48 protein-coding genes (1 of these 48 running past the window's edge) are annotated in these 57,671 nt (G+C 58.3%); 31 read left to right on the forward strand and 17 right to left on the reverse strand.

The annotated features are described in order from the left end of the window. Positions 1–241 precede the first annotated feature (241 nt). The gene (locus tag B4056_RS13545; RefSeq protein WP_094112262.1) at positions 242–1,366 is read left to right on the forward strand and encodes a GNAT family N-acetyltransferase; all 1,125 of its coding nucleotides are present in this window, start codon (positions 242–244) and stop codon (positions 1,364–1,366) included. Here B4056_RS13545 and B4056_RS13550 read toward each other — a convergent pair. Beyond that, a complete protein-coding gene (locus tag B4056_RS13550; RefSeq protein WP_094112261.1) occupies positions 1,363–3,195 on the reverse strand; it encodes an ABC transporter ATP-binding protein in 1,833 nt (610 codons plus the stop codon). The genes B4056_RS13545 and B4056_RS13550 overlap by 4 nt on opposite strands. Before the next feature lie 63 nt (positions 3,196–3,258). Between B4056_RS13550 and B4056_RS13555 the strand changes: the two genes are divergently transcribed. Further along, positions 3,259–3,759, forward strand: coding sequence for a GNAT family N-acetyltransferase (locus tag B4056_RS13555; RefSeq protein ID WP_071669262.1), 501 nt, complete (start codon positions 3,259–3,261; stop codon positions 3,757–3,759). Between the two features lie 88 nt (positions 3,760–3,847). On the opposite strand, the gene B4056_RS13560 is transcribed toward B4056_RS13555, so the two are convergent. Then, positions 3,848–4,762, reverse strand: a complete 915-nt coding sequence (locus tag B4056_RS13560; protein WP_094112260.1) for a sugar ABC transporter substrate-binding protein — start codon at positions 4,760–4,762, stop codon at positions 3,848–3,850. 420 nt (positions 4,763–5,182) lie between these two features. On the opposite strand from B4056_RS13560, the gene B4056_RS13565 reads away from it, so the two are divergent. From B4056_RS13565 to B4056_RS13600, 8 genes are all read left to right on the forward strand, one after another. Beyond that, entirely contained in the window at positions 5,183–6,577 is a 1,395-nt protein-coding gene (locus B4056_RS13565) for an MFS transporter (protein ID WP_094112259.1), read from the forward strand. A 146-nt stretch (positions 6,578–6,723) separates the two neighbouring features. Then, on the forward strand, positions 6,724–7,887 hold the full coding sequence (locus B4056_RS13570; protein ID WP_094112258.1) for an HD-GYP domain-containing protein: 1,164 nt from the start codon (positions 6,724–6,726) through the stop codon (positions 7,885–7,887). 108 nt (positions 7,888–7,995) lie between these two features. Beyond that, positions 7,996–8,085: a K(+)-transporting ATPase subunit F gene (gene kdpF, locus B4056_RS13575; protein WP_071669265.1), complete on the forward strand. Its 90-nt coding sequence runs from the start codon at positions 7,996–7,998 to the stop codon at positions 8,083–8,085. Then, positions 8,085–9,764: a potassium-transporting ATPase subunit KdpA gene (gene kdpA, locus B4056_RS13580; protein WP_113655573.1), complete on the forward strand. Its 1,680-nt coding sequence runs from the start codon at positions 8,085–8,087 to the stop codon at positions 9,762–9,764. Before kdpF ends, kdpA begins: the two co-directional genes overlap by 1 nt. Positions 9,765–9,771: 7 nt before the next feature. Continuing rightward, entirely contained in the window at positions 9,772–11,820 is a 2,049-nt protein-coding gene (kdpB, locus tag B4056_RS13585; protein ID WP_094112256.1) for a potassium-transporting ATPase subunit KdpB, read from the forward strand. 11 nt (positions 11,821–11,831) lie between these two features. Further along, positions 11,832–12,404 (forward strand): potassium-transporting ATPase subunit KdpC, encoded by a 573-nt coding sequence (gene kdpC / locus B4056_RS13590; protein ID WP_288655010.1) that lies wholly within the window; start codon positions 11,832–11,834, stop codon positions 12,402–12,404. 97 nt (positions 12,405–12,501) lie between these two features. Further along, positions 12,502–15,177: a two-component system sensor histidine kinase KdpD gene (kdpD, locus tag B4056_RS13595; protein ID WP_113655571.1), complete on the forward strand. Its 2,676-nt coding sequence runs from the start codon at positions 12,502–12,504 to the stop codon at positions 15,175–15,177. 54 nt (positions 15,178–15,231) lie between these two features. Continuing rightward, positions 15,232–15,738 (forward strand): TIGR00645 family protein, encoded by a 507-nt coding sequence (locus B4056_RS13600; protein ID WP_039381043.1) that lies wholly within the window; start codon positions 15,232–15,234, stop codon positions 15,736–15,738. A gap of 5 nt (positions 15,739–15,743) precedes the next feature. On the opposite strand, the gene B4056_RS13605 is transcribed toward B4056_RS13600, so the two are convergent. Beyond that, positions 15,744–16,676, reverse strand: a complete 933-nt coding sequence (locus tag B4056_RS13605) for a LysR family transcriptional regulator (protein ID WP_039381040.1) — start codon at positions 16,674–16,676, stop codon at positions 15,744–15,746. A 92-nt stretch (positions 16,677–16,768) separates the two neighbouring features. Here B4056_RS13605 and B4056_RS13610 point away from each other — a divergent pair, with 92 nt between their 5' ends. The 4 genes from B4056_RS13610 to B4056_RS13625 all read left to right on the forward strand — a co-directional run bounded on the left by B4056_RS13610 (position 16,769) and on the right by B4056_RS13625 (position 20,834). Continuing rightward, positions 16,769–17,974, forward strand: a complete 1,206-nt coding sequence (locus tag B4056_RS13610) for an MFS transporter (RefSeq protein WP_094112219.1) — start codon at positions 16,769–16,771, stop codon at positions 17,972–17,974. Between the two features lie 54 nt (positions 17,975–18,028). Next, positions 18,029–19,378 carry a cation:proton antiporter gene (locus B4056_RS13615; protein ID WP_094112218.1) on the forward strand — a complete coding sequence of 450 codons (1,350 nt, stop codon included), beginning with the start codon at positions 18,029–18,031 and terminating at the stop codon, positions 19,376–19,378. Between the two features lie 25 nt (positions 19,379–19,403). Beyond that, a complete protein-coding gene (locus B4056_RS13620; protein ID WP_039381035.1) occupies positions 19,404–19,745 on the forward strand; it encodes a hypothetical protein in 342 nt (113 codons plus the stop codon). A gap of 192 nt (positions 19,746–19,937) precedes the next feature. Next, a complete protein-coding gene (locus B4056_RS13625) occupies positions 19,938–20,834 on the forward strand; it encodes an alpha/beta hydrolase (protein ID WP_039381033.1) in 897 nt (298 codons plus the stop codon). A gap of 86 nt (positions 20,835–20,920) precedes the next feature. Here B4056_RS13625 and B4056_RS13630 read toward each other — a convergent pair whose 3' ends face one another. Then, positions 20,921–22,012, reverse strand: coding sequence for an RNA-guided endonuclease InsQ/TnpB family protein (locus B4056_RS13630; protein WP_150035021.1), 1,092 nt, complete (start codon positions 22,010–22,012; stop codon positions 20,921–20,923). Between the two features lie 46 nt (positions 22,013–22,058). Here B4056_RS13630 and tnpA point away from each other — a divergent pair, with 46 nt between their 5' ends. Together tnpA and B4056_RS13640 are read left to right on the forward strand one after the other, a co-directional pair. Continuing rightward, the gene (gene tnpA / locus B4056_RS13635; RefSeq protein ID WP_094112217.1) at positions 22,059–22,469 is read left to right on the forward strand and encodes an IS200/IS605 family transposase; all 411 of its coding nucleotides are present in this window, start codon (positions 22,059–22,061) and stop codon (positions 22,467–22,469) included. A gap of 102 nt (positions 22,470–22,571) precedes the next feature. Further along, a complete protein-coding gene (locus B4056_RS13640; RefSeq protein WP_288655015.1) occupies positions 22,572–23,588 on the forward strand; it encodes a zinc-dependent alcohol dehydrogenase family protein in 1,017 nt (338 codons plus the stop codon). A gap of 45 nt (positions 23,589–23,633) precedes the next feature. Here the strand turns inward: B4056_RS13640 and gorA are convergent, their stop codons facing one another. Next, positions 23,634–24,986 carry a glutathione-disulfide reductase gene (gene gorA / locus B4056_RS13645; RefSeq protein ID WP_094112215.1) on the reverse strand — a complete coding sequence of 451 codons (1,353 nt, stop codon included), beginning with the start codon at positions 24,984–24,986 and terminating at the stop codon, positions 23,634–23,636. Between the two features lie 125 nt (positions 24,987–25,111). Here gorA and rnz point away from each other — a divergent pair, with 125 nt between their 5' ends. Continuing rightward, positions 25,112–26,023 carry a ribonuclease Z gene (rnz, locus tag B4056_RS13650; RefSeq protein WP_094112214.1) on the forward strand — a complete coding sequence of 304 codons (912 nt, stop codon included), beginning with the start codon at positions 25,112–25,114 and terminating at the stop codon, positions 26,021–26,023. A 12-nt stretch (positions 26,024–26,035) separates the two neighbouring features. Here the strand turns inward: rnz and B4056_RS13655 are convergent, their stop codons facing one another. Next, the gene (locus B4056_RS13655) at positions 26,036–26,878 is read right to left on the reverse strand and encodes a 23S rRNA (adenine(2030)-N(6))-methyltransferase RlmJ (RefSeq protein ID WP_288655017.1); all 843 of its coding nucleotides are present in this window, start codon (positions 26,876–26,878) and stop codon (positions 26,036–26,038) included. A gap of 357 nt (positions 26,879–27,235) precedes the next feature. On the opposite strand from B4056_RS13655, the gene prlC reads away from it, so the two are divergent. Beyond that, positions 27,236–29,278: an oligopeptidase A gene (gene prlC, locus B4056_RS13660; protein WP_288655019.1), complete on the forward strand. Its 2,043-nt coding sequence runs from the start codon at positions 27,236–27,238 to the stop codon at positions 29,276–29,278. An 8-nt stretch (positions 29,279–29,286) separates the two neighbouring features. Continuing rightward, positions 29,287–30,036 (forward strand): 16S rRNA (guanine(1516)-N(2))-methyltransferase RsmJ, encoded by a 750-nt coding sequence (rsmJ, locus tag B4056_RS13665; RefSeq protein WP_071669270.1) that lies wholly within the window; start codon positions 29,287–29,289, stop codon positions 30,034–30,036. A 55-nt stretch (positions 30,037–30,091) separates the two neighbouring features. On the opposite strand, the gene uspA is transcribed toward rsmJ, so the two are convergent. After that, on the reverse strand, positions 30,092–30,529 hold the full coding sequence (gene uspA, locus B4056_RS13670; protein ID WP_039381019.1) for a universal stress protein UspA: 438 nt from the start codon (positions 30,527–30,529) through the stop codon (positions 30,092–30,094). A 416-nt stretch (positions 30,530–30,945) separates the two neighbouring features. Here uspA and uspB point away from each other — a divergent pair, with 416 nt between their 5' ends. Next, positions 30,946–31,281, forward strand: coding sequence for a universal stress protein UspB (uspB, locus tag B4056_RS13675; RefSeq protein WP_039381017.1), 336 nt, complete (start codon positions 30,946–30,948; stop codon positions 31,279–31,281). A gap of 77 nt (positions 31,282–31,358) precedes the next feature. Here the strand turns inward: uspB and pitA are convergent, their stop codons facing one another. Next, the gene (gene pitA, locus B4056_RS13680; RefSeq protein ID WP_094111178.1) at positions 31,359–32,858 is read right to left on the reverse strand and encodes an inorganic phosphate transporter PitA; all 1,500 of its coding nucleotides are present in this window, start codon (positions 32,856–32,858) and stop codon (positions 31,359–31,361) included. 241 nt (positions 32,859–33,099) lie between these two features. Between pitA and B4056_RS13685 the strand changes: the two genes are divergently transcribed. After that, positions 33,100–34,284 carry an NAD(P)/FAD-dependent oxidoreductase gene (locus B4056_RS13685; protein ID WP_071669272.1) on the forward strand — a complete coding sequence of 395 codons (1,185 nt, stop codon included), beginning with the start codon at positions 33,100–33,102 and terminating at the stop codon, positions 34,282–34,284. Positions 34,285–34,287: 3 nt separating this feature from the next. On the opposite strand, the gene B4056_RS13690 is transcribed toward B4056_RS13685, so the two are convergent. Continuing rightward, a complete protein-coding gene (locus B4056_RS13690; RefSeq protein ID WP_094111179.1) occupies positions 34,288–35,232 on the reverse strand; it encodes a glycosyltransferase family 32 protein in 945 nt (314 codons plus the stop codon). Between the two features lie 269 nt (positions 35,233–35,501). Here B4056_RS13690 and B4056_RS13695 point away from each other — a divergent pair, with 269 nt between their 5' ends. Further along, positions 35,502–35,849, forward strand: coding sequence for a hypothetical protein (locus tag B4056_RS13695; protein WP_039381011.1), 348 nt, complete (start codon positions 35,502–35,504; stop codon positions 35,847–35,849). Between the two features lie 48 nt (positions 35,850–35,897). Here B4056_RS13695 and B4056_RS13700 read toward each other — a convergent pair whose 3' ends face one another. The 5 genes from B4056_RS13700 to B4056_RS13720 form a co-directional block, all read right to left on the reverse strand. Next, positions 35,898–36,332, reverse strand: coding sequence for a helix-turn-helix domain-containing protein (locus B4056_RS13700; protein ID WP_052246457.1), 435 nt, complete (start codon positions 36,330–36,332; stop codon positions 35,898–35,900). Between the two features lie 273 nt (positions 36,333–36,605). Further along, a complete protein-coding gene (gene hemB, locus B4056_RS13705) occupies positions 36,606–37,583 on the reverse strand; it encodes a porphobilinogen synthase (RefSeq protein ID WP_039381009.1) in 978 nt (325 codons plus the stop codon). 135 nt (positions 37,584–37,718) lie between these two features. Continuing rightward, a complete protein-coding gene (gene proP, locus B4056_RS13710; protein ID WP_094111181.1) occupies positions 37,719–39,224 on the reverse strand; it encodes a glycine betaine/L-proline transporter ProP in 1,506 nt (501 codons plus the stop codon). A gap of 314 nt (positions 39,225–39,538) precedes the next feature. Next, the gene (locus B4056_RS13715; RefSeq protein ID WP_288655068.1) at positions 39,539–41,128 is read right to left on the reverse strand and encodes an EAL domain-containing protein; all 1,590 of its coding nucleotides are present in this window, start codon (positions 41,126–41,128) and stop codon (positions 39,539–39,541) included. A gap of 251 nt (positions 41,129–41,379) precedes the next feature. Next, positions 41,380–42,447 (reverse strand): AI-2E family transporter, encoded by a 1,068-nt coding sequence (locus B4056_RS13720; RefSeq protein WP_166714452.1) that lies wholly within the window; start codon positions 42,445–42,447, stop codon positions 41,380–41,382. A 204-nt stretch (positions 42,448–42,651) separates the two neighbouring features. Between B4056_RS13720 and B4056_RS13725 the strand changes: the two genes are divergently transcribed. The 3 genes from B4056_RS13725 (at position 42,652) to iolB (ending at position 46,610) form a co-directional block, all read left to right on the forward strand. After that, positions 42,652–43,860: an MFS transporter gene (locus B4056_RS13725; protein WP_094111183.1), complete on the forward strand. Its 1,209-nt coding sequence runs from the start codon at positions 42,652–42,654 to the stop codon at positions 43,858–43,860. A 405-nt stretch (positions 43,861–44,265) separates the two neighbouring features. Next, the gene (locus B4056_RS13730; RefSeq protein ID WP_288655022.1) at positions 44,266–45,771 is read left to right on the forward strand and encodes a CoA-acylating methylmalonate-semialdehyde dehydrogenase; all 1,506 of its coding nucleotides are present in this window, start codon (positions 44,266–44,268) and stop codon (positions 45,769–45,771) included. A gap of 20 nt (positions 45,772–45,791) precedes the next feature. Continuing rightward, on the forward strand, positions 45,792–46,610 hold the full coding sequence (iolB, locus tag B4056_RS13735; RefSeq protein WP_104086010.1) for a 5-deoxy-glucuronate isomerase: 819 nt from the start codon (positions 45,792–45,794) through the stop codon (positions 46,608–46,610). 57 nt (positions 46,611–46,667) lie between these two features. On the opposite strand, the gene B4056_RS13740 is transcribed toward iolB, so the two are convergent. After that, entirely contained in the window at positions 46,668–47,513 is an 846-nt protein-coding gene (locus B4056_RS13740) for a MurR/RpiR family transcriptional regulator (RefSeq protein ID WP_039380996.1), read from the reverse strand. A gap of 262 nt (positions 47,514–47,775) precedes the next feature. Further along, positions 47,776–49,689, reverse strand: a complete 1,914-nt coding sequence (locus tag B4056_RS13745; RefSeq protein WP_288655024.1) for a bifunctional 5-dehydro-2-deoxygluconokinase/5-dehydro-2-deoxyphosphogluconate aldolase — start codon at positions 49,687–49,689, stop codon at positions 47,776–47,778. 537 nt (positions 49,690–50,226) lie between these two features. Between B4056_RS13745 and iolD the strand changes: the two genes are divergently transcribed. From iolD to iolE, 3 genes are read left to right on the forward strand one after another with little or no spacing between them, the layout of a single operon-like run. After that, complete coding sequence (gene iolD / locus B4056_RS13750; protein ID WP_288655026.1) at positions 50,227–52,161, forward strand: 3D-(3,5/4)-trihydroxycyclohexane-1,2-dione acylhydrolase (decyclizing); 1,935 nt, start codon at positions 50,227–50,229, stop codon at positions 52,159–52,161. 59 nt (positions 52,162–52,220) lie between these two features. Next, complete coding sequence (locus B4056_RS13755) at positions 52,221–53,234, forward strand: Gfo/Idh/MocA family protein (protein ID WP_288655028.1); 1,014 nt, start codon at positions 52,221–52,223, stop codon at positions 53,232–53,234. Between the two features lie 59 nt (positions 53,235–53,293). Then, positions 53,294–54,190 (forward strand): myo-inosose-2 dehydratase, encoded by an 897-nt coding sequence (gene iolE / locus B4056_RS13760; RefSeq protein ID WP_094111187.1) that lies wholly within the window; start codon positions 53,294–53,296, stop codon positions 54,188–54,190. Between the two features lie 144 nt (positions 54,191–54,334). On the opposite strand, the gene glpD is transcribed toward iolE, so the two are convergent. Then, a complete protein-coding gene (glpD, locus tag B4056_RS13765; RefSeq protein WP_288655030.1) occupies positions 54,335–55,843 on the reverse strand; it encodes a glycerol-3-phosphate dehydrogenase in 1,509 nt (502 codons plus the stop codon). A 228-nt stretch (positions 55,844–56,071) separates the two neighbouring features. Here glpD and glpE point away from each other — a divergent pair, with 228 nt between their 5' ends. The 3 genes in view from glpE to B4056_RS13780 are tightly spaced (at most 32 nt apart) and all read left to right on the forward strand, a layout consistent with a single transcriptional unit that may run on beyond the window. After that, the gene (glpE, locus tag B4056_RS13770; protein WP_039380980.1) at positions 56,072–56,398 is read left to right on the forward strand and encodes a thiosulfate sulfurtransferase GlpE; all 327 of its coding nucleotides are present in this window, start codon (positions 56,072–56,074) and stop codon (positions 56,396–56,398) included. Between the two features lie 28 nt (positions 56,399–56,426). Further along, positions 56,427–57,257 carry a rhomboid family intramembrane serine protease GlpG gene (glpG, locus tag B4056_RS13775; RefSeq protein ID WP_039385660.1) on the forward strand — a complete coding sequence of 277 codons (831 nt, stop codon included), beginning with the start codon at positions 56,427–56,429 and terminating at the stop codon, positions 57,255–57,257. A gap of 32 nt (positions 57,258–57,289) precedes the next feature. Then, positions 57,290–57,671 carry the 5' portion of a DeoR/GlpR family transcriptional regulator gene (locus B4056_RS13780; RefSeq protein WP_039380978.1) on the forward strand. 377 nt of this gene lie beyond the right edge of the window, so only the first 382 of its 759 coding nucleotides appear in the window; it begins with the start codon at positions 57,290–57,292; its stop codon lies off the right edge, out of view.

Raw genomic sequence — 57,671 nt, forward strand, 5'->3', positions numbered from 1 at the left:
GCGTTTCGCACGCGGATTAACCCCGGGCGCCATTAATGGCGTCATTATGTTCCGCCCGCGCATTAACCCAGGACGCCATTAATGGCGCCCCTACGGGGGCATCGCAGGGGGTGCATTAATGCGCCCCTGGCCGCAGCTCGCACCGCCCCTGCATTGCATCATGGCGGGAAAGGGCGCCGTGACGTATCGTATACGCATTCATCCGGGCGTCATAAAGGGCGCCCCTGGCCGGGAGAGCTGCATGTCACTGCATTTTCTATCATCACTGACGGAGATCGCGGCTGCTGAATGGGACGCGCTGCTGCCTGACGATCAGCCCTTTTTACGCCACGCCTTTCTGACCACCCTTGAGGAGAGCGGCAGCGTGCGCGCTGAAACGGGCTGGCAGCCGGCACACCTGCTCTGGCGGGAGCAGGGCAAAACCGTCGCTGCGCTACCGGGCTATGTTAAATCCCACTCGCGCGGAGAATATGTCTTCGATCAGGCCTGGGCCGAGGCGTGCCAGCGCGCGGGGATCCGCTACTACCCCAAATGGCTCGGTGCCGTTCCGTTCAGTCCGGTAACGGGGCAGCGTCTGCTGGGCGAAGCGTCCGCCATCACTCAGCTGCTGACCGCGCTGCCGGACGCGCTGCTGGCGCGACAGATAAGCGGGGCGCATATCAACTTCACCACGCCGTCCGCCAATGCCCTGATCGCAGAGCAGTCCGACTGGCTGATGCGCCTCGGCCTGCAGTATCACTGGCACAACCGTCACTACCGCGACTTTGCCGACTTTCTTGATACGCTGATGTCGCGTAAACGCAAGCAGCTGCGCAAAGAGCGGGAGCTGGTGCAGCAGAGCGGCTTTGTCTTTAGCTGGTATCGCGGTGATGAACTGCGGGAGGATCAGTGGGATTTTGTCTACACCTGCTACGTCAGCACCTATGCGGTACGCGGCCAGCGTCCTTACCTGACGCGTGCATTTTTCAGTCTGCTGGCAGAGCGTATGCCGCAGGCGATTCGCGTGGTTATCGCCACGCTGGATGAGCGGCCTGCCGCGATGGCCTTTTACCTGTGCGACAGCACCACGCTTTATGGCCGCTACTGGGGCTGTCTGGCAGAGTTTGACCGCCTGCATTTTGAAACCTGTTTCTATCAGGGCATGGAGTTTGCTATCGCAGAAGGGCTGCAGCGCTTTGATGCGGGAGCGCAGGGTGAGCACAAACTGGTGCGCGGTTTTGAGCCGGTGATAACGCACTCGTGGCACTATCTGGCGCATCCGGGACTGCGCGCGGCGGTGGAGGATTTTCTGCAGCAGGAACGGGCAGGGGTGCACGACTGGGCCGATGAGGCGCGTGCAGCCCTGCCGTTCCGGCGCGGCGATTAATCGGTGCCGACAAAACCGCCGGTCTGATGCTGCCACAGGCGGGCATAGAGACCGTTCTGCGCCAGCAGCTCGTGATGATTGCCCATCTCCACGATCTCCCCCTGCTCCAGCACCACCAGCCGGTCCATCTTCGCAATGGTCGACAGACGATGGGCGATAGCGATCACCGTTTTGCCCTGCATCAGGCTCTCCAGGCTCTCCTGAATGGCCGCTTCCACTTCAGAGTCCAGCGCCGAGGTGGCTTCATCCATAATCAGAACCGGCGCATCTTTGAGCAGCACGCGGGCGATAGCGATACGCTGTCGCTGACCGCCGGAGAGCTTGACGCCGCGCTCACCGACGTGCGCCTCCAGCCCGGTGCGCCCCTGAGAATCAGAGAGCAGCGGAATAAACTCATCGGCACGCGCCTGCGTGATGGCCGCCTGCAGCTCCGCTTCCGTGGCGTCGGGACGACCATAGAGCAGATTGTCGCGGATGGAACGGTGCAGCAGTGAGGTATCCTGCGTGATCATACCAATCTGCCCGCGCAGGCTCGCCTGAGTCACATCCGCAATGTTTTGATCGTCAATCGCAATGCGGCCGCCGTTGAGGTCATACAGGCGCAGCAGCAGATTCACCAGCGTGGATTTACCGGCACCGGAAGGGCCAATCAGGCCGATTTTTTCACCCGGTTTAATCGTCAGATTCAGCCGGTTAATCACCTGACGGTTAGTGCCATAATCAAAGCGCACATCTTCAAAGCGGATCTGACCGCGCGTCACCCGCAGCGGTGGCGCCGCCGGCGCATCCTGGACGCTGAGCGGCTGCGCAATAGTACCCAGCCCATCCTGCACCATGCCGATATTTTCAAAAATACCGTTCACCACCCACATGATCCAGCCTGACATATTCACCAGCCGGATCACCAGCCCGGTCGCCAGCGCAATGGCGCCGACGCTGATCAGCGACTGGCTCCAGAGCCACAGCGCCAGCCCGGAGGTGCTGACAATCAGCAGGCCATTGAGCGCAGAGAGCGTGATGTCCATGCTGGTCACCATGCGGCTGGCGTGGCGGGTTTTGTCGGTCTGGTCCTGAATCGCCTCGCGTGCGTAGCGCTTCTCCAGATCGGTATGCGCAAACAGCTTGATGGTGGCAATGTTGGTGTAACCATCCACAATGGTGCCCATCAGGCGCGATCGCGCCTCTGAAGAGACCACCGACCGCTGCTTCACGCGCGGGACAAAAAAGCGCAGTGACAAGCTGTAAGCGATCAGCCAGATTACCAGCGGGATCATCAGCCGCCAGTCCGCTTCTGCAAACAGCACCAGCGAGGTACCGGCGTAAATCACCACATGCCAGATGGCGTCCACCAGCTGTACCGCTGAATCGCGCAGCGCGTTGCCGGTCTGCATGATGCGCTGGGCGATGCGGCCGGCAAAATCGTTCTGAAAGAAGTTCAGGCTCTGGCGCAGTACATAGTTATGATGCTGCCAGCGGATCATGCTGGTCATGCCGGGGTTGATGCTCTGGTGAACCAGCAGGTCGTGCAGGGCGATCACCACCGGCCGCAGGATCAGCGCCACCGCCGCCATCCAGAGCAGCGTCGGCCAGTGTTCACTGAAGAGCGTCGCCGGCGTGGCATGGCTGACGAGGTCGATAATGCGGCTGAGATAGCTGAACAGCGCCACTTCAATCAGCGCCTGCGCCAGGCCCACTACCAGCAGCGCGGCGAAACCTGGCCATACCTGACGCAGATAGTAGCGATAGAACGCGCCGAGGGTGGCGGGGGGAGAATCCGTTGGTGCATCCTGAAAAATATTGATAAAACGTTCAAAACGGCGAAACAACATAGGGTCACTCTTTCCGGAAGGTCAGAGTTAACAGCTTAGTGCAATCAGATGGAGATCACGGATATGGAGATAAAGATTCGCGGCCGCGAACCGCGCGACGCCGCGGCTTACCAGCGTCTCTACAGTCAGCCAGAGGTATATCGCTGGACCACGCAGCTGCCCTTTCCCAGCGTGGCCACGTGGGAGAAAAAATTTGAGCGCATGGACGCTGAAGGCTATATCGCATTTGTCGCTGAGCTGGAGGGACAGCTGGTAGGCGAACTGACGCTGTTTACCGAACAGCGGCTGCGCACCCGCCACAGCCTGAGCTTTGGCATCAGCGTTGATCCGGCGTTTGCCGGACGCGGCATCGGTGAGCAGCTAATCCGCACCGGGCTCGACTACGCCTTTAACTGGATGGGGATTATCCGCGTGGAGCTGGAAGCGTTTCATGACAACGCGCGCGCGCTGCGCCTCTATACGCGTCTGGGCTTTGAGCATGAGGGCGTAAAGCGCAAAGCGTGCCTGCGCGATGGCGACTATCACGATATTGTGGTGATGGCGAAACTGCGCGACCCTCAGTGACGCTGCGCGCGTCTTCTGAAGCGCACGAAAAGAAGAGCTGACAGCAGAGCCGCCGCACCGTGCGGCTCTGCTGCGTTCTCAGGCGGGGCTACTGGCTCTTTTTAACGTAGTTCTGCATATTCTCTTTGGTGACCAGCTCAAACGGGATCCAGACGTGAGAAGCGACTTTTTCACCGGCAATCAGCTTTTGCGCGACCTCAACGGACGTTTTGCCCTGGCCGATGGCGTCCTGAAATACGGTGACCTGAATTTTATCCTGCGCCAGCGCCTGCAGACCATCCGGCGTGGCGTCAATGCCGCCAATCAGCAGCTTTTTGTTGCTTTTTGCCAGCGCCATGGCTGCGCCAATCGCCATCTCATCGTTGTTCGCCGCGACAATATCAATCGCCTCGCCGTTGCCAAGCCAGTTAAGCATTAAATCCATGCCTTCGTTGCGTGCATAGTTAGCCGGCTGTTTCTGCACCACTTTCATGCCGGGATATTTTGCTACCACCTGCTCCACATCTTTCGTGCGCTGCAGGGCACCGGCATCAGTGAGATTGCCGATCATAATCGCCACATTGCCTTTGTAATCAGCCATTTTAGCCAGCGCTTCCATCTGCAGCGTGCCCGACTCACGCTCATCCGAGCCCACGAACACCACTCCTGGCGGCAGCGTTTTATCGCCCGGCGTACGGTTCACATACACCAGCGGAATTTTTGCCTGCTGTGCCAGACGGGTCAGCTGCGGCGTGCTGGCCGAGTCCACCGGATCGACAATGATGGCATCCACGCCCGCGCCGATAAAACTCTGTACCTGATCGGTCTGACGGCCGACATCGCCGCGTGCATCTTCAAACTGCACCGCCAGCCCGCGCGCTTTCGCCTCTTTATCGATCGACTGGCGGATGATGGTTAAAAAGTTCTGATCAAAGTAGGCCATCGACACGCCGATTTTATCCGCCAGCGACGACGCAGAAGCCGAAAGCAATCCCACCAGCAGCACCGCTTTTACTGTTTTCATTGCGTACTCCAGAGCATGAGAGAAGAGAGGGTGGAACAAATGTTTCAGTAAAATTAAAAATGACCTTTTGCAACCATTTGAGACTACGATCGGCGCGCAAGCCTGACAATCTGCCGGTGCGCGTTTTGCTGCCGGGAGCACAGATCGGCTCCCACATAGCCAGCGCCAGCCGCCTTTTCTTTCGCCTGGCGCACACTCTGCGGCGGTCACCGGAGAAAGATCGGCAATCTGTGCGGCACAGCACGCGGCATTGTGCCAAACGCTGAAAGCGGGACCGTTTTTAACCTGTCGATCCCTGCAACCGCACAATGACCGCGCACCAGCCCGCTTTCTATAGTTGCTGAACAGTAAAGATTGCGCGGTATTGCTGATCCCTGTCGCATCGCGACAGGACGCTTCCCCTTTCAAGGAACTGAGCCTATGTTGCAACGTCAAATCCGCAGTGAAACCAGCCGTGTGCGCCTCTGGATCCTGTGCCTGATCCTGTTTCTGTCGGTGGTGGCCTATGCTGACCGTTCGATCCTGTCGATCTCCGGTTCCGCGATCAAAGAGGAGTTTGGTCTTTCGGCGATCCAGCTTGGCCTGATCCTCTCTGCCTTCAGCTGGGCTTACGTGATTGGTCAGATCCCCGGTGGCCTGCTGCTTGACCGCTTCGGCACCAAAAAAGTCTACGGCGCGACGCTGGTGCTCTGGTCAGTCTCCACGCTGCTGATGGGCTTTGTCGGTGAGTTCTCCGCCGGCGTAACCATGACGCTGACGCTGATGTTCGCGCTGCGTTTTGCGCTGGGGCTGATAGAAGCGCCGAGCTTTCCCGCCAACGCCCGCGCGGTCATTATGTGGTTTCCCGGAGCCGAACGCGGCCGCGCCTCATCGCTGTTTGCCTCGGCGCAATATTTTGCCGTCGCCATTTTTTCGCCCATCTCAGGCTGGCTGGTCATGCGGTTTGGCTGGGAGTGGCCGTTCTTTGTACTGGGCACCATCGGCATTCTGGCCGTGTTTGGCTGGATGGCGTGGATGCACACGCCGCGTCAGCATCCGCGCGTGACAAAAAGCGAGCTGGACTACATTAAGCAGGGCGGTGCGCTGGTGGATATTGATGCCGCAGAGACGCTGAAAGCCCGTCCTCCGGTCGATAAACGCATGTTTAAACTGCTGCTCAGCAGCCGCATGCTGTGGTGCGCCTATCTGGGGCAGTACTGCACGATTGCACTCAGCTACTTCTTCATTACCTGGTTCCCTATCTATCTGGTTCAGGCGCGCGGCATGAATATCATGGATGCCGGTTTTGCCACCATTGCGCCGGCGCTGTTTGGATTTCTCGGCGGCATCAGCGGCGGTTTCCTCTCTGACAGGCTGCTGGCGCGCGGCTGGAGCCTCTCCTGGGCGCGCAAGGGGCCGTTTATCGCCGGTATGGTGATGGCGGCTTCGCTGACGCTGGCTGCGGTGATCCCGACCAACGCCGGTATTATCGCTATCATGTCTTTCGCGTTCTTCGGCAAGGGCGTGGCGGCGGGCGCGGGCACCTGGACCATTGTCAGCGATACCGCGCCAAAAGAGGCGGTAGGGCTGGCGGGTGCCATCTTCAACGGTATCGGCAATATGGCTGGCTTCATCACGCCGCTACTGTTTGGCATTATTGTCGGCCTGACCGGCAGCTACAGCGTTGGCCTGCTGTTTGTTGGCGCGCACTGTATTATCGCGGCCCTGCTGTTTCTGCTGGTGATGGGACCGATTCAGCGCGCAGAGAGCCAGACGCCTGCGGGTCAGACGCGCACGCCGCGCCGTGAGCAGGGCGAAGGCGCTCTGAGCCGGTAGTCTGTTCACCGCCACCGGTAAAGGGCACCCGCGGGAAAATGTGCGCTTTACCGGCGGGCTCACAGCCGCACAAAACGCCTCTGAAGATTTTTTGATCAGCTGCCGATACCCCTCCTTACCATCCACAGCGAGTCAGGAGAGTACGTGTGATAAAGCTGATTTCCGTGGACGAACTGCAAGAGGGCATGTTTATCCACAAACTTGAGGTCTGGTGGCTGAAAGATCGGCGCATTCGCAACCTTATGCTGATCACTGACCGCCGCCAGATCGCCATGATCCGCAGTGAAGGGATCCGCCAGGTCTGGATCGATCTCGATAAGTCGGTGCCGATCCCGCACAGCCAGCCCGTCAGAGCGCCGGTTGCGGAAAGTGCCTTTTTCCGCGAGCTGGATCAGGCGCAGCAGATTTTCGCCCAGGGCAAGCCGCGCGTGCTGGCGATGTTTAATGAGGCCCGTATGGGGCAGCGCCTCGATCTCAGCTTCACGCTCAATCTGGTTGATCAGATAGCGGGATCGATTGCGCGTGAGCCTTCAGCGCTGCTCAGCGTGGCGCGCCTGAAAAATCACGATGACTACACTTATCTGCACTCCATGGCGGTATGCGGGCTGATGATCTCGCTCGGTAAGAAGCTGGGGCTGGAGGCCGATCGGCTGCGTCGCGCAGGCATGGCTGGGCTGCTGCACGATGTCGGCAAAGCGGCCGTGCCGCTGGCGATCCTCAATAAGCCCGGCAAGCTGAGCGACGATGAGTTCGCAGTCATGCGTGAACACCCGATTGTTGGCGCGCAGATGCTGATGGAGGCGGACGCCGGCTACGATCTGCTGGATGTGGCGCTGCATCATCACGAAAAATTTGACGGCAGCGGCTACCCGCACGGCCTGCGCGGCGAGGAGATCACGCTCTATGCCCGCATGGCCTCCGTCTGTGATGTCTATGACGCGCTCACCTCGCATCGTCCCTACCGTAAAGGCTGGACGCCTGCAGAAGCGATGCACAATATGCTGAGCTGGCGCGGCCATTTCGATCCCGCGCTGCTGCACAGTTTTGTTCGGTCGATTGGCATCTATCCGGTCGGATCGCTGGTACGTCTGGCGTCGGGACGGGTCGCGCTGGTGGTGCAGGCGGGTGAAAAATCGCTGCTGAAGCCTAAACTGCACGTCTTCTGGTCGCTGCATGCCCGGCGCGAAGTGAAACCGGAAATTGTCGATTTAGGCGACAGTTTCTGTACCGACAGCATTACCGGTGCTGAAGAGGGGTCGCTGTGGCAGAACATCGACCTTAACCGCGTCTGGGCGCTGGAAAGCGCTTAATTTTACGCCATATTTATACTTTCTTTACGCCCGTCCTCCGCCTTTTTATCCCTTCTTTATGCCGCGCCGCGCATGCTTGTCGCACTACTGACTACTCCGGAGGTTGCTGTGAGCGTGGGCGTAATAGCGGGCATTGTGCTGCTGATTTTGTTGCTGGGCTATCTGGTTTATGCCCTGCTTAATGCGGAGGCATTCTGATGGCGGCGAATGCATTCTTACTGATCGCGCTGTTTCTGCTGGTGCTGATGGCGCTGGCGCAGCCGCTGGGTCGGTTTCTGGCGCAGCTGGTGGCGGATAAACCGCTGCTGCCGCGCACCGAGCACCTGCTGTGGCAGCTGACGGGCAGCGGCACAGCGGCGATGCGCTGGCAGCACTATCTGCTGGCGCTGCTGCTGTTTAACGCCGTGGGCTTCGTGGTGCTGCTGGCGATACTGATGCTGCAGGGGGCGCTGCCGCTTAATCCGCAGCAGATGCCGGGCCTGAGCTGGGATCTGGCGTTTAACACTGCGGTAAGCTTTGTCACCAATACCAACTGGCAGGCGTATGGCGGTGAGAGCAGCCTGAGCTACTTCAGCCAGATGGCGGGGCTGACGGTACAAAACTTTCTCTCTGCGGCAACCGGTATCGCCGTAGCGTTTGCCCTGATGCGCGGGTTTGCTAACCGCTCGCTGGCGACGCTCGGCAACGCCTGGCGTGACCTGACGCGCATCACGCTCTACGTCTTGCTGCCGCTCAGCCTGGTGATTGCGCTGTTTTATGTCAGCCAGGGCACTATCCAGAGCTTTGCGGCGTATCACACCCTCACCACGCTGGAGGGCGCACAGCAGACGCTGCCGCTCGGTCCGGTAGCCTCACAGGAAGCCATCAAGATGCTCGGCACCAACGGCGGTGGGTTCTTTAACGCGAACTCTGCCCACCCGTTTGAGAATCCGACCGCCCTGACCAACTTTGTTCAGATGCTGAGCATTTTCCTGATCCCGGCGTCGCTCTGCTTTACGTTCGGGCAGCACCTGAACGATCGCCGGCAGGGCCATATGCTGCTGTGGAGCATGAGTATTCTGTTTGTCCTCGCGGCCTCGGCGGTGATGTGGGCAGAGGTACGGGGCAACCCGCATTTCCTGGCGCTGGGCGCTGACAGCGCGCTCAACATGGAGGGCAAGGAGACGCGCTTCGGCATACTCAACTCGGGCCTGTTCGCGGTAATTACCACGGCAGCCTCCTGCGGCGCGGTTAATGCAATGCATGACTCCTTTACCGCGCTGGGCGGCATGGTGCCGATGTGGCTGATGCAGCTGGGCGAAGTGGTATTCGGCGGCGTGGGCGCAGGGCTGTACGGCATGCTGCTGTTCGTTCTGCTGGCGGTGTTTATCGCCGGGCTGATGATCGGGCGCACGCCGGAGTATCGCGGTAAAAAAATCGACGTGTGGGAGATGAAAATGACCGCGCTGGCGATTCTGGTCACGCCCGCGCTGGTGCTGCTGGGTACCGCACTGGCGCTGATGACCGATGCCGGTCGCGCGGCGATGGCCAACCCCGGCATTCACGGATTCAGCGAAATACTCTATGCGGTCTCATCTGCGGCAAATAACAACGGCAGCGCTTTTGCCGGACTCAGCGCCAACACGCCGTTCTGGAACCTGCTGCTCGGCGTCTGCATGCTGGCTGGCCGCTTCGGCATCATTATTCCGGTTATGGCGATTGCCGGATCGCTGGCGGCGAAAAACGTTCAGCCCGCGGGTAACGGTACGCTGCCGACGCACGGTCCGCTGTTTATCGGCCTGCTTACAGGCACCGTGCTGCTGGTGGGTGCGCTGACCTTTATTCCCGCGCTGGCGCTTGGGCCGGTCGCGGAACATCTGCAACTGATTCAGGAATAACGCAATCATGAGTCGTCAACAACTGGCGCTGTTTGATGCGCAGCTGACCCGTACCGCGCTGCTGGATGCGGTTAAAAAACTCGATCCGCGCGTGCAGTTTCGCAACCCGGTGATGTTTCTGGTATGGCTGGGCAGCGTGCTGACGTCGCTGCTGGCCGGCGGCATGCTGGCGGGCTGGCTGAGCGGCAGCGCCGGCTTTACCGGCGCCATTGCCTTCTGGCTCTGGATAACCGTGCTGTTCGCCAGCTTTGCAGAAGCGCTGGCGGAAGGGCGCAGCAAGGCGCAGGCCAACAGCCTGAAAGGCATTAAGAAAACCAGCGAGGCGAAGAAGCTTGCGGCAGCGCACTATGGTGCTGCATGGCAGCCAGTCTCTGCGGATACGCTGCGCAAAGGTGACGTGGTCCTGGTTGAGGCGGGCGATGTGATCCCGTGCGACGGCGATGTACTGGAGGGCGGCGCGTCGGTAGATGAGAGCGCCATTACCGGCGAATCGGCGCCGGTGATACGCGAGTCCGGCGGTGATTTTGCTTCCGTTACCGGCGGCACGCGCATTCTGTCTGACTGGCTGGTGATCCGGTGCAGCGTCAATCCGGGCGAAACCTTTCTCGATCGAATGATCGCCATGGTGGAGGGCGCAAAACGTCGTAAAACCCCGAATGAGGTCGCGCTGACCATTCTGCTGGTTTCACTGACCATCGTATTTCTGCTGGCGACCGCCACGCTGTGGCCATTTTCCGCGTACGGCGGTACACCGGTCAGCGTCACGGTACTGGTGGCGCTGCTGGTCTGTCTTATTCCCACCACGATTGGTGGCCTGCTGTCGGCCATTGGCGTGGCGGGCATGAGCCGCATGCTGGGGGCAAACGTGATCGCCACCAGCGGACGCGCGGTGGAGGCGGCAGGGGACGTTGACGTGCTGCTGCTGGATAAAACCGGCACCATCACGCTCGGTAATCGCCAGGCGACGCAGTTTCTGCCCGCGCCAGGCGTCAGCGAAGAGCAGCTGGCGGATGCGGCACAGCTCGCCTCACTGGCAGATGAAACGCCGGAAGGACGCAGTATTGTGGTGCTGGCGAAGCAGCGGTTTAACCTGCGCGAACGCGATCTCAGCGCAATGGGCGCCAGCTTTATCCCTTTTTCCGCTCAGACCCGCATGAGCGGCGTGAACGTGCAGGAGCGGCTGATCCGTAAAGGCGCCGTGGACGCCGTGCGCCGCTATATCGACGCCGGCAATGGACGCTTTCCGGCGGAGGTCAACGCCCGGGTTGAGGAGGTCGCGCGCGCGGGCGGCACGCCGCTGGTGGTAGCCGAAGGCGCGCAGGTTCTGGGCGTGGTGGCGTTGAAAGACATTGTCAAAGGCGGCATCAAAGAGCGTTTTGCTGAACTGCGCCGGATGGGCATTAAAACCGTGATGATCACCGGCGACAACCCGCTGACCGCAGCGGCTATCGCCGCAGAGGCGGGCGTGGATGACTTTCTGTCAGAAGCGACGCCGGAGGCTAAACTGGCACTGATCCGTCAGTATCAGTCAGAAGGACGGCTGGTCGCGATGACCGGCGACGGCACCAACGATGCGCCTGCGCTGGCGCAGGCGGATGTCGCGGTGGCGATGAACTCCGGCACCCAGGCGGCGAAAGAGGCGGGGAACATGGTCGATCTCGACTCGAATCCGACCAAGCTGCTGGAGGTGGTGCATATCGGTAAGCAGATGCTGATGACGCGGGGGTCGCTGACCACCTTTAGCATCGCCAACGACGTGGCGAAATATTTTGCCATCATTCCGGCGGCGTTTGCCGTGACCTACCCGCAGCTCAGCATGCTCAATATCATGGCGCTGCACTCTCCCGCCTCCGCGATCCTGTCGGCGGTGATCTTCAACGCACTGGTGATTGTGTTTCTTATTCCGCTGGCGCTGAAAGGGGTGAGTTACCGGCCGGTGAGCGCGGCAGCGCTGCTGCGACGCAATCTGTGGATTTACGGTGCGGGCGGGCTGGTGGTGCCTTTTATCGGTATTAAAGCGATTGACCTGCTGCTCACGCTGTCAGGCCTGGTGTAAGGAGAAGAGAGATGAGTCAGTTACGTCCGGCTGTTGTATTGTTTATGGTGCTGATGCTGTTTACCGGTGTTCTCTATCCGCTGCTGACCACCGGGCTGGCACAGTGGTGGTTTCCGCAGCAGGCGAGCGGTTCGCTGCTGAGGCAGGCGGGCAGCGTGCGCGGCTCAGCGCTGATTGGGCAGCAGTTCACTCAGCCCGGCTATTTCCAGGGTCGGCCATCGACCACGGCGGAGCGGCCTTATAACGCGCAGGCTTCCGGTGGCAGCAACCTGGCCGGGAGTAACCCGGCGCTGGACAGCGCCGTAGCCGCGCGCGTGGCCGCGCTGCGGGCGGCGAATCCGCAGGCGCCGTCAGCGGTGCCGGTGGAGCTGGTCACCGCTTCAGGCAGCGGCCTGGATCCGGATATCTCTCCTGAAGCCGCGCTGTGGCAGGCGCCGCGCATTGCGGCAGCGCGCAATATGACGCTGAAAGACGTTGAGGCGCTGATTGCGCGTAACACCGGGCGTCCGCTGCTGCCGTTTATCGGCGAAGAGACGGTGAACGTGCTGCGGCTCAATATGGCGCTGGATAATTTGCAGGGATGAGGCACATTCGGTGCGCATAAATGCGCACCCTGCAACGCAGGGTCGCCATGTATGGCGACCCTTTCACTGATCGTACGGAATTCACTATTTGAACGACATGAATGATGAACTGCCTCGTCCGGACCCCGATGCGCTGCTGCTCAGCCATAGCGACAGCCATCGCGGCAAGCTGAAAATCTATTTTGGCGCCTGTGCCGGCGTGGGCAAAACCTTTGCGATGCTGCAGGAGGCGCAGCGGCTGCGCGCGCAGGGGCTGGATGTGCTGGCCGGTATCGTGGAAACCCACAATCGCGCAGAAACGGCCGCGCTGCTGAATGGCCTGACGCTGCTGCCGCGTCGCACCACCGGTCGCTCGCACCACACGGAGTTCGATCTGGATGCGGCGCTGGCGCGTCATCCGGCGGTGATCCTGATGGATGAGCTGGCGCATACCAACGTTCAGGGCGCGCGCCATCCCAAACGCTGGCAGGATATTGACGAGCTGCTTGATGCCGGCATCGATGTCATCACCACGGTAAACGTGCAGCACCTCGAAAGCCTCAATGACGTAGTAGCCGGTATCACCGGAATTCAGGTGCGCGAAACCGTGCCCGATCCCTTTTTTGACAGCGCGGATGAGGTAGTGCTGGTGGACCTGCCGCCGGACGATCTGCGTCAGCGGCTGAAAGAGGGCAAAGTCTACGTCGGCGACCGGGCCGAGCGCGCGATTGAAAACTTTTTCCGCAAAGGCAATCTGTTTGCGCTGCGTGAACTGGCGCTGCGTCGCACCGCCGATCGCGTGGACGATCAGATGCGCGCCTGGCGTGACCAGCAGGGACGCGATCGGGTCTGGCATACGCGGGATGCAATTCTGCTCTGTATTGGTGATGATACCGGCAGCGAAAAGCTGGTGCGAACCGCCGCACGTCTGGCCGCGCGGCTCGGCAGCGTCTGGCACGCCGTTTATGTGGAAACCCCGCGCCTGCATCGCCTGCCGGAGGCGCAGCGGCGCGCGATCCTGCGTACGCTACAGCTGGCGCAGGAGCTGGGCGCGGAAACGGCCACGCTCGCCGATCCCGATGAGGTGCGCGCGGTGCTGCGCTACGCGCGGGAGCATAATCTGGGCAAAATTGTCGCCGGACGCCAGCCGCACCGGCGCTTCCGCCGCGACAGCTTCGCCCAGCGTCTCGGCGAGCTGGGGCCGGATCTCGATCTGCTGGTCGTGGCGCTGGATGAGCCGCTGCGCCCGGCGCTGCATGCGACCAGCAGCAAACCGGTCAGCAGCGATAAGTGGCGGCTGCGGCTGCGCGGCTGCATCATGGCGCTGCTGCTCTGCCTCGCGGTGACGTTTATCGGACGCGGCCTGCTTGCAGAGTTCGACAGCGCCAACGCCGTCATGATCTATCTGCTGTCGGTCGTGCTGGTGGCACTGCGCTACGGGCGCTGGCCCTCGGTGTTTGCCACCGTGATCAATATCGTCGCGTTTGATCTGATGTTTGTCGCGCCCACCGGCACCGTCGCCGTCTCTGACCTGCAGTATCTGGTTACCTTTGGCGTGATGCTGGCGGTCGGCGTGATCGTCGGGAATCTCACCGCCGGGGTGCGCTACCAGGCCAGGGTGGCGCGCTATCGCGAGCAGCGCGCCCGCTACCTCTATGAAATGGCGAAATCGCTCGGCAGCGCGCTGACGCCGCAGGATATTGCCGCTACCGCACAGCGAGTGATTGAGGTGACGCTGCAGGCGCGCAGTCAGCTGCTGCTGCCCGATGAGCAGGGGGAGCTGCAGGCAACCGGACCGGACTTACGCGGCACGCCGCCCGATGCCGGAATCGCAAAATGGAGCTACAGCAAAGGTCAGCCTGCCGGCGCCGGTACCGATACGCTGCCGGCCGTGCCCTACCAGATTGTTCCGCTGAAGAGCGGCCAGCAGTGCCGGGGTCTGCTGGTGGTTGAGCCGGAGAACCTGCGCCAGCTGATGATCCCGGAGCAGCAGCGGCTGGTGGAGACGTTTACCGTGCTGATCGCCAACGCGCTGGAGCGCATGGCGCTGACGCAGAGCGAAGCGGCTTCGCGCCTCGCAGCAGAGCGCGAGCAGCTGCGCAATGCGCTGCTATCGGCTCTGTCACACGATTTACGCACGCCGCTGACGGTGCTGTTTGGTCAGGCAGAGATGCTGATGCTCGATCTGGCGCATGCGCAGTCGCCGTTTGTCGCGCAGGCCGGCCAGATCCGTGAACAGACGCTGAGCACGATTCGTCTGGTCAGCAATATGCTGGATATGGCGCGCATTCAGTCCGGCGGCCTGCAGCTGCGCGAAGAGTGGGTGGCGCTGGATGAGGTGATCGATGGCGCGCTGCGCAGCATGGGGCCGATGCTTAAAGGTCACGCGTTTGAGCTGGCGCTGCCGTCCGAGCTGGTACTGATTAAAGGCGACAGCGCGATGCTGGAGCGGGTATTTTCCAATCTGATTGAGAACAGCCTGAAGTATGCCGGTAACGCGGCGCAGCACGGTATTCGCGCCTGGCGCGACGGCAGCAGGCTGGAGATTGGCGTCTGGGACAGCGGGCCGGGCATCGCGGGCGACAGCCTGACGCAGATTTTTGAAAAGTTTGCCCGGGGTGATAAAGAGTCTGCCGTACCGGGGGTCGGACTGGGGCTGGCGATCAGCAAGACCATCACTGAAGCGCATCGCGGACGCATCTGGGCGGAAAACCGTGCCAGCGGCGGCGCTGAGTTTCGTCTGTCGCTCCCGCTCCCGGCGCCGCCGGAAATTTCCGAGGCCGCACTTAAATAACTTCACACAAGTTCGGGTATACTCGGCAGCTTCGCTGCTAACTTATGGAAACTTATGGAACGTTTTACCGAAAACCTGATGTATTCATCCCGCTGGCTGCTGGCACCGGTTTACATTGGACTTTCGCTGGGCCTGCTGGCGCTGACCGTTAAATTTTTTCAGGAAATTTTCCATCTGCTGCCGAACATCCTCAGCATTGCGGAAAACGATCTGATCCTGCTGCTGCTGTCGCTGGTTGACATGACACTGGTCGGAGGGCTGCTGGTGATGGTGATGCTCTCCGGCTATGAAAACTTTGTCTCGAAGCTCGATATCGCCGAACACAAAGAGAAGCTGAGCTGGCTGGGCAAGATGGACTCCGGCTCGCTTAAAAATAAAGTCGCCGCCTCCATTGTGGCGATCTCCTCTATCCATCTGCTGCGTATCTTTATGGATGCGCGCAACGTCGCCAACGACAAGCTGATGTGGTACGTGATCATCCATCTGACCTTTGTGCTCTCCGCGTTTGTTATGGGCTGGCTGGATAACATGTCAAAAATGGAGAAAAAGCACGCTGGCTGATCTGCTCAGCGTGCCGGGGGGCGGGTGCCGAGCAGCTGCGGCATGACCGTTTTAATCAGCGTAAAAAAATGGCGCAGCCTTGCCGGATAGTAGCTGGCCCACGGGTAGGTCAGCCAGACCGGCAGCGGCGGCGCCTGCCACGCCGGCAGCAGCTGCACCAGCGCGCCGCTCTCCAGATCGTCCTGTACCACCCACGATGAAACCAGCGCCACGCCCATTCCGGCCAGCGCGGCCTTGCGCACCGCATAAAGGCTGTCGCTGGCGAGCCGCGGCGCGATCGCCAGGTTCACCATTGCGCTATCGCTGACGCGCTGCAGCGCAATCTCATTGCGATAAAAGCTGGTCAGCGCCAGCCACGGCAGCTGTGTCAGTTCTTCTGCCTGCGTCACGGGCGGATGGGCGGCCAGCAGCGCCGGCGCTGCCACTACAATACGCGGCACTTCCGCCAGCAGCACGGCCACTATGCCCGGATCGTCCGGCGCACCGACCTGAATCGCACAGTCCACGTTTTCACTGATAAAGTCCGGCGTGCGATCGTTAAGCATCCACTCTACATTCAGACGCGGATAGCGCTCCAGCCAGGCGACCAGCGGCGTAATCAGCTGATCCTGCCCGAAAGCGTGTGGTGCGCGCACCCGCAGCGTGCCCGCCGGTTCGTCATGCGAGCCGGTCAGTTCATCCTCCAGCGCATACCACGTTGCCAGCAGCTGGCGCGCCTGCGTATAGCAGCGCTCCCCGTCATCGGTCAGCTTGAGCGCATGGGTGGTGCGCAGTATCAGCTTCAGGCCGAGATAGTGCTCCAGCGCCTGCAGCCGGCGGCTGACGGTGGGCTGGGTGGTATTAAGCTGTCGCGCGGCGGCGGAGAGGGAGCCACTCTCAACGATACGGATAAAGGTCTGCATCAGGGCAATACGATCGGTGCTGGTCAGGTTATTCATACGTGCCACGTATAACGGTTGTGTCCTGCCACACTCTACCGCGTATGGCTGCCGCGCGCTTTAATAGGCGCAACTTTTCAGGAGAGCCACCTATGTCTGTTTTATCGTCATCTGCCCGTCGCGCAGAAACGCTTCCCGCTCCGCTGCTGTTTACGCTTGCCGCCGGTGCCGGCCTGAGCGTCGCCTCTATCTACTACAGTCAGCCCATGCTGGACATCATCAGTAAAACGTTTAATACCGGCATCAGCAGCACCGGTATGGTGCCGATGCTGACGCAGGCGGGCTATGCGCTGGGGATCCTGCTGCTGGCCCCGCTGGGCGATCGCCATGACCGGCGGACCATTATTCTGATTAAGGGGCTTCTGCTGGTGGCGTCGCTGCTGCTGTGTGGCTTTGCTGGCGGAATCGGCGCGCTGCTGATCGCCAGCTTTGTCACCGGGCTGACCGCTACCGTCGCGCAGGATATTGTGCCCGCCTCTGCCGCGCTGGCACCGGAGCATCGCCGGGGCAAGACGGTTGGCGTGGTAATGACCGGGCTGCTGGCGGGCATTCTGCTGTCGCGCGTGATCAGCGGCCTGGTGGCGGAGTATGCCGGCTGGCGCACGCTCTATTTTATCGCTGCGGGTGCCATGCTGCTGATGACGCTGGCGCTCTGGCGCGTGCTGCCGCGCTTCACACCCGGTACCGCCGTCAGCTATCCGCGCCTGCTGCTGTCGCTGGCGCAGCTGTGGCGTCAGCATCAGACGCTGCGCCGCGCCGCGCTGGCACAGGGGCTGCTATCGGTGGGATTCAGCGCCTTCTGGTCAACGCTGGCGCTGATGCTGAGCGAGCGCTTTCATTTCGACAGTGCCATCGCGGGTGCGTTTGGCCTGGCGGGCGCGGCAGGGGCGCTGGCTGCTCCGCTGGCCGGCAGCGTAGCCGATCGCATCGGTCCGGCGCGGGTGACGCAGTATGGCTCTGCGCTGGTGATGGTGTCGTTCGCGCTGATGTTCCTGCTGCCGCTGCTGCCGCTGCCGGCGCAGCCGGGCGTGATTATCCTGAGTGCGGTGGGATTTGATCTGGGGGTGCAGGCGACGCTGGTGGCGCACCAGGCGCTGGTCTACAGCCTGGCACCTGAGGCGCGCAGCCGCCTGAATGCCCTGATGTTTACCGTGGTGTTTGTCGGCATGGCCGCCGGCGCGGTCCTCGGCAGCCTGGCGCTGGCGCATTTTGGCTGGAACGGCGTGGTCACGCTGGCAACGACGGCGGCGCTGCTGGCGCTGCTGGTACGCCTGGGCAGTGCGCATCTCAGACACTAATTTCCAATCCTGTGCCAGGCTTAAGGGAGTTATGTTTTTGAAAAGCGGAGCGTTATGAATTTCCTTGCCTGGACCGCCGTTGTCGGCGGTCTGTTACTGATCATGTCACTGGCCTCCGGCTGGATCCACCGCGGGCCGGTGACCTCATTTGGCCTCTATCTTATCGCCGGGGTTATCTGCGGTCCCTGGGTGCTGGACCTGCTGCGTATCGATATTGTTGGTCACTCTGAGCTGGTGGCGCATATCACCGAAATCACCATGGCCGCGTCGCTGTTTATCACCGGTCTGAAGCTGCGCCTGCCGCTGAAAGCGCACGCCTGGCGGGTCGGACTGCGGCTGGCGTTTCCGGCGATGCTGCTGACGGTAGGCGGTATGGCGTGCCTGGTGCACTGGATCACCGGCTTTAACTGGCCGCTGTCGCTGGCGTTTGGCGCCATTGTTGCGCCAACCGATCCGGTGCTGGCCAGCCTGATTTCAGTCAACGATGCGCGCGATGATGATGCGCTGCGCGTTGCGCTCTCCAGCGAGGCGGGAATGAACGATGGCTCGGCGCTGCCGCTGCTGATCCTGGCGCTGCTGCTGATGCGCCCGGAAGGCTTTGATCTCGCCAGCCTGGGGGAGTGGGCGACGCTGGATGTGCTCTGGTCTATTGGCGGGGGTATTGCAATTGGCTATCTGCTGGGGCGCGTTATCGGCCAGCTCGCGGCGCGGCTGCGCAGCGCGCACGACGATGTGGCGCCAAACGATTTTCTCGCGCTGGCGCTTATTGCGTTCAGCTATGCCGCCTCGCAGGCGCTGGATGCCTCCGGCTTCCTGGCAACCTTTGCTGCAGGCGTCGGCCTGCGGCGCGCTGAACTGCGCGTCACGCGCTGTTTTCCGCTGGAAGATCTGCCGGAGGAGAAGCAGCATCTGCCGGCTGAAGTCATGGTGAATCCTAATCAGCGCGTGCGGCAGAGCGGCGGCGGCATGGTTAAGTCCGTGGGTCTGGTCATTGGCGATGCGCTCTCATTTGGCGATACGGTAGAGCGCCTGCTGGCTGCCGCGCTGATGGTGGTGCTGGGCATTACGCTGGCGCACCACTGGAATCCGATGGGCATCGGCCTGGCGCTGCTGCTGTTTGTCGTGGTGCGACCGCTGGCGGTCTGGCTCACCACCTGGCGCTGCGAAATGCCGCGCGCGCGCCGGCTGCTGATTGGCTGGCTCGGCATTCGCGGGATCGGCAGTATCAACTATATCGCTTTTGCCTGGGTGCACGGCCTGCAGGGCGCTGAAGCGCAGCAGATGGTGGATATGGCCCTGACCATTGTAGTATGCAGCGTGGTGCTGCACGGTATCACGGTGACACCGCTTTTAAACTGGCGTGCTGCCCGCCAGGCGGCACGCACGCAACAGGATGAAACCTGAGTTTCCGGAAACAACAGGAGCCTTTATGAAACGCTTATTGATTGCCCTGACGGGCTTAACCCTTTCCGCCAGCGCGCTGGCGGCAGATGCGGATGCGCAGGAAAATGTCTACGCCGGCCAGCTCTGCCATCTGGTCAGCAGCGAACAGAAAACCGGTGACATGGAGAGCTATACCGCCAAGCTGAAGGCGCAAATGGCCGCCAGCCAGTCACCTTCTGCCATGAACAAGACTGAATTTGATGAAGAGATCGCGCAGGAAGTGATCAACGGCTGGCTGGAACTCGGCGAAGAGGAGCGCGGTAAGCTGCGCCACGATCAGCAGCAGTGCGAGCAGACCGTCATGACGCAGTTTCAGCAGCAGGATTAAGCCGCCGCTTTGCGGTATGTGCCACCGCGGCAGCAGCGGCAGCCATCACGTTATACGCGCCTTTTATGGCGCGTTTTTTTATGGCTTTTTGGTGCGGAATGCGTACATTATCGCCGGATAGAAATCAGACTTTCGTCACACCAATAATCTGACCCGTGGCCGGGTGTTTCCTGAGAGTGGCTGGCACGCAACATGATGACACGTCGTCGTTTTTTACAGGCGAGCGGGGCAACCGTTCTCGCGATGACCACCGGCAAGCTGTTTGCCCGTGATGACATCATTCCGCTCTGGCCGGATGAGCCGCCGGGTGGAGGCGGTCCGTCCGGCCTGTTAAGGGTCAATACTAAAGGCTCATGGACCAATATCGTTTCACCCGCTATCCAGCGCTTTCGTCCGGAAAACCCCAACGGCGAGGCGGTACTGATTGCCGCGGGCGGTGGCTATCGCTTCATCGGCATGGGCCGGGAGGCGTGGCCGGTGGCGCGCTGGCTGAATGCCAATGGATATACCGCCTATGTGCTGAGCTATCGCCTGCCCGGTGAAAAGTGGCAGGCGGGCAATCTGGCACCGCTGCAGGATGCACAGCGCGCCATTCGCATGGTGCGCGCGATGGAGTCGAAAGTGCACCTGCTCGGCTTTTCGGCCGGCGGCCATCTGCTGGGCATGGCCGCCGCGCGACCTGACTTTCGCACTTATCCGCAGCAGGACGCGCTGGATGAGATCGTGCCTTCAGCCAGCAGCGTGGGGCTTATCTACCCGGTGATCACGCTGGAAGCGCCGTTTCAGCATACGCAGACCCGCCTGATGATGGTGGGGGCGCACGCCACCGCGACCCAGGCGGCGAACTGGTCCGTGCAAAACTATGTTACCCGCGCCTATCCGCCGACGTTTCTCGCCCAGGCAGAGGACGATCGCACCTCTAATCCTTACAACACCGAACTGATGCGCGACGTCTGCCGGCGCATGCGCGTACCGGTTGAGCTGATTGAGCTCAGCAGCGGCGGGCACGGATTTGGCCTGGGTAAAGCGGGCACGCCTGCTGCGCTCTGGGACCAGGCGTATGTGCGCTGGCTCGATAAACTGAGCTGATCGCTGCGGCGCACCTGCCGCACACCCTACCAGGCGGGAATGCTGTTGCACTGCCACACTCAGTAACCGTTGACATCCTCCCCGCCCTAAAGGGCGGGGATTCCTACAGCCAGACGGCGATGCCCCGCCGCGAGTATATTCTTTGACGCGTTCACATCGCGATCATGTAGCGTTCCGCACTCGCTACAAGTCCATACTCTTATTCGCAAGCCTGCTCTACCTTTCGGACTGTTGGGGGATAGCGCCCCACAACACGAACAAGCCTGGGTGGAATAGCTTTCGTTGACTACCTGAAACACGGCTGATCGCGCAATCGCTTTATATTCCAGTTGTGTTTTGAGCATTGACCAGCCAGCGTCTAAAACGCTTTTTGCCATCTTTGTTTTGATTAGCTTGCTGGTGCTCACGTCGCCCACGAAGATCGCCGCATTCGCATTCACAATAGCTGTACTGAATTTGTGCAATGCGTCTTTGCGACGGTTTTTAATTTTGGCGTATATAGCCTTCACACGGCGCTTTTTGTTCGCCCGTTGTGCCTTGCCTAACGACGATTCAAGATCACGATAGAACCGCCCCGCCGCCAGCTTTTCACCGTCTGACGTGGTAGCAATATCCTTTAACCCTAAGTCGATACCAACGGCGCTAACGCCTTCGGTTGGCTGTGCGGTGTAGTCTACTGCTACGTTGAAATACCAGCGCCCCCGGCTATCTTCGGAGAAGCTACCCGCGCGGAATTTATAGGCGCTCAAGCCGTATGAATCCCACACTTTAAACAGCTTGCCAGCAAACTTAACTTGCCCATTTTGCCACTTCGCAAAACCGACTTTAAACGGAATCCAGCCTAACGAGCGTTTAGATCCGCCGCTGATACGCCAGCGCAATTTTGCCCGTTTAAACTGCTTGCGGGCTTTGCCGTGGACGGCGATCACTTCCTGAATGCTGGCGCTATCGATCAGATAGCCTTTTTCCTTGCGGAGTCCGGCGGTCTGCTTTTGAACATCATATGCGGTTAGCCACTTTGGAACCTGCGCACCAAACTCGCCAGCATTGCTATATGCCTTGCTGGTTATCTCGTTTGCCAGATTAAAGATCTGATTCACCTCATACGCCATTTGGCGCAATAAAGCGGCGTGTTTGTCTTTAACTCTGACTGATAAGGTTTTGGTCTTAACATTCATAGTTCGCTACACTACGCAATTTGAAGCATGTTTACAAGGTTGGTCTATGGAGTTAACTTATCGAACGGGGCGGCATTGTGTCTTTGTGCTGCACTGCCATTTAATCTTTATCACTAAGTATCGGGGCAAGGTGTTTAACGCCGTGCAACTGGAAACGCTGGAAAAGATAATTCGCAACGTATGCGAACAATTTGAATGCGAAGTTGTGGAGTTTAACGGGGGGGCGGATCACGTTCATATTCTGCTTAACTTCCCGCCGAAGGTGGCGATCAGCAAGCTGGTTAATAGCCTGAAAGGGGTTAGCAGTCGCAAGATGAAATTGCATCATCCTGAATTGCATAAGCCCGCGTGGAAGTCAGACGCGCTCTGGTCGCCGTCTTATTTCGCTGGAACCGTGGGCGGTGCGCCCCCTGAAGTGATAAAAAAATATATTGAGGATCAGAGCCGCCCTCATTAGCGCCCTTGCGGGCGCTTCGCTCTGCATCCCCTACCTAAAAGGAAGGGGCTTTCCGCGAAAAGCCTGGTAACGCGTTATTGTGTCCTGACAGGAGAAAAGCGAATGAAAGCGATGATTCTTAACCAGCCCGGCGGGCTGGATAATCTGCGGCTGGTGGATCTGCCCGATCCCGGCAAGCCCGCCGCTGACGAGATCCGCGTCCGTATCCACGCCACCTCACTTAATTATCACGATCTGCTGGTTGCCGACGGATCGATTCCGACCGAAGCGGGGCGCATTATGATGGCGGACGGCGCCGGCGTCGTGGAGGCGGTGGGCAGCAGCGTCAGCGAATTCCGCCCCGGCGACCACGTGGTTTCCTGCTTTTTCCCGCAGTGGCAGGATGGCCTGCCTTACGCCCGCGTGGGCGACTTCACCCGCACGCCGGGAGATGGCGCGCAGGGCTTTGCCGCGGAAACCGTGGTGCGCCCGGCGCATCACTTCACCCTGGCGCCGCGCGGCTGGAGCCATGCTGAAGCGGCCACTATCACCACCTCCGGGCTGACGGCGTGGCGGGCGCTGGTAGGCGATGCGCAGATCAAGGCGGGCGATACTATCGTTACGCTCGGCACCGGCGGCGTCTCCATTACCGCACTGCAGATCGCTAAAGCGATGGGCGCGCGGGTGATTGTCACCTCATCCTCTGATGAGAAGCTGGCGCGTGCGCGCGAGCTGGGCGCCGATGCCGGCATTAACTACCGCACCACGCCCGGGTGGGGCAGCGAAGTACAGCAGCTGACGGATGGGATCGGTGCGGACGTGGTGATTGAGCTGGGCGGACCGGGCACCATGGCAGAGTCGATCAAAGCGGTGCGTATCGGCGGACATATCGCGCTGATTGGCGTACTGACCGGCCATGAAGGCGTGATCCCGACCTCGCTGTTGATGGCGAAGCAGGCGCGGATCCAGGGGCTGATAGTGGGCCATCGCCGGCAGCAGCAGGAGTTTGTGCGGGCGCTGGAGCAGATTGCGATGCGGCCGGTGATTGGTGAGCATTTTGCGGCGCTTGACGATCTGCCGGCGGCGTTCCGCCATCAGCAGGGCGCCAGCCACTTTGGCAAAATTACCGTCTCCTGGTAACCGGCTACGGCGATCAAAAAAGGCGCCCGTCCGGGCGCCTTTTTGTTAACGCATCGTCACAAACTCTTCCGCTGCGGTGGGGTGAATCGCCACGGTATTGTCGAAATCTTTTTTCGTGGCACCCATCTTCAGCGCCACGGCAAAGCCCTGCAGCATCTCATCCATGCCGCTGCCGATGCCGTGAATACCGACAATCTTCTCTTCCGGGCCGACGCAGACCAGCTTCATGCGGCACGGCTGGCGATGCTGCGTGACCGCGGTGTACATGGCGGTAAAAGAGGATTTATAGACTTTCACCTGGTCATCACCATACTGCTCGCGCGCCTGCGGTTCGGTCAGGCCCACCGTGCCAATCGGCGGATGGCTGAACACCACTGTCGGAATATTGCTGTAGTCGAGATGCTCATCCGGTTTGTTGTTAAACAGACGCTCAGAGAGACGACGGCCTGCCGCCACCGCTACCGGCGTCAGCTCGACGGCACCGGTGTTATCTCCTACCGCATAAATACCTGCGACGCTGGTATTCTGAAACTTATCGACGCGGATATAGCCTTTCTCATCGAGCGCAACGCCGGTCACGTCAAGGTTAAGATTATCGGTTGCCGGTTCACGTCCCACAGCCCAGACCAGGCAATCCACCGTCTGTTCGCTGCCATTTTCCAGCTGCAGCGTCAGGCTGCCGTCAGCATTTTTAACCACGGCTTTAGGCGTCGCTTCGGTGTGCAGCTGCGGGCCTTCCGCCTGCATCACCTCCACCAGCGTTTCGCTCAGGAGCGGATCGAAACTGCGCAGCGGAGCGTGTTTACGCACGAACAGATGCGTTTCCGCGCCCAGCGCGTTGACCACGCCTGCCAGCTCGACGGCGATATAGCCTGCGCCCACTACGGCCACGCGCCGCGGTAAGGATCCCAGCTCAAAGAAACCGTCAGAATCGATACCATATTCGGCACCTGGCACAGCAGGGCGCACCGGGCGTCCGCCGGTGGCGATCAGAATATGATCGGCGGTGATCGTTTCACCATTAACTTCCACCGTGTGCGCATCCACAAAGCGGGCAAAGCCTTTGATGACTTCGACTTTGTTTTTGCCCAGCACGTTGTCATAAGAGGTGTGAATGCGATCGATATAGGCGCTGCGGTTCTTTACCAGCGTGGCCCAGTCAAAGCGGTTCACCGTAGTATCAAAGCCGTAATCGGGTCCATACAGATGAATGGCTTCGGCGATCTGTGCCGCATGCCACATCACTTTTTTGGGCACGCAACCGACGTTAACGCAGGTGCCACCCAGCTCTTTCGCTTCGATCAGCGCACACGTCTGGCCGTGCATGGCTGCACGATTAATGGAGGCGATGCCGCCGCTGCCGCCGCCGATAGCGAGGTAGTCAAAATGTCTGGTCATCCGTTGTTTCCGTCTGTTGAGAAAATATGGCGTAAAGTTTACCGCTACCTGGCGGAGCGGCGCAAAGGTCCCGCCTATGATTATGATAGAGTGAAATCCAGGTTTCGCTTACAGGTAAGGCTATTATGCATCTGACTTTTTTAGGCACCGGCGCGGGCGCGCCCAGTTTACAGCGCAATGTCAGCGCGATCGCCCTGACGCTCTCAAAGCGTGGCGACACCTGGCTGTTTGACTGCGGTGAGGCGACGCAGCATCAGTTTATGCGCTCGGCGCTTCGCCCCGGCAAACTGGAGAAGATTTTCATTACGCATCTGCATGGCGATCACATTTTTGGCCTGCCGGGCCTGCTTACCAGCCGCTCGATGGCGGGCATGCTCGATCCGCTGACGCTGTATGGCCCTGAGGGGCTGAAGGCATTTGTTGAAAACGCGCTGAGCCTGAGCAGTTCATGGACCACTTATCCGCTGGAAATCGTGGAGATTGAGGCGGGTCTGGTACTGGATAACGGCGAGTTCCGGGTGACCGCTTATCCGATGAATCATGTCGTAGAGTGCTACGGCTACCGCATTGAGCAGCATGATAAGCCCGGATTTCTGGATGCCGCACGGCTTAAAGCAGAGGGCGTGCCGCGCGGCCCCTGGTATCAGGATCTAAAGCAGGGAAAAGTTATCCGGCTGGAGGATGGGCGCGAAATTAACGGCGCAGACTATCTGGGGCCCGCGACGCCAGGTAAGGTGCTGGCAATATTTGGCGATACCGCGCCGACCGACGCCGCGCTGGCGCTGGCGGCCAACGCCGATGTCATGGTGCATGAAACCACGCTTGAGGCAGCAATGGCGGAGAAGGCCAACGGGCGCGGTCACTCAACGACGGTGCAGGCGGCAGCCGTGGCGCAGCAGGCGGGGGTTAAGCGTATGATCGCGACGCACTTCAGCTCGCGCTATCTCTCTGCAGATCGGGACAAGCTGCTGGCGGAGTGCCAGTCGGTGTTTGCGGCAACCGAACTGGCACACGATTTTGCTGTTGTGGAGATTTAACGCGCCGGGCGGTTACTCTGGTACTACCTGCGTCACGCTATAGTGCCCGGTGCCGGCAGGGACCAGCGTTTTATGCAGCCACGGCAGCAGCTCTTCCATCTGCGCTTTGAGTTTCCACGGCGGATTAATGACGATCATGCCGGAGGCGGTCATGCCGCGCTGGTCGCTGTCCGGACGCACCGCCAGCTCAATCTGCAGAATATTGCGGATATCGGTAGCTTCCAGATCGCGCAGCATATGTTTGATTTGCTGGCGCATTACCACCGGATACCAGAGCGCATAGATACCGGTAGCAAAGCGCTTATAGCCTTCCTGAATCCCTTTCACCACATCCTGGTAGTCGCTTTTCATCTCATAAGGGGGATCGATCAGGATCAGGCCGCGCCGCGCCGGCGGTGGCAGTTTCGCCTTCAGCTGCTGATAGCCATCGCCGCGTTCCACGCGCGCGCGCGCATCTTTGCTGAACTCGGTGCGTAGTAGCGGATAGTCGCTGGGGTGCAGTTCGGTCAGCTGCAGCTTATCCTCTTCGCGCAGCAGGTAACGGGCGATCAGCGGTGAACCTGGATAGTAGCGCAGGGTGCCACCGGGATTCAGGTTACGCACCGCGTTCAGATAGGGTTTCAGCAGCGCAGGCGCGTCAGGCTGCTGCCAGATGCGGGCGATGCCTTCCAGATATTCACCCGTGCGCTCGGCGTGCGCGCTGCTCAGCTGGTAGCGTCCGGCACCCGCGTGCGTATCCAGATAGAGAAAGGGCTTATCCTTCTCCATGAGCGCGGTGAGGATCAGGCTTTCAACGGTGTGTTTCAGCACGTCGGCGTGGTTGCCGGCGTGAAAACTGTGGCGATAACTCAGCATAAAAGATGGGGGTCCGCAGTTGGATCAAAGGAGTTGACGATTGAATATGGCGCGATTATAGCCGGACCGTACAGAAATTGCTGGGCTTTTGCGGCCTCCGCCCCGGCGCTGCGGCAGCGCAGTACGCATCGGGCCAGCCGCGGGAAAGCGGGCAGGGCACGGCAAAATAGTGACAGGCCGATTCAGGCTCACGCTTAATTTGCTGCCAGATCGCGCCTGGAAATGCAATTTTGAGCGTTTTTTCCTACTTCTATTCCATTTTACGGCATTGATTTTAATGTCCAGCGCCCGCATTTTAGTAAAATTGCGTAGCGCGAGTATTCGCGCCCATAATTCCATGATGAAAGGATCGCGCTTATGACTAACCCATTACTTACCCCTTTTACCCTGCCCCCTTTTACCGCCATTAAACCCGAGCATGTGGTGCCTGCCGTGACTCAGGTTCTTGAAGAGTGCCGTGATACGGTAGATCGTGCGGTAACGCGGGGAGCGCCTTACACCTGGGAGAGCCTGGTTCAGCCTATTGCAGAAGCAGACGATCGTCTGAGCCGCGTATTTTCACCTGTCAGCCATCTGAATGCGGTAAAAAATAACCCCGATCTGCGCGACGCCTTCGACAAAGTGCTGCCGCTGCTTTCTGAATATTCTACCTGGGTTGGACAGCATGAGGGCCTCTACAAGGCGTATCGCAGCCTGAAGCAAAGCGAAGGCTTTGCTGCACTCAGCCCGGAGCAGCAGCGCGCTATTGATAACAGCCTGCGTGATTTCGAGCTGTCAGGCATCGGGCTGGAAAGAGACAAGCAGCGGCGCTATGGCAAAATTATGGCGCGCCTGTCAGAGCTGGGCTCAGCCTATAGCAACAATGTGCTGGATGCGACCATGGGCTGGACCAAACTTGTCACCGATAAAGCGGAGCTGGCGGGTGTACCTGAAGATGCGCTTGCCGCTGCCGAGGCGCAGGCTAAGCTACGCAAGCAGGAGGGCTGGCTGCTGACGCTGGATATCCCGAGCTATCTGCCAATTATCACCTATTGCGACAACGCCGCCCTGCGTGAAGAGATGTACCGTGCGTACGCTACGCGCGCTTCCGATCAGGGACCCAACGCAGGCAAATGGGATAATGGCCCGATAATGGAAGAGCAGCTGGCGCTGCGCCACGAGCTGGCCCAGCTGCTTGGCTACGACTCCTACGCGGATAAGTCGCTGGTAACCAAAATGGCCGACAACCCGTCTCAGGTCATCGACTTCCTGGGCGATCTGGCAAAACGCGCCCGTCCAAAGGCTGAGCAGGAGCTGGCGCAGCTGCGTGAGTTCGCTAAAGAGGTGTACGGGGTTGATAACATGCAGCCCTGGGATATCACCTATTTTAGTGAAAAGCAGAAGCAGCATCTCTTCGCGATCAGTGATGAACAGCTGCGTCCCTATTTTCCGGAAGCCCGCGTATTAAAAGGCCTGTTTGAAGTCGTAAAACGTATCTACGGCATCAACGTTAAAGAGCGCAAGGGCGTTGAGATCTACCATCATGATGTCCGCTTCTTCGACCTGTTTGATGAAAGCGGCGAACTGCGCGGCAGTTTCTATCTCGATCTCTACGCGCGCGAGCATAAGCGCGGTGGTGCCTGGATGGATAATTGCGTTGATAAAATGCGCAAGGCGGACGGCAGCCTGCAGAAGCCTATCGCCTATCTGACCTGTAATTTCAGCCAGCCGCTGTCGGATAAGCCTGCCCTGTTTACGCACGACGAAGTTATCACGCTGTTCCACGAATTTGGCCATGGTCTGCATCACATGCTGACGCAGGTTGAAGTCCCGGGAATATCGGGTATCAACGGCGTACCGTGGGATGCGGTCGAACTGCCGAGCCAGTTTATGGAAAACTGGTGCTGGGAACCGGATGCGCTGGATTTTATCTCCGGTCACTACCAAACCGGTTCATCCCTGCCGGACGAGCTGCTGGAAAAAATGCTGAAAGCGAAGAATTACCATGCGGCGCTGTTTATCCTGCGTCAGCTTGAATTCGGCCTGTTCGATCTGCAGCTTCACACAGGTTTTGACCCGCAGCAGGGGCCGAAGGTTATGGATACCCTGCATGCCGTCAAGAAGCAGGTTGCCGTTGTGGAATCGCCGCAGTGGGGACGCTTCCCGCATGCGTTCAGCCATATCTTTGCAGGCGGATATGCCGCCGGTTACTACAGCTATTTATGGGCCGATGTGCTGGCAGCAGATGCGTGGGCGCGCCTCAGCGATGAGGGCATTTTCAATCGCGAAACCGGCCAGGCGTTCCTTGACAATATCCTGACGCGCGGCGGTGCTGAAGAGCCAATGGAGCTGTTCAAACGCTTCCGCGGCCGCGAGCCGCAGCTTGATGCCATGCTGAAAAGCTACGGCATCCAGGGATAAACCGGCTTGTGAAAATCGGTTTAGTGGATGAAACAGGCGCCGGAGACGGCGCCTTATTACAGCTGGCAACGCGCTGGGGCCTTGAGCAGGATGAGAACGCGCCGCTGGCGCTGGTGCTCACGTCTGCGCATCTTGAGCTGCGCAAGCGCGATGAGCCTAAGCTGGGCGGTATTTTTGTCGATTTTGTCTCCGGTGCCATGGCGCACCGGCGCAAATTTGGCGGCGGACGCGGCGAAGCGGTGGCCAAAGCCGTGGGCATCAAAGGCGGCTATCTGCCGGATGTGGTCGACGCAACGGCCGGTCTCGGACGCGATGCGTTTGTGCTTGCCGCGCTGGGGTGCCGGGTGCGGATGCTGGAGCGCCACCCGGTGGTCGCCGCGCTGCTTGAGGATGGCCTGCAGCGTGGCTACGCCGACAGCGAAATCGGCGGCTGGCTGCGCGAGCGGCTGACGCTGCTGCACGTGGCGAGCCAGCAGGCGCTGAGCGATATCGCGCCCGCGCCGGATGTGGTCTATCTCGACCCCATGTATCCGCACCGGCAGAAAAGTGCGATGGTAAAAAAAGAGATGCGCGTATTTCAGTCGCTGGTGGGGGCTGATGAGGATGCCGATGCGCTGCTGGAGCCTGCGCGGCGTCTGGCGAAAAAGCGTATCGTGGTCAAGCGTCCTGATTACGCACCGCCGCTGGCAGGCGTGGTGACACAGTCTGCCGTGGTAACAAAAAGTCACCGCTTTGATATCTATCCGCCGCTAACCTGAAGCGGCAGAGCAGGGCGTCAGATATAAAACAGGCCGGTTATCCCGGCCTGTTTTTTTATTCTTCTTCTGCGTCGCGCAGCGGCACAATCAGCATATCGATATGCACGGTATTGATCAGCTGACGCGCGGATGACATCAGCTTGCTCCAGAAATCCTGGTGATGTCCGCAGACCACCAGATCCACATCATATTTCCGGATAGCATCCACCAGCACCTGGCCCAGATCGCCGCTGCCGCTCAGCGTTTCGCCAACCGGATAGCCTGCGCTGACGGAGAGGGCTTTCAGGGCGCTGTGCGTCTCCTCTGAAATGCGCTTCTGCATATCGCCGAGATTTACGTCAATCAGGCCGGTATAGAGATCGGAATAGTTAACGTCAACGTGGATCAGCGAGATTTTGGCATCATAAGGACGCGCCAGCGATACCGCTTTATCCACCAGCAGCTGGCTTTCCGGAGAGAGATCGACTGCAATCAGGATATGTTTATAGGCCATGATAAAACTCCTTTCTCAATATTCTGGGGGGCTACCCTCCCGCAAACCACGGCGGGCGTTTTCCTTAGCGCGAAGCGGCGATGATGCGCCGGTGACTCAATGAAACTGCAGGATCTGTTGTTATCTGCTGAGTATAGCCACTGTCACCGGCAAATGCTGCACCGCTGCGCCTGAGCGTGATAACGATCCACTGAGCAGGGGGTTATGCATATATTGACGAAGCGCGTCGCTGGAAAAAGTTTGAGCAGATATTCTACACTGAAATTGCGTGCCACTTTTCTCTGGTGGCGAGGCGCAGATCTGTAAAACAACAACGCCAATCTGCTTATCAATGGCTGGCTTATTTTCCACAGGGCGTCTGCAGCACTTCCCCGCTGCATATCACGTCATTGCGGTACCAGCCAGAAGGGGGAAATATGATCAGCACTATCGCGCTTTTTTGGGCTCTTTGTGTGGTTTGTCTGGTGAATATGGCGCGCTACTTCTCTTCCCTGCGTGCGCTGCTCTACGTATTGCGCGGCTGCGATCCGCTGTTGTACCAGTATGTTGACGGTGCCGGCTTTTTTACGTCTCACGGCCAGCCGGGTAAACAGGTGCGGCTGGTGCGCTATATCTGGTTAAAGCGCTATCTTGACCATCATGACGATGAGTTTATCCGCCGCTGTGAACGGGTGCGCAGTCAGTTTGTACTGACCAGCGGGCTCTGTTTTTTGGTCGTGGTGAGCCTGGTGGCGATGGCGATCTGGCAGTAAAGCGACACCGTTATTCCGCGCGCAGGCAATAAAAAAGGGCGACACTGCTGTCGCCCTTTTGCCGGAATAGTGCGGTATCAAATCAGATGCAGCGCAATCCAGTAGAGTCCGCCCGAGAGCAAAATACAGACCGGCAGCGTGAAGATCCACGCCATGGCGATATTTTTAATGGTGCGACTCTGCAGTCCGCCACCGTCAACCAGCATGGTGCCGGCCACAGAGGAGGAGAGGATATGCGTGGTTGAAACCGGCATACCGGTATAGCTTGCCACGCCAATCGATACGGCGGCGGTCACCTGCGCTGACATACCCTGCGCATAGGTCATGCCTTTCTTACCGATTTTTTCACCGATGGTGGTTGCCACACGTCGCCAGCCAATCATGGTGCCGATACCCAGCGCCAGCGCCACGGCCACGATAATCCAGACCGGAGCATACTCGATGGTGCCAAGCAAATCGCCCTTCAGCTTACTGAGGAAGCGCTTATCATCCGCACCGGTTTCCGGCAGCTTGGCCGCCTTATCCGCCGTGTCAGAGATGCACAGCAGCAGACGACGCATCTGGCTGCGCTGATCGACAGAGAGCTGATCGTAGCTCTGCAGATTGTTCAGCAGGCCCTGGGCCCGGCCGATAGCCTCCAGCGCACGGGCGCTGTCACAGTGGAACTCCTGCGGGCCGCTCGGAACTTCTTCCGGCGTCGGCAGCGCAGGCGGTGCCATCTGCACAATGTGCGTCAGCGAATCGCCGTGCTGGCGGTAATACTGCTCCAGATGATTAACCGCATCGCGCGTGCGGGTGATGTCATAACCGGAAGCGTTCATATTCACGACAAAACCTGCCGGCGCCACGCCAATCAGCACCAGCATGATCAGACCAATGCCTTTCTGTCCGTCGTTAGCGCCGTGTGAATAGCTGACACCGATGGCCGAAACAATCAGCGCGATGCGCGTCCAGAACGGCGGCTTTTTCTTGCCATCGATCTTTTCACGGTCAGCGGGGGTCATATGAATACGCGCGCGTTTCTTCGTACTGCTCCAGTAGCGGCGCAGCAGGAAAATCAGGCCGCCGGCGATGATCAATCCGATAATCGGTGACAGGATCAGCGACAGAAAGATATTGATCACTTTTGGCAGATTAAGCGCATCCACTACAGAGGTGCCGGTCATCAGCGCATTGGTGAGACCAATACCGATAATGGCGCCAATCAGCGTATGGGAGCTGGAGGCCGGCAGGCCCAGATACCAGGTGCCGAGGTTCCAGATAATGGCAGCCAGCAGCATGGAAAAGACCATGGCGAGGCCGTGCGCCGAACCGACATTCAGGAGCAGGTCGGTAGGAAGCATATGTACGATGGCGTAGGCCACGCTCAGACCGCCGAGCAGCACGCCAAAAAAGTTGAACACACCTGCCATCACCACTGCCAGCTGCGCCCGCATCGCACGGGTGTAGATGACGGTAGCGACCGCGTTGGCGGTGTCGTGGAAGCCGTTGATTGCCTCATAAAACAATACAAACAGCAGGGCAAGAACCAATAACAGGCCGGTACTCAGGTCAAGACCAGCAAACAGATGTAGCATAAACGTTACGCCATTTTGGAGGACATGAACGCGGCGCATTATCTGCGACAACGCACTGTATGGGAAAGAGAAATATAGCCTTTTTTTGTCTTAAATTGGTAACTCAGAGGACAAAACAAGGTAAAAGAGCCGAAAAATGAAACAGTTACATTATGACATATTTACGGCATTTTTTTGAAGGTGGCGCAAAAAGCCGCAGATCACTACAATCAGCGCCTTTCGTAATCAGGTGGACATCGCAGTGGAAAAGTTTGACGTTATCGTAATAGGGGCAGGTGCTGCCGGGATGTTCTGTGCAGCGCAGGCGGGACAGCGCGGGCGCCGCGTACTGCTGCTGGATAACGGCAAAAAAGCGGGCCGTAAGATTCTGATGTCAGGCGGTGGCCGCTGCAACTTTACCAATCTGTATACCGAGCCGGCGGCCTACCTGTCGCACAATCCGCACTTCTGCAAATCTGCACTGGCGCGTTACACCCAGTGGGATTTTATCGATCTGGTCAGCCGGTACGGCATCGCGTGGCATGAAAAAACGCTGGGTCAGCTGTTCTGTGATGACTCCGCGCAGCAGATTGTCGATATGCTGCTGAAAGAGTGTGAAGCGGGTGCGGTGACGCTGCGGCTGCGCAGCGAAGTGCTGAGCACGGAGCGTGACAACGGGGGATACCGGCTGCAGCTTAATGGCGCAGAGGTATGGGCAGAGAAGCTGGTGATCGCCAGCGGCGGGCTGTCGATGCCGGGACTGGGCGCGTCGCCGTTTGGTTACAAAGTGGCGGAGCAGTTTGGTCTGCGCGTCTATCCGACCCGCGCCGGACTGGTGCCGTTTACGCTGCATAAGCCGCTGCTGGAGCAGCTCAGCACCCTGTCGGGCGTTGCGCTGCCGGCCACCATCGAAGCGCAGGATGGCACGCTGTTTAAGGAGGCGATGCTGTTTACCCATCGCGGTCTCTCTGGTCCGGCAGTGCTGCAGATCTCCAGCTACTGGCAGCCAGGCGAGTTTATCAGCGTCAACCTGCTGCCGGCGCTGGCGCTGAACGACTACCTTGATGAGCAGCGCAGCGCACATCCCAATCTCAGCCTGAAAAACAGCTTGGCGAAGATCCTGCCGAAGCGGCTGGTGGAGGTTCTGCAGGCGATGAATTCGATTCCGGATGTCACCCTGAAGCAGCTCAACAGCAAACAGCAGGCTGAACTGGCGCAGTTACTGCACCAGTGGCGGGTACAGCCAAACGGCACCGAAGGTTATCGCACCGCAGAGGTCACGCTGGGAGGCGTCGATACCACCCAGCTCTCTTCAAAAACCATGGAGGCGCGCGATGTGCCGGGCCTCTATTTCATTGGTGAAGTTGCGGACGTGACCGGCTGGCTGGGGGGCTACAATTTCCAGTGGGCGTGGAGTTCCGCCTGGGCCTGCGCCCAGGCGCTCTGAGCATTACCGGCGGCTCAGCAGCAGCTGTCCCAGCAGGCTGTCGCGGTTGACCACGCCATATTTCAGGTTGGTGGCGAGATATTTGCGATCGAAGCCGGTGAGTTTGGTTAACGGCGGCAGCACCTCAGGCAGACGATCGACCATCAGCATGCGGCTCAGCCGGACCGGACGCCACTCGCTCAGGCTTTGATAAAGCAGCGCGCTGGCTTCGCACTTGCGCAGATAAAGATTGTAATGATTGCTTTCGCGCAGCGCCTGCTGCTGCGCCAGATAGACCACCAGATAGTCGGGTGGCGTAATCCCCTGCACCAGGGTGTCATAGTCAGGCTGCGCCAGCAGCTGCCGGAAGAAAGCCTCCGCCCCCAGCGTCACAATCGGGCGGAAATAGTGCAGCCAGCGGCCAATAAAGGCATTGTTCGCCGGAGCCGCAAGAAACCACGACTCAATCACCGGATAAGCCATATCGTGCGTTGAACCGGCACGATAAAACGCAATCAGGTCGTAACGCGGATCGGCATTAACGGCCAGCAGCGCATCCAGCGTACGGTTGAGGATAATGGTGGCATCCATCCAGATGCCGCCATAGCGGTAAAGCAGCTCCAGGCGGATAACATCGCTTTTGTGCGACGGACGCATATCGGGATGCGTAAACTGCAGGTCCGGCAGATAGTGGGCGAGATTGCGATTGTTAATCACCGTCATCTGGTAACCCGGGTTTTCCCGGACAATTTTATCCACAAAAATCTGCACTTCAGCGGGCAGCGTTTCGCTCTCCCAGTACATCCAGATCTGCTGCGGGATCGGCGTGCCGGTGGCGGGCTGGCTGCACATATCGATATCCTGCTCATCGCGCGGATTATAGCTTGCCAGCTGTTTACGCCGCGTCAGCATCTTCTCTGCCCGCAGACCCAGCGAGACCAGATGCGTTTTAACGTTATTTTTGTTCATGCTTTTTCCTGTCGCAGGCCGTCAGCTATCGCAGTTTTTATGCAGGCAAAAAAACTGGCCCTGTGGCAACGTCCTGAATGCACCCTGAGCGGCGCGAAATGAAGTTTTAAAATTAACAAAGGGCGGGAAGTTGCTCAATCAATAAACCGTAAAACAACAACTTTAAGAGAATCCGCAGAAACCGGCGCGGATGGCTCACGCGGGCGGGTAGCCGGGCCGCTAATCTGCTATTATCGCCAGGTTTTTTACTCCGCCGATCCTGTGACACTATGTTAAAAATGAAATTTCTGCTGCCGGTGCTGATTTTGCTGAGCGCAGCCGTATGGTGGCTGATGCCACATTATGATGATGAAGATAAAGCTTATTATATTGCTGTATTCTGTACGCTGACCCACGACGGGCGCGATAACAGCCCGCAGGCGATGCAACAGATTATTGAAGGTGGTAACTCCGATTACGCGCTGCAGAAAATCCGCTTCCAGCCTGGCCTGGCAACCCATCTGCAGCAGGTGTGGCAGGATCTGGCCTTGCCGCAGCAGCAGCAGGCGCGTCAGGAGGCGCTGCGCTGCCGGCAGATCATGTCAGCCGTGATGCTGCCGGGTAAGCCAGTGGCATAAAAGCGATTGCGCTTCTCTGCGGCCGGCGCGAAGCGTGTTGCCGGCCGATCACAGCGGGTCTTCATCCGGAGAGCCCGGTTTACCCTCCATACGCCGGCAAATCGCACAGGGGTCGTCACTGTTGCGGATATGCGCTTCCGCTTCGTGACTCAACCTGCGCCTGCGGCACTGCAGCGGCGTGCAACCCAGCGTCTGCTTAAACGAACGGGTCAGCGACTGCTGGCTTTCAAAATGGTATTTCAGCGCCAGGCGAATAATCGGCGTGTCGCTGTATTTAAGATCGGCAATACAGTGGGTCAGTTTTTTCCGGCGAATATAACGCGCCAGCGTTTCACTATAATAGCGGGCAAATAATTTCTGCAGATACCATTTCGAATATCCTGATTTCTGTGCAATATCGTCGATGCTCAGGCGCTGCTCCAGATTATCGGTGATCCACTCTTTTATTATGGCGATAACTTGCTGATTATATTTCTGCTTCATGCCGATGTTTTCCCTTCACTCGTTATTATGAAGGTTAATTAAACGGCATAAAATAGCGGCATGCTAAATTATTTTTCTGCTTTTGATTAATATATTCCCATATCAAGAATGGTCTTGTTTTTATATAAATGCTTTACCGTTATTTCTGGAAATAACAGAATAAAAGCAGCGTTATTTATTTAAATTTCGATCAGAAAAAGCGGTTCACGTGCTCACGATTATTGTGTAAATCAGCAGCCCGGCGATAGCGACCGCCAGGCTGAAGAGTGCTTATCAGAGCACTTTCTGCTCGGCGAGATCCAGCGCAAAGTAGCTGAATATCAGGTCGGCACCGGCACGCTTAATGGCGCCCAGGCTTTCCAGTACGACATTACGCTCGTCAATTGCACCCGCCTGCGCGGCGAACTTGATCATCGCATATTCACCGCTCACCTGGTAGGCAGCCAGCGGCAGCGTGGTGCGTTCGCGAATATCACGCAGAATGTCGAGATAGGCGCCGGCAGGTTTAACCATCAGCGAATCCGCCCCTTCGGCTTCATCCAGCAGGGATTCGCGGATCGCTTCACGCCGGTTCATCGGGTTCATCTGATAGGTCTTGCGATCGCCTTTCAGCGCTGTGCCAGCGGCCTCACGGAACGGGCCGTAGAACGAAGAGGCAAACTTAGTGGAGTAGGACATAATCGCCGTATCCGTAAAGCCCGCCCCATCCAGCGCCTGACGAATCGCCTTAACCTGACCATCCATTGCCGCTGAAGGGGCGATGAAGTCAGCACCTGCCTGCGCGGCCACCACCGCCTGCCTGCCCAGATTGATCAGCGTCTGGTCATTATCCACGCCGTGATCGCACAGCACACCGCAGTGGCCGTGGCTGGTGTATTCACAGAAGCAGGTGTCGGACATCACGATCATTTCCGGCACGGTATCTTTACAGATGCGCGCCATACGCGCGACCAGGCCATTCTCCTGCCACGCATCGCTGCCGGTGGCGTCGGTGTGATGCGAAATACCGAAGGTCATTACCGAGCGGATACCCGCTTTGGCAATACGCTCAATTTCATACGCAAGACGTTTTTCCGGAATACGCATCACGCCTGGCATAGCGTTGATCGGCACATAGTCATCCACCTCTTCTTCAACAAAAATCGGCAGCGCCAGATCGTTGATGCTAAGGCCGGATTCCTGGAACATTGCGCGCATAGAGGCGCTTTTACGCAGCCTTCTCGGGCGCTGGATCAGATTAAATTCAGACATGTTCACACAACTTTTTTGGATGAAAATAGTGACTACAGTTTACTCTTTTTCACGTCGGGTAATGAAGAATGTGTGCTGCTGAGAGGCGGAGACGGGAGATAAAAAAGTCCCGCCGGGCGGCGGGACGGGTGAATATTACTCTTTAATAACCGGATGCTGATCGACCAGGTTGCGGCGTTTAGCCTCAAGGCGTGCGATCTCGGCATCAATATCTTCAATCTTCTGTTCGATATTGTCGTGATGCTCCTGCAGGATCTCACGGGCTTCATCAAGGTCAGATGCCGCAGGCGTGGCGCCACGCAGCGGTTTGTTCGCCGTCTCTTTCATATAGAGACCGGTGATCAGACCCACGACAGCAACCACCATCAGATAGTAGGCAGGCATATAGAGGTTGTTGCTGGCTTCTACTGCCCAGGCCGTCACGGTCGGCGTCAGACCGGCAACCAGAATCGAAATGTTGAATGCGCTGGCCAGCGCGCTATAGCGAATATGCGTCGGGAACATCGCCGGCAGCGACGAGGCCATCACGCCGGTAAAGGCGTTGAGGATCACCGCCAGCAGCAGCAGGCCGGCAAAAATCAGGCCGAGTACGTTACTGTTAATCAGCGTAAACGCCGGGATCGCACAGAAGAACAGCGCAATACTGCCGAGGATAACAAATGGACGACGACCGAAGCGGTCGCTCAGCATGCCCATGATCGGCTGTACAAACAGCATACCCATCATGATGGCGATGATAATCAGCACCCCATGATCTTCTGAGTAGTGCAGGTTGTGCGACAGGTAGCTCGGCATGTAAGTCAGCAGCATGTAGTAGGTCACGTTGGTGGCAAGCACCAGACCGATACAGGCCAGCAGGCTTTTCCAGTGTTTGGTGGCGATCTCTTTAAACGACACTTTCGGGCCATCGCGCAGGCCGTCACGGTCGCCCTGCTCCAGACCATCAACGTGCTGCTGGAAAGCCGGGGTCTCTTCCAGCGCATGGCGCAGATAGAGGCCAATCAGGCCCAGCGGCAGCGCCAGGAAGAACGGTACGCGCCAGCCCCACTCAAGGAAATTATCTTCCCCGATGATGGTCGAGAGCAGCACCACGACGCCTGCACCCAGCACAAAGCCGGCAATAGAACCAAAGTCGAGCCAGCTGCCCATAAAGCCGCGTTTACGGTCCGGAGAGTACTCTGCGACAAAAATCGATGCCCCGGTATACTCGCCGCCGACCGAGAAGCCCTGGGCCATTTTGGCCAGCAGCAGCAGAATCGGTGCCCAGATGCCGATAGAGGCGTAAGAGGGGATCAGGCCGATACAGAAGGTACTGATCGACATAATAACAATGGTGATAGAGAGAATTTTCTGGCGGCCATACTTATCGCCCAGCATGCCGAAAAACAGACCACCCAGCGGACGGATCAGGAACGGAACCGAAAAGGTACCCAGCGCCGCGATCATCTGCACGCCCGGAGATGCATCCGGGAAAAAGACTTTACCCAGCGCATAGGCAACAAAGCCATAGACACCAAAGTCGAACCACTCCATCGCATTACCCAGCGATGCCGCAGTAATAGCCTTGCGTAAGCGGGCGTCATCGATAATGGTGACGTCATCCAGCCCGATAGGTTTTACACGCTTCCTACGTAATTTCATGATGTTACCCTGTATTGGAATTCGAAAAATCCTCAACGCCGCCGGCTGTCTGCTATCAACTCAGTCCGCAGCGTTGAGAAAATTAAAGCATAGCCGTGAAAACGGGTTTTTCCCTGGCCAGCCATAGCAATTATTACCCGGGTAATTATTGCGAACCGCGACAGAGTATACCGTTTTTATGTGATATTTGTCATGTTTTAGCCAGTAAGTGGTTACTTTTTAGCTAATTATATGGTCGTAAAGCGGTGTCAGAGGGGTAAAAAATATTTTACTTTTTTTGACATAACCCGCATGTCATGCGGGCTGTGATGAGGTCAGTGCGATGCAGAGACAATACCGCTCAGCGGCTGGCTGCCATGCTCTTCCAGCCAGCGCAGAAAGGTCTGACTGGCGACAGGACGGGCATAATAATAGCCCTGAATAAACGTGACCTGACGCTGCTGCAGATAGGCGAGCTGCAGCGCGGTTTCCACCCCTTCGCCCAGCACCTCCAGCTTCAGCTTATGGCAGAGAGTGATAATCGCATCCAGCACCGGCGTTTCGATCTCCAGCCCCTCAATAGCGTTGATAAAGCCGCGATCGATCTTCAGGTAGTCGAGCGGGAAGGTCATCAAATAGGAGAGGGAGCAGTGGCCGGTGCCGAAATCGTCGATGGCGACTTTCATGCCCTGCGCCTGCAGAAAGCGCAGCTTGCGCGCCACCGCTTCGCCATCCTGAATCAGGCTGCGCTCGGTAAGTTCAAGCGTGAGCAGCATCTGCTTGTCGCGGATAGCGTGCGCAAATTGCATGATATCCTCAGTAAATTCCGCATGTTGCAGATGATCTGCCGCCAGATTAAACCCGAGGTGAAAACCTGGCATCACCGGCCAGCGGGCGATATCTTCACTCATCAGTTCCAGCAGATGGCGGGTGAGATCGACAATCATCCCCTCCGACTCCGCATGCGTAATAAAAATATCGGGTCGCACCATCTCCCCATCGGGAAGCTGCCAGCGCAGCAGCGCTTCGGCGCCTGAGCAGCGCGCCAGGATGTTGCTGTACACCGGCTGATAGTGAACCGAGAACTGACGATTACGCATGGCGCGGCGGATTTCATCAGCCCAGGAGATACGCCGGCGCAGCCAGTTTGCCGTCAGTATCATCAGCATGATTGAGAAGATTGAGGCCATCGGCAGGAAGATAAACAGCGCCTGTCGCCAGGCGGCGATCAGCTCTGCCGGCGGCACGGTTACGCTGACGCGAATAGGGTAACGCGGCGATTCACTCTGAAACATGGTGCTCTGCATATAGTGTTCAGCTGGCGTTTTAGAGTTGCCGCTGGCGATAATTGCGCCTTCGCTGAACTGCAGGCTCATCTGATAGCCGCGGGACTCTCCCATGGCATGCATAAAGTCCATCAGATACTGGCCATCAATAACGGCCCAGAAACCGCTGCTGTCCGGTAGCTGACGCACGAAAATCACCGCCGGACGATGCGGTACGCCCGAGGTGCCTGGCAGTGAGAGGCTCCAGACGGCTTTATCCGTCACCGGCAGCGGACGCATTATCATCGATTCAAGCGCGCCGTGATTAACGCCGTAAGCGGAGGAGCAGGTGATGTTATCGCCCTGCAGCATCCCCACCGAACGAAAGTAGGCGTTAAGCGTGCCGATGCGCTGCAGATGCTTTTCGATATCGCTGCAGGTCTGATGCTGGTATTGCTGCAGTTCGGCGATCATACCCCAGGCGTTGTCGCTCATTTTCTCCGCCTGAGCCAGCAGAATATTGGCTGTTGCCACCTGCTGCTGCCTGACCATATGGCGCGCTTCAATCGCCGTACAGACGATGCCCAGCACCAGCGGCAGCAGTCCGGCGCAGACAATATAGAGCCAGCCAAAATCACGACGTTTTTTACGCAGAGGCACCAGACTCTCCTCGGTGGGGTTAGGCATTCATCAGCCGCGCCAGCAGCATAGCATCTTCTTTACGCTCTGCAGGGCTGTGAATCGTCTGCGATGCCACCCGCTGGCGTTAACGATCGCTGCCCGTTGCGCTTATCGCCCGCTTTTTCCCGCTCAATTTGCGTTTATCCAGCGGATAAATCGTGGTTTTGCGGTTAAAAGCAGCGATAAAGAGGTATTAATCGCTAAAAGCAAAACGGTGACGAGGCCGGATGCTATTTGATCTGCCGCTGCGGCTCGCGTCGTTTCAGGCGCGGCCTGCCGGTGCCAAGCATGATCGCCAGCCGGCTGCCGCCCGGCGTGGTTTCCATCAGAATTTTTGTGACGCTGGTCAGCGGCACCGACAGCAGCATGCCGACCGGCCCCAGCAGCCAGCCCCAGAAAATCAGCGACAGAAAAACCACCAGCGTAGAGAGGCCCAGCCCGCGCCCCATAAGACGCGGTTCCAGCATATTGCCAAATACCATATGGATTGCGCTGAACAAAAATGCGACCAGCATCGCATCGTAAATATCATTCAGCACCAGCGCCTGAATAAACGGCGGGATACCGGCGATAATCGGGCCGATATTGGGAATAAAATTGAGTATAAAAGCCACCACGCCCCAGAAGAGCGCAAACTTCACGTCCAGCAGCAGCAGAACCAGCCATACAGAAAATCCGGTTATCAGGCTTACCAGCGTTTTCAGAGCCAGATAGTGGGTGACGCCTTTTAGCGCTTTATGCAGGCCCGCAATACGGATCTGCGGGTTTGTCAGGGCGTTGCGCATTTTATAAGGCAGGTGGTGGACTTCAAACAGCATAAACACCACCGTCAGGATCAGCAGCACAATATTGGTCATCGCGCCGGAAAACTGCGCCAGTACCGTAGTCGCCATGTTCATGATCAGATTCGGGTCAAAGTGCTGCGCCAGCGTTTCGGTTGAAATATTAATATGAAAACCCGCCGCCAGATGCTGGATGACCGTCAGCTTCTGCTCCAGCATAGTGCGGATCTGCGGATAGGTATCGCTGAATTCACCGACTGAGCTTGCCAGCACGGCGACCAGCAGCAGCATCATAATAAAGATAACGGTAATCACCAGTGAGATAGCGACGCCGCGGCGTAGCCCGCGACGCATCAGCGTGCTGACCAGCGGGTTGAGCACGATGGCCAGAAAACTGGCGAGCAGAAAGGGGACGAGTATGTCTGACGCGGCGCGGATGCCTGCCAGAATAATGACTAACATCGCCAGCTTGACCAGAATGTTCTGGCCAATTCTCTCCTGTGGCTTTTCGTTCATTGCTGCTCCTGCGGGGAATTTTTCTGATCCAAGTGTAGCTGAAGGCGGGTAAGAGATTGTTTATACACGTGCAGGCAGGGCAGACGCCAGGGCACAGCGCCAGAAACAGGAGCGCGATCCAGGGCGTTCAGCAGATGCATACCCTCTGAAAAGGCGTATAGTTAATTTTCTGTTATCAAATGCCTGTCGTGAGCGCGTTTATCTATGCCTGACCTGCCTGCTGCTGCGGAACAGAGCCGTCTCCGGCTGAATCTGCAGATTCTTTCTATTGTGAAGTTTAATTTCGCCACCTATCTGACTATCGGGCTGCCGCTGGCGGTGCTGCCCGGGTTCGTTCATGACAATCTGGGGTATAGCGCGTTCTGGGCCGGGGTGGTGATTAGCCTGCAGTATATCGCCACGCTGCTGAGCCGGCCCTATGCCGGACGCTTTGCCGATAGCTGGGGACCCAAGCGCGTGGTCGTACTGGGGCTGGCAGGCAGCCTGCTGAGCGGCCTCTGTATGCTCTTCTCCGCCCTGGCACAGGAGCAGGCGCTACTTAGCCTGACGCTGCTCTGCCTGGGGCGCATTATTCTCGGCGTTGGCCAGAGCTTTTGCGGCACCGGGACATCGCTGTGGGGCGTGGCGAAAGCGGGTTCTCTGCATATCGGGCGCGTTATCTCCTGGAACGGCATTGTCACCTATGGCGCCATGGCGCTGGGTGCGCCGCTGGGCGTTGCGCTGTTTCGCAGTGGCGGGCTGCTGCAGCTCTCAGGGGTAATTGTGGCCATCAGCCTGCTGGCGATGGTGCTGGCGCTGCCGCGTGCGGCGGTTAAAGGCAGTAAAGCGCGCCCGCTGCCGTTCCGTGCGGTCCTGGGAAAAATATATGGCTATGGCGTGCTGCTGGCGATGGGGTCGGCCGGATTTGGCGTGATTGCGACCTTTATTACCCTGTTCTACCGCGAACGTGGCTGGGAAGGGGCGGCGTTTGCCCTGACGCTGTTCAGCAGTGCGTTCGTGGGTATGCGCCTGCTGTTTCCGGATGCGATTAACAAATGGGGCGGGCTGCGCGTCGCCAGCGTCTGCTTTGCCATTGAGGCAGCGGGCCTGTTTCTGGTCGCAGGTGCGGCCGATCCGTGGATGGCGAAGCTGGGGGCTTTTCTGACCGGCGCCGGCTTTTCTCTGGTATTTCCGGCTATCGGCGTCGTCGCGGTCAAAGCGGTGCCGCAGCAGAATCAGGGCAGTGCGCTGGCAACCTATACCGCTTTTATGGATCTGGCGCTGGGCATCACGGGACCCCTTGCTGGCCTGATCATGAGCTATGCCGGCGTGTCCCGAGTCTATCTGCTGACGGCGCTGCTGGTCTGCATCGCGCTGGGCTGCACGCTCTATATGCTGAAATCCCGCCAGCCGGACAGCGCGGAGACGCCATAAAAAAAAGGCCCCGACCGGGGCCAGCAACGGCAAAAGTATCCCTGAGGGACACAGATAAGGATCGCTGAGCACCTCATGCAGGCAGAGATACTGATGGAAAAGAGGAGAACATTTGTTTCAAAATAAGTAAATAATGAAATGTAAAACAGTAGATCCGCTTCGCAAAAATGCGTCGTTAACATTATCTGCAGTAACCAGAACGTTGGCTGATGAGAGTAATCAGCGCCCCGCCAGCCAGAAAAAATGCGATCCAGCCCGCTAAAAGAAAATCTTCCAAAAAAGATTATTTGAAAAATTTATTTCATTGTAATAGCTTCATAGCACGCTTTTCATCTCACCTGCCCGGGTAGCCTGACGCTGACCCTTTGCTGCCTGCAGGGCCCTTTACATCAATGAGGCATCGACATGACTATTATTGGAAACTTTATCGGTGGCAGCATCACGCACAGCGCCAGTAATGAAACCATTCCGGTTTACGATCCGGCAACCGGCAAAGTGGTGCGTGAGCTGACGCAAAGCACCGCTGCAGAAGTAGAGCAGGCGATTGCGGTAGCGCACGCTGCCTTTCCGGAATGGTCGAAAACCGCGCCGCTGCGTCGTGCGCGCGTCATGTTTAATTTCAAAGCGCTGATGGAAAAGCACCGTGATGAGCTGGCAGCCCTGATCGTCTCAGAACATGGCAAGGTCTGGTCAGATGCGCTCGGTGAGCTGACGCGCGGTATTGAGGTGATTGAGTTTGCCTGCGGCATTCCGCACCTGCTGAAAGGCGAAAACTCGCCGGGCGTAGGCACCGGCGTTGACAGCTACTCACTGATGCAACCGGTGGGCGTGGTGGCAGGCATTACGCCATTTAACTTCCCGGCGATGGTGCCGCTCTGGATGTTCCCGATCGCACTGGCGTGCGGAAATACCTTTATTCTCAAACCACCGGCTCTGGATCCGTCCGCATCGGTGCGTATGGCGGAGCTGCTGAAAGAAGCGGGCCTGCCGGATGGCGTATTCAACGTTGTGCACTCATCTAATGATGACGCAGAACAGCTGTATAAAGATCCGCGCATCGCGGCCGTCAGCTTTGTCGGCTCATCCAGGGTTGCGGAGCACATCTATAAAACGGCCAGCGCGCACGGTAAACGCGTACAGGCGTTTGGCGCAGCGAAAAACCACGCTATCGTCATGCCGGATGCCGATCTGGATGCCACCGTCAATGCCATCATGGGTGGTGCGTTTGGCTCAGCGGGCGAGCGCTGCATGGCGCTGCCGGTAGTGGTTGCCGTCGGCGATGATACCGCGGACAAACTGATCGCCCGCCTGACGCCGCTGATCAAAGCGCTGCGCGTGGGGCCCGGCATGCAGCAGGGCGCGGAAGAGAATGAGATGGGTCCGGTGGTCTCTGCCGCTCATCAGAAAAAAGTGCTCGGCTACATCGATAAAGGTGAGCAGGAGGGGGCGAAGCTGGTGGTCGATGGCCGCACTATCCGGGTCGCGGGCCATGAAGAGGGCTACTATGTAGGCGGCACGCTGTTCGATAATGTCACCTCCGATATGGTGATCTGGCGTGAGGAGATCTTTGGCCCGGTGCTGAGCATTATGCGCGCCAGCGACTATAGCAGCGCACTGCAGCTGGTTAACAGCCATGAGTTTGGTAACGGCAGCGCCATCTTTACCAGCAATGGCCACACCGCGCGCGAGTTTATTCAGAACGTCGAGGCGGGCATGGTGGGCGTAAACGTTCCGGTGCCGGTTCCTATGGCGTTCCACAGCTTTGGCGGCTGGAAACGTTCCGTGTTTGGTGCGCTGAATGTGCACGGCCCGGATGGCGTACGTTTCTATACGCGGATGAAAACTGCCACCGTACGCTGGCCCAGCGGCCAGCAGACCGTATCGGAATTCAGTATGCCTACGCTGGGTTGAGACGGTCACAGGAGGAAAGCATGTCCCTGATTTCAAAAGCACAGCAGCCTGACAGCAGCGGTCGTATTCAGCACGTCACGCCGCAGAGCGCAGGCTGGGAATACGTTGGCTTTGCGGCTTACCTGCTAAAGCAGGGCGAGACGCTGACGCTGCAGAGTGGTGAGAAAGAGCTCTGCCTGGTGCTGGTCGCCGGGCGGGCGTCGGTTAAAACCCGTCACGCTGCCTTTGCCGGTATTGGCAAGCGCATGTCGCCGTTTGAGCGGACTCCCCCGTGGTCAGTCTATGTGCCGCACCACGATCAGGCGGAGATCACCGCAGAAACCGATCTTGAGCTGGCCGTATGCAGCGCGCCGGGACATGGCGATCTGCCGGCCCGGCTCATCCCGCCGGAAGAGGTAGGCATTGAGCATCGCGGCAAAGGGCGTAACCAGCGTCTGGTGCATAATATTCTGCCGGATAACAAAGCGGCGGACAGCCTGCTGGTGGTGGAGGTTTATACCGGTGAAGGAGCGACCAGCTCCTGGCCAAGCCATAAGCATGATGATAAAGCGAGCCCGGATGAGACCTATCTGGAGGAGACCTACTACCATCGCTTTGATCCGGAACCCGGTTTTGCTATGCAGCGGGTCTATACCGACGATCGCTCGCTGGATGTCTGTATGGCGCCCGGCAATCGCGATGTGGTCATGGTGCCACGCGGTTACCACCCGGTCGCCACGCTGGCGGGCTATGACAACTACTATCTCAACGTAATGGCGGGACCGGTACGGCAGTGGAAATTTACCTGGGAGAAAGATCACGCCTGGGTAAACAGCGATAGCTATCCACGCAGCCGCTGAGTCGCGGTATGGAGGGTAAAAGGGCAGCCAGCGCGCTGCCCTTTTTTATGGGTGCAGTTATTCCGGCTCGCTGCTGTTAGTCAGCGCCAGCGACACGGCCAGCGTCTGCGCCAGGCAGAGTGAAGCAACCTGAGAACGGAATCCATCGACCTGCGCTTCACGAACCACAAAACAGACGTCGCTGAAGGCGGCCAGCGGGCTGACCTGACTGTCGGTGATAGCGATCTGATGCGCGCCGCGTCGGGCGCCCAGCTCGACCAGCTCAACGGCTTCGCGGGCGTAGGGCGAGTAGCTGATAGCGATCACCACATCTTTGGGATTCACCATGCTCAGCTGCTCGGCAAACATGCCGCCGAGACCGTCAATCAGGAACGCGCGGCGCTCAAGGTGACGCAGCGCATACACCAGATAAGAAGCCACACTGAAGGAGCGGCGCAGGCCAATAATGTAGATATTCTCCGCCTCATTCAGCATCTGTACCGCTTTGTTGAGCTGTTCAGGGTTTATCTGCATCGCCAGCTGCTGCAGCGCCTGACTGTTAACCATGGTGAAGACGTTGAGGATCTCCATCGGGCTTTCCGGCGAGCTGGCGCTGTCATCGGTGGCCGTCTGGCGAAACAGGCGCGCGCGCTCGGTATAATTAACGGTCTCTTCCATCAGATGCTGACGAAACACCTGTTTCATTTCATTGAAGCCGCTGAAGCCAAAAGCGTTGGCAAAACGGATCAGCGTGGAGGGCGGTACATCAGCCTGCTGAGCGATAGAGGCGACGGTATCAAAAGCGATGCTGTTGCTGTTATCGAGAATATAACGAGCCACCTGCTTCAGACGCTTGCTCAGCGTCTCGTAGCGACGACGGATATCGTCCTGTAGCAGAGTGAGCTGGGTTGGATTATTGGTCATTGCTTCGGCCCGTTAACAAAAGAAAAATGGCTGGATAATGAGCGCTATAGTACCAGATGGATGGAAAATTTCATTCAATTGTCATCAGCAGCGCATCTATTTCATTGGATTATGCAATACCTCACAAAACCGCGTGGCGGCAGTACGGTTTGCGGTGAAGTAATCGGAGGCTGGAAAGAGAGAGGCACGGGAAAGAGCTGAAGCAGAGGGTTGCACCCTCTCCGCCAGGGGAGAGGGTGTGCGGAAACAATGCCCGCCGGACCTAACCGCGCGCCGCGCGCCAGTAACCAATCAGGCGCAGATAGTTGCCTTTTACCGTCTTAATCAGCGTCTGGTCATCCAGCTCGCCTTTCAGCCACTGACGTGAAGGCTGACCAAAGATGGTGCGCCCGACGGCAAATCCTTTTACCCACTCCGCCTGCGCCGCCTCGGCAAAGCCCGCCTTGAGCTTATCTTCCGGCGCGTCCAGGCCAAGCAGCAGTATGCCGCGACAGTACGGATCCTGCTGTTCAATCAGCGCACCTATCGCCTGCCAGCTCTCTGCAGAGAGCGGCGGCAGTTTCCACCAGTCGGGCTGAATGCCGAGGCTGTAGAAGTGGCTCAGCATCTCATGATAGTAAGACTCGTTGTGATCCGGATTGCTCTCCGGCAGGATCACCTCTACCAGCAGCTCATGCCCGCTCTTGTTACAGCCGCGCCAGACATCCAGCAGCAGCGCATCCTGCTCATCGCGCAGCTCAGCGCTGTCGTGCGGATGGTAAAACACCAGGCACTTCACCACGTGCTCCGCCGGCCAGTCGATCAGCTGCGAGCCGATATTGCCATGCTCCAGGCGCAGCGGCCGCGATCCGGGCTGCTCAATCGGCCGACCAATCCACCACTTTTTGCCGGTAATTGCGTTCAGCGCTTTCTGCCCGTAGGTGGTATCGGCCAGAATGCCGCTCTTTTCATTCAGGCCTGCTTCTGCCGCCGCCTCCTGCGCCGCCTGCAGCAGCAGCAGTTTCAACTGCGGAATGCGCGTCTCGCTGACGCCCGCTTCCTGCGCCATATCGGCCAGCTGTTTACGGTGGTCAAAGGCGAACACATTCAGCTCCGGCCACTGCTGCCGGCGCGTGGTGACCCGGTGCAGGTGAGTAAGGCGCGTATCGCGATCTGGTCGTTTAACCTCACGGTCGCGGCTGAGGAAATCATCCAGCTCCGCTTTAGTAGGCATTGCCGGCGCGCAGCCGTGCCGCGACACCACCAGCGCGCCACAGGCATTCGCGTAGCGACACGCCTGCTCCCAGCTCTCATCGTTCAGCCAGCCGCGCAGCAGACCGGACATAAATGCATCGCCCGCACCCAGTACGTTCAGCACTTCAACCTGCACGCCGCTCTGCAGCCGGGTCTGTTCCCAGCTGTCCGGAATATCGCCCTCAAACACCACGCAGCCCAGCGGACCGCGCTTGCACACCAGCGTGGCCTGGCTTGCCTGGCGCACATTTTTCAGCGCCGTCAGCGTATCGGTACTGCCGCCGGCAATGTGAAACTCCTCTTCGGTGCCGACGATAAGGTCAAAATAGTGCAGCACTTCCTGCAGCTGGCGGGTCACCTGGCCCGATTCAATAAAGCGCGTCTCACCGTCGCCCAGTGAGGTCAGGCCCCACAATACCGGCCGATAGTCGATATCCAGCGCGGTACGCAGCCCGTTGCGACGGGCAATATCCAGCGCTTTCAGCACGGCGGCGCGGGTATCCGGATGGGAAAGGTGCGTGCCGGTAATCGCGACCGCGCGTGAAGAAGTAATGAACGCCTCCTGAATATCATCCGGCACCAGCCCCATATCCGCGCAGTTATCGCGATAGAAGATCAGCGGAAAGGTCTCTTCATCTTTAATGCCGAGGATCACCAGTCCGGTCAGACGCGTTTTATCGGTGATCAGGCCGTCAGTGTTACAGCCGACGCGCTGCAGCTCTTCACGTAAAAAACGGCCGTTATGTTCATCGCCGACGCGCGCCAGCATCGCAGATTTCAGCCCCTGAATGGCTGTGCCATACGCCACGTTGCCTGAGGAGCCACCCAGATATTTATTAAAGCTGGTCATATCCTCTAAGCGCGAACCGATTTGCTGACCATAGAGATCAACGGCGATGCGTCCGATACAAATCACATCAAGCCGCTTCTGTTGTGTACTCATACCTATAGTTTCCTTCTGTGATAAGCAGGCACGAACATCATCGCCCGTGTCGGGTGCGCTGCTGTCGGGTTCTCAGAATGCCTGACTGGCTGGAAAATCAGTATGAGGAATGAATATTTCATAAACAACATAAAATGAAACATACATCTTTATTTTGTGAGCCAGGTAAAATTACCGCTCTGCGCAACAGAGCAGGGATAACGTCGTAAACTGGCGCGGCATCTCCGGGCTGTGAAGCCGATCGCAGGAAATATCAGGTAAATAGCAGAAGCTCTCCGGGTGAAACAAAAGTTCACAACCGCGCCACGCTTTCTGGCTTCGTTCCACTTTAGCCACGCAGAAATGGCTGCTCAGTCACTTTACTGTGCTGAATTTGATCTCCATCGCAAAATGAAATGTTTCTTCTGTAATTGTATTTTATGGAAAAAATATTTGTTTATAATCGCCGCATGTTTCACTTATGCGCGGGGCAGCTAGACAGCCTGCTCCGGGTCGCGAGGCTCCTCTGCGGATGCCGGCAAGTAAAGGAAAAGAGATATGGGCACGATCAGACTGACAACGGCACAGGCGCTGGTGAAGTTTCTCGATAATCAATATCTGAATGTCGATGGCGCAGAGAGCAAGTTTGTGAAAGGCGTGTTCGCCATTTTCGGCCACGGTAACGTACTCGGTATGGGTCAGGCGCTGGAGCAGGATAGCGGCGATCTGATTGTGTATCAGGGACGCAACGAGCAGGGTATGGCGCATGCTGCGACCGGCTTTGCCAAACAGTCGCTGCGCCGTCAGATTATCGCCTGTACCTCGTCGGTAGGCCCGGGCGCGGCCAACATGATTACCGCTGCGGCAACCGCCACGGCCAACCGTATTCCGCTGCTGCTGCTCCCCGGCGATGTGTTTGCGACCCGCCAGCCCGATCCGGTGCTGCAGCAGATTGAGCAGAGCCACGATTTAAGTATCAGTACCAATGATGCTTTCCGCGCCGTCAGCAAATACTGGGATCGCATCAGCCGCCCGGAGCAGCTGATGTCCGCCTGTATTAACGCCATGCGCGTGCTGACCGATCCCGCCGAAACCGGTGCAGTGACGCTCGCCCTGCCGCAGGATGTACAGGGCGAAGCGTGGGATTTCCCGGACTACTTCTTTCAGAAGCGCGTGCATCGGCTCGATCGCCGCCTTCCTTCTCCTGCGCAGCTTGAGGCTGCGCTGGCGCTGATTGCGCGCAAGCACAAGCCGCTGATTGTCGTGGGCGGTGGCGTCAAATACTCCGGAGCGGGCGAGGTGCTGCTGAAATTTGCTGAGCGCTTCGCGATTCCGTTTGCGGAAACGCAGGCGGGCAAAGGCACGCTGAGTTCCGAACATCCGCTGAACCTGGGGGGCGTGGGGGAAACCGGCTCTCTGGCCGCTAACCTGCTGGCGAAAGAGGCCGATCTGGTTATCGGTATCGGCACCCGCTATACCGACTTCACCACCGCGTCAAAATGGATTTTCCGCCATCCGGAGGTCAGCTTCCTTAATCTTAACGTCAGCAACTTCGACAGCTACAAGCTCGATGGCGTGCAGCTGCTCGCCGATGCGCGCGAAGGGCTGACCGCGCTGGCGCAGCAGCTGCAGGGCTTTGAAAGCCACTGGGGCGATCAGATAGAAGAGGCGCAGCGTCAGCTGCGGCAGGAGACGCAGCGCGTCTATGCTGCTACCTGGAACAGCGATGATTTCGTTCCGGAAATTGCTGACCATATCGATCGCGACGCGCTGTTTGCCGAATTTCAGCGTCTTACTCAATCCGTGCTGACGCAGAGTAGCGTGCTCGGCACGCTGAACGAGCAGCTGCCGGATGACGCGGTCATTGTGGCCGCAGCGGGCAGCCTGCCGGGCGACCTGCAGCGCGTCTGGCGCACCCGCAGTTACAACGACTATCACGTGGAGTATGGCTACTCCTGCATGGGTTATGAAGTCAACGCCGCGCTGGGGGCAAAGCTGGCCCAGCCGCAGCGTGAGGTCTATGCCATGGTCGGTGATGGCTCTTTCATGATGCTGCACTCAGAGCTGGTGACGTCGATTCAGGAGGGCGCGAAGATCAACGTCATCCTGCTGGATAACATGACCAACGGCTGCATTAACAACCTGCAGATGGAACACGGTATGGACAGCTTTACGACCGAATTCCGCTTCCGTAATCCGGAAGGGGGGCGGCTCGATGGCGGCTTTGTGCCGGTGGACTTTGCGGCCATTGCCGCCGGGTACGGCTGCAAAACCTACCGCGTCACCACGCTTGAGCAGCTGAAGGCGGCGCTGGCCGACGCACAGCAGCAAAGCGTCTCCACCCTGATTGATATCAAAGTGCTGCCAAAAACCATGGTGCACAAATATTTCAGCTGGTGGAACGTCGGCGTGGCGCAAACCTCTGAATCTGAGCGTACGCAGCAGGTCGCTGACAAGCTGAATCAGCACATTCAGCAGGCACGTAAATATTAACGCTTCTGGCCGGCGCAGATCGGCCGTCTTATCTCTTATCTGACTCTACAGGTGTAATCATGACGCTCAAACTTGGGGTAATCGGGACCGGTGCAATTGGTCAGGAGCATATCCGTCGCTGTAACAATGTACTGCAGGGCGCAAAAGTGGTGGCGGTTTCCGACATCAACGTTGAGGGGGCCCGGGCGGCGCTGCAGCGGCTGAATATCAGCGCGGAGGTTTATCAGGATGGTCATCAGGTGATCGCCTCGCCGGAGGTTGACGCCATTCTGGTGACCTCCTGGGACCCGACGCATGAAGAGTTTACCCTGGCGGCTATCGCTGCCGGCAAGCCGGTATTCTGTGAAAAGCCGCTGGCGATGAGTGCGGAAGGCTGCCGCCGTATTGTGGATGCGGAAATTCAGCACGGCAAACGGCTGGTGCAGGTGGGCTTTATGCGCCCGTATGACGCGGGCTATCGCGCCCTGAAAAAAGTGATTACTGAAGGTGAGATTGGCGAACCGCTGATGCTGCACTGCGCGCACCGTAATCAGAGCGTGGGTGAGAACTACACCACCGACATGGCTATCACCAACACGCTGATCCACGAGCTGGATGTGCTGCGCTGGCTGACGGAGGATGACTATAAATCGGTACAGGTGGTCTTTCCGCGCGTCACGTCAAAATCGCATGCGCAGCTGAAGGATCCGCAGATTGTGCTGTTTGAAACGCAGAAAGGGATCCGCATCGATGTGGAGATCTTTGTGAACTGCGCCTATGGCTACGATATCCAGTGTGAAGTGGTGGGGGAAGAGGGCATTGCCCGTCTGCCAGAGCCGTCGGCGATCCAGACGCGTAAAAACGCGCGCCTCGGAACGCCGCTGCTGACCGACTGGAAAGATCGCTTTATCGACGCCTATGACGTCGAGCTGCAGACGTTTATTAACGATGTTAAAGCCGGTGAGCTTACCGGACCTTCCGCATGGGATGGCTTTGCCGCTTCAGTAGCAGCTGACGCCTGCCTGAAAGCACAGAACAGCGGCGCGATTGAGCCGGTTGAAATGCCACCGCGTCCGGCATTTTACAGCAAATAACCTGCTACTTTTTTTGCAGCGGCGCGACTGCTCCGCTGCCCTGATTCCGGGATTTGAAGATGAACAAAGAGAATGTAAAGCTGGCGATAGCGCCGATCGGCTGGACCAATGACGACATGCCCGATCTGGGCAAAGAGAACACATTCCAGCAGACGGTCAGTGAAATGGCGCTGGCCGGTTTTACCGGCAGCGAAGTCGGCAGTAAATACCCGCGCGATCCGGCGATTCTGAAACCGATGCTCGATATCCGCGGCATTGAGATCTGCAACGCGTGGTTCAGCACCTTTTTTGCTAACGGCGATAAGGCGAAGACCATCGATGAGTTCATCAACCATATGAACTTCCTGCATGCGATGGGCGCGCGCGTTATCGGCTGTTCAGAGCAGAGCAAAAGTATTCAGGGTACCACGCTGGCCGTGTTTGAGCAGAAACCGGTGTTCAGTGACGAAGAGTGGCGCCTGACGGCGGAAGGCTATAACGAACTGGCGCAGCTTGCCGCAGAAAAGGGCATGCGCGTGACGCTGCACCACCATATGGGAACCGGGATCCAGACGCCGGAAGAGATTGACCGTTTTATGGCGCTGACCCACGACAGCGTAGGCCTGCTCTATGATACCGGCCATATTTACTACTCTGAAGGATCGCAGCAGGCGATGCTGGACGTACTGACCACGCATCTGCCGCGTATTTTCCACGTGCATCTGAAAGATGTGCGCGACGAAGTGGTGGCTGAAGTGCGCGGGAAATCCCTGTCGTTTCTTGATGGCGTGAAGAAAGGCACCTTCACCGTGCCGGGAGATGGTGCGATCGATTTCGCGCCGGTGTTTAAAATTCTCGACGAGGCAGGCTATAAAGGCTGGATGGTGGTAGAGGCGGAGCAGGATCCGGCTATTGCCAACCCGTTTGAATATGCGGTAAAAGCGCGCAAATATATCCGCGAACACGCCGGACTCTGATTGCTGCTCTGTGCCAGCGCCGCTGCCGCTTCTGTGGGGCAGCGGCGCTGTTCTGTTATCCCTGCACGCTCTTCCTGAATCGGTTATCCGGCGACATAAAAAACCCCGCAGCGGGTGCGGGGTCGGTAAAGCGGATAACAGACCTTACGATGCGAGCGAAAGCGCCGGCTTCTGACTGTTGCGCGCCAGCCACTCGCTGATGCGCGCCTGCTGGGCCGTGTTCAGCCACATACCCTGCTTGGTACGGCGCCAGATAGCATCATCCAGTTCACGTACCCACTCGTTTTTGACCAGATAACGCAGTTCAGCTTCATAGAACTCATGACCAAAATTCTCGCCCAGATCGGTCAGGCTGGTGGCACCCTCAAGCAGCATTTCGGTGCGACTGCCGTAGGTGCGGGCATAGTGCCGCGCCATGTTTTCGCTGATAAAGGGATAGCGGCGACGCAGACCGGCAGCGTAGTCCTCACGCGTACCGGAGAAATCACCACCCGGCAGCACGGCATTTTTTGTCCAGGCCGGGCCGGCGTTCGGGTAGTACTTCGCCATTTTCTCCATCGCATGCTCTGCCAGCTTGCGATAGGTGGTCAGCTTACCGCCAAACACCGACAGCAGCGGCGCCCCGCCGTTATCATCACGCACGTCCAGCGTATAGTCGCGGGTGATCGCCTGCGGTGAATCTGACTCATCATCACACAGCGGACGCACGCCGGAGTAGCTCCAGACGATATCATCTGAGGTCAGCTGCTTTTTGAAGTGCGCGTTAAACACCTTCAGCAGATAGCGCGTCTCTTCCTCATCAATTTTAACGTTTTTCGGATCGCCTTTGTACTCAACGTCGGTGGTACCGATGATAGAGAACTCATCCATCCACGGAATAACAAACACGATACGGTTATCTTCGTTCTGCAGAATATAAGCCTGCTTTTCGGTGTGCACGCGCGGCACCACGATATGGCTGCCTTTAATAAGGCGAATGCCATAAGGGGATTTCAGCTTCAGGCCGTCGTCAAACAGCTGTTTAACCCACGGGCCGGCCGCATTAACCAGGCCTTTAGCGCGCCAGGTCAGAATTTTGCCGGTATCGACCTCTTCTGCCTCAACCATCCACATGCCGCCTTCACGCCATGCGCGGTTAACGCGGGTACGGGTGCGCACTTCGCCACCTTTACGCTCAACTTCCTGCGCGTTCAGCACCACCATGCGGGCATCATCCACCCAGCAGTCGGAATATTCAAAACCGCGCGTAATTTCCGGCTTCAGCGCCGACTCCGCGCCAAAGCGCAGACCTTTACTGCCCGGCAGCGTAGTGCGCTTGCCGAGGCGGTCATACATAAACAGGCCCATACGGATCATCCACGCCGGACGCAGGTGCGGGCGGTGCGGCAGGCGGAAGCGCATCGGGAAAGCGATATGCGGTGCCATTTTTAACAGCACTTCGCGCTCGGCCAGCGCTTCACCAACCAGGCGAAATTCGTAGTGCTCAAGGTAGCGCAGGCCGCCGTGAATCAGTTTGGAACTGGCGGAGGAGGTGGCACACGCCAGATCCCGCGCCTCCAGCATCAGCACAGACAGTCCGCGTCCTGCAGCGTCCACTGCAATGCCGGCTCCGTTGATGCCGCCGCCGATCACGATCAGGTCTTTGGTTTCCACGTCATCTCCTCCGATGTTCGGAATAGTTCTAAAATGTTCGTTTTCGAGCGTAATAATAATCGGAAACCAACATTTTCGCCAGTCTTTAACGCAATAAAAACATTCCTGCGTGATGCAGCTAACATTCCGGCAGGAAAAAAAACAGATAACCCTTTTCTTTATCAGGTTATGGCACCTGTTTCTCAGGGTAAACTAGGCGCAAACAGAACAGCTAAATGAGAGATAACGATGGAAACCTTCGAGTGTATTAACGTTCAGCAGGCAAACACGCAGCTGGCGCAGGGCGCGCAGTTAGTCGATATTCGCGATCCACAGAGTTTCGCCCTGGGACATGCCGCTGGCGCGCAGCATCTCTCCAATGACAACCTGGCGGACTTTATCGCGCAGGCGCGCCGCGATCTGCCGGTGCTGGTAATGTGTTATCACGGCAACAGCAGCAAAGGCGCCGCGCAGTTTCTGCTGGGGCAGGGTTTCAGTGAGGTGTACAGCATTGATGGCGGGTTTGACGCCTGGCGTGCAGCGTTTCCTGCGCAGACCGCGACCGGTAGTCTCTGACCCGCCATCTTAAGGAGAGCGCAGCATGATGCGTATTACCCGGTTCAGCCACGCCCGCACCGCGCAGGCGTTTGTGGATTATATGGCGACGCGCGGTGTGACGCTGCGCATAGAGCAGGAAAGTCACTTTGTGATCGTGCTGGATGATGAGAGCCAGCTGCAGATGGTCGAAAACGAACTTGCGCAATTCGTTCGCGACCCTAATCACCCGCGCTATCAGGCGGCCAGCTGGCGCAGCGGCAGCACCCGCAGCGGGCTGCACTATGAGCGCAGCAACGTCTGGGCCACGATTCGCGAACGCGCCGGACCGCTGACGCTTTCGGTGATGGCGCTCTGCGTCGCAGTGTTTATTCTGATGCAGATTGCGGGTGATGATGTCGCGCTGGCCTGGCTGGGCTGGCCGGCTGACGCCTCGCAATATTTTCAGGTCTGGCGCTGGTTCAGCCATGCGCTGCTGCACTTTTCGTTGCTGCATATCCTGTTTAACCTGATGTGGTGGTGGTATCTCGGCGGAGCGGTCGAGAAGCGACTCGGCAGCGGCAAGCTGTTTGTGATTATGCTGATCTCTGCGCTGCTCAGCGGCTGGATGCAGGCCAAATTCAGCGGCGTGCTGTTTGGCGGTCTTTCGGGTGTGGTCTATGCGCTGATGGGCTATTGCTGGCTGCGCGGCGAGCGCGATCCCGAAAGCGGTATTTATCTGGAGCGCGGACTGATTGGTTTCGCTATTGTATGGCTGGTAATTGGCTGGTACGGCGCATTTGGTCTGGCAATTGCTAATGCCGCGCACGTGACCGGCCTGCTGGTCGGGCTGGCTATGGCGTTTGTGGATACGCGCCACGCTGCCCGTCATCAGAGATAAAAAGAACACGGCTGCAAGCCGAGGAGAGAGATGTGAAGCAGACGCAACGTCATGACGCCATTATCGATCTGGTCCGGCGTCAGGGGTATGTCAGTACGGAAGAGCTGGTTGAGCATTTTGCGGTCAGTCCGCAGACCATCCGCCGGGATTTAAACGATCTGGCCGATCAGAATAAAATTCAGCGCCATCACGGCGGCGCGGCGCTGCCCTCCAGTTCGGAAAATACCGCCTGGCAGGATCGTAAAATGATGTGGTCGGCAGAAAAGGCACGCATCGCCGCGCGCGTGGCCAGTCAGATCCCGGATGGCGCAACGCTGTTTATTGATATCGGTACTACACCCGAAGCGGTTGCCCATGCGCTGCTGAACCATAACGATCTGCGGATTGTCACGAACAACCTTAACGTTGCCATTC

The sequence above is a fragment of the Pantoea sp. UBA7232 genome, assembly GCF_002473195.1.
In the GTDB taxonomy this organism is placed as follows: domain Bacteria; phylum Pseudomonadota; class Gammaproteobacteria; order Enterobacterales; family Enterobacteriaceae; genus Pantoea; species Pantoea eucrina.

What these genes read in the sequence shown, in the direction of transcription:
- B4056_RS13545 (WP_094112262.1), top strand. Translation starts at nt 242, where the DNA reads ATGTCACTGCATTTTCTATCATCACTGACGGAGATCGCGGCTGCTGAA.
- B4056_RS13550 (WP_094112261.1), bottom strand. Translation starts at nt 3,195, where the DNA reads ATGTTGTTTCGCCGTTTTGAACGTTTTATCAATATTTTTCAGGATGCA.
- B4056_RS13555 (WP_071669262.1), top strand. Translation starts at nt 3,259, where the DNA reads ATGGAGATAAAGATTCGCGGCCGCGAACCGCGCGACGCCGCGGCTTAC.
- B4056_RS13560 (WP_094112260.1), bottom strand. Translation starts at nt 4,762, where the DNA reads ATGAAAACAGTAAAAGCGGTGCTGCTGGTGGGATTGCTTTCGGCTTCT.
- B4056_RS13565 (WP_094112259.1), top strand. Translation starts at nt 5,183, where the DNA reads ATGTTGCAACGTCAAATCCGCAGTGAAACCAGCCGTGTGCGCCTCTGG.
- kdpA (WP_113655573.1), top strand. Translation starts at nt 8,085, where the DNA reads ATGGCGGCGAATGCATTCTTACTGATCGCGCTGTTTCTGCTGGTGCTG.
- kdpB (WP_094112256.1), top strand. Translation starts at nt 9,772, where the DNA reads ATGAGTCGTCAACAACTGGCGCTGTTTGATGCGCAGCTGACCCGTACC.
- kdpC (WP_288655010.1), top strand. Translation starts at nt 11,832, where the DNA reads ATGAGTCAGTTACGTCCGGCTGTTGTATTGTTTATGGTGCTGATGCTG.
- kdpD (WP_113655571.1), top strand. Translation starts at nt 12,502, where the DNA reads ATGAATGATGAACTGCCTCGTCCGGACCCCGATGCGCTGCTGCTCAGC.
- B4056_RS13600 (WP_039381043.1), top strand. Translation starts at nt 15,232, where the DNA reads ATGGAACGTTTTACCGAAAACCTGATGTATTCATCCCGCTGGCTGCTG.
- B4056_RS13605 (WP_039381040.1), bottom strand. Translation starts at nt 16,676, where the DNA reads ATGAATAACCTGACCAGCACCGATCGTATTGCCCTGATGCAGACCTTT.
- B4056_RS13610 (WP_094112219.1), top strand. Translation starts at nt 16,769, where the DNA reads ATGTCTGTTTTATCGTCATCTGCCCGTCGCGCAGAAACGCTTCCCGCT.
- B4056_RS13615 (WP_094112218.1), top strand. Translation starts at nt 18,029, where the DNA reads ATGAATTTCCTTGCCTGGACCGCCGTTGTCGGCGGTCTGTTACTGATC.
- B4056_RS13620 (WP_039381035.1), top strand. Translation starts at nt 19,404, where the DNA reads ATGAAACGCTTATTGATTGCCCTGACGGGCTTAACCCTTTCCGCCAGC.
- B4056_RS13625 (WP_039381033.1), top strand. Translation starts at nt 19,938, where the DNA reads ATGATGACACGTCGTCGTTTTTTACAGGCGAGCGGGGCAACCGTTCTC.
- B4056_RS13630 (WP_150035021.1), bottom strand. Translation starts at nt 22,012, where the DNA reads ATGAATGTTAAGACCAAAACCTTATCAGTCAGAGTTAAAGACAAACAC.
- tnpA (WP_094112217.1), top strand. Translation starts at nt 22,059, where the DNA reads ATGGAGTTAACTTATCGAACGGGGCGGCATTGTGTCTTTGTGCTGCAC.
- B4056_RS13640 (WP_288655015.1), top strand. Translation starts at nt 22,572, where the DNA reads ATGAAAGCGATGATTCTTAACCAGCCCGGCGGGCTGGATAATCTGCGG.
- gorA (WP_094112215.1), bottom strand. Translation starts at nt 24,986, where the DNA reads ATGACCAGACATTTTGACTACCTCGCTATCGGCGGCGGCAGCGGCGGC.
- rnz (WP_094112214.1), top strand. Translation starts at nt 25,112, where the DNA reads ATGCATCTGACTTTTTTAGGCACCGGCGCGGGCGCGCCCAGTTTACAG.
- B4056_RS13655 (WP_288655017.1), bottom strand. Translation starts at nt 26,878, where the DNA reads ATGCTGAGTTATCGCCACAGTTTTCACGCCGGCAACCACGCCGACGTG.
- prlC (WP_288655019.1), top strand. Translation starts at nt 27,236, where the DNA reads ATGACTAACCCATTACTTACCCCTTTTACCCTGCCCCCTTTTACCGCC.
- uspA (WP_039381019.1), bottom strand. Translation starts at nt 30,529, where the DNA reads ATGGCCTATAAACATATCCTGATTGCAGTCGATCTCTCTCCGGAAAGC.
- uspB (WP_039381017.1), top strand. Translation starts at nt 30,946, where the DNA reads ATGATCAGCACTATCGCGCTTTTTTGGGCTCTTTGTGTGGTTTGTCTG.
- pitA (WP_094111178.1), bottom strand. Translation starts at nt 32,858, where the DNA reads ATGCTACATCTGTTTGCTGGTCTTGACCTGAGTACCGGCCTGTTATTG.
- B4056_RS13690 (WP_094111179.1), bottom strand. Translation starts at nt 35,232, where the DNA reads ATGAACAAAAATAACGTTAAAACGCATCTGGTCTCGCTGGGTCTGCGG.
- B4056_RS13695 (WP_039381011.1), top strand. Translation starts at nt 35,502, where the DNA reads ATGTTAAAAATGAAATTTCTGCTGCCGGTGCTGATTTTGCTGAGCGCA.
- B4056_RS13700 (WP_052246457.1), bottom strand. Translation starts at nt 36,332, where the DNA reads ATGAAGCAGAAATATAATCAGCAAGTTATCGCCATAATAAAAGAGTGG.
- hemB (WP_039381009.1), bottom strand. Translation starts at nt 37,583, where the DNA reads ATGTCTGAATTTAATCTGATCCAGCGCCCGAGAAGGCTGCGTAAAAGC.
- proP (WP_094111181.1), bottom strand. Translation starts at nt 39,224, where the DNA reads ATGAAATTACGTAGGAAGCGTGTAAAACCTATCGGGCTGGATGACGTC.
- B4056_RS13720 (WP_166714452.1), bottom strand. Translation starts at nt 42,447, where the DNA reads ATGAACGAAAAGCCACAGGAGAGAATTGGCCAGAACATTCTGGTCAAG.
- B4056_RS13725 (WP_094111183.1), top strand. Translation starts at nt 42,652, where the DNA reads ATGCCTGACCTGCCTGCTGCTGCGGAACAGAGCCGTCTCCGGCTGAAT.
- B4056_RS13730 (WP_288655022.1), top strand. Translation starts at nt 44,266, where the DNA reads ATGACTATTATTGGAAACTTTATCGGTGGCAGCATCACGCACAGCGCC.
- iolB (WP_104086010.1), top strand. Translation starts at nt 45,792, where the DNA reads ATGTCCCTGATTTCAAAAGCACAGCAGCCTGACAGCAGCGGTCGTATT.
- B4056_RS13740 (WP_039380996.1), bottom strand. Translation starts at nt 47,513, where the DNA reads ATGACCAATAATCCAACCCAGCTCACTCTGCTACAGGACGATATCCGT.
- B4056_RS13745 (WP_288655024.1), bottom strand. Translation starts at nt 49,689, where the DNA reads ATGAGTACACAACAGAAGCGGCTTGATGTGATTTGTATCGGACGCATC.
- iolD (WP_288655026.1), top strand. Translation starts at nt 50,227, where the DNA reads ATGGGCACGATCAGACTGACAACGGCACAGGCGCTGGTGAAGTTTCTC.
- B4056_RS13755 (WP_288655028.1), top strand. Translation starts at nt 52,221, where the DNA reads ATGACGCTCAAACTTGGGGTAATCGGGACCGGTGCAATTGGTCAGGAG.
- iolE (WP_094111187.1), top strand. Translation starts at nt 53,294, where the DNA reads ATGAACAAAGAGAATGTAAAGCTGGCGATAGCGCCGATCGGCTGGACC.
- glpE (WP_039380980.1), top strand. Translation starts at nt 56,072, where the DNA reads ATGGAAACCTTCGAGTGTATTAACGTTCAGCAGGCAAACACGCAGCTG.
- glpG (WP_039385660.1), top strand. Translation starts at nt 56,427, where the DNA reads ATGCGTATTACCCGGTTCAGCCACGCCCGCACCGCGCAGGCGTTTGTG.